The 57,671-nt window shown below is 35.9% G+C and carries 48 protein-coding genes and 3 pseudogenes (2 of these 51 only partly in view); 23 read left to right on the top strand and 28 right to left on the bottom strand.

What is annotated here, in order from left to right; all coding sequences use genetic code 11:
• The 3 genes from J4T77_RS01475 to J4T77_RS01485 all read left to right on the top strand — a co-directional run.
• A protein-coding gene (locus J4T77_RS01475) for a pentapeptide repeat-containing protein (protein ID WP_190321247.1) crosses the window boundary here: on the top strand, positions 1-1,696 show its 3' portion. It extends 110 nt beyond the left edge of the window; 1,696 of the gene's 1,806 nt are visible here — the last part of the coding sequence; its start codon lies off the left edge, out of view; its stop codon occupies positions 1,694-1,696.
• Complete coding sequence (gmk, locus tag J4T77_RS01480) at positions 1,680-2,285, top strand: guanylate kinase (RefSeq protein WP_022626283.1); 606 nt, start codon at positions 1,680-1,682, stop codon at positions 2,283-2,285. The genes J4T77_RS01475 and gmk overlap by 17 nt, the downstream gene beginning before the upstream one ends.
• Positions 2,286-2,579: 294 nt before the next feature.
• Positions 2,580-4,478 (top strand): ankyrin repeat domain-containing protein, encoded by a 1,899-nt coding sequence (locus tag J4T77_RS01485; protein WP_190321246.1) that lies wholly within the window; start codon positions 2,580-2,582, stop codon positions 4,476-4,478.
• Here J4T77_RS01485 and sdhA read toward each other — a convergent pair.
• Both sdhA and gltX read right to left on the bottom strand, forming a co-directional pair.
• A complete protein-coding gene (gene sdhA, locus J4T77_RS01490) occupies positions 4,450-6,249 on the bottom strand; it encodes a succinate dehydrogenase flavoprotein subunit (RefSeq protein WP_010962592.1) in 1,800 nt (599 codons plus the stop codon). The two genes, J4T77_RS01485 and sdhA, sit on opposite strands and share 29 nt — an antisense overlap.
• A gap of 745 nt (positions 6,250-6,994) precedes the next feature.
• Positions 6,995-8,416, bottom strand: coding sequence for a glutamate--tRNA ligase (gene gltX, locus J4T77_RS01495; RefSeq protein ID WP_190321245.1), 1,422 nt, complete (start codon positions 8,414-8,416; stop codon positions 6,995-6,997).
• 149 nt (positions 8,417-8,565) lie between these two features.
• Here gltX and J4T77_RS01500 point away from each other — a divergent pair, with 149 nt between their 5' ends.
• The gene (locus J4T77_RS01500; RefSeq protein ID WP_190321244.1) at positions 8,566-9,276 is read left to right on the top strand and encodes an ankyrin repeat domain-containing protein; all 711 of its coding nucleotides are present in this window, start codon (positions 8,566-8,568) and stop codon (positions 9,274-9,276) included.
• Between the two features lie 119 nt (positions 9,277-9,395).
• Positions 9,396-11,471: an acetyl-CoA carboxylase biotin carboxylase subunit gene (locus J4T77_RS01505; RefSeq protein ID WP_070356813.1), complete on the top strand. Its 2,076-nt coding sequence runs from the start codon at positions 9,396-9,398 to the stop codon at positions 11,469-11,471.
• On the opposite strand, the gene J4T77_RS01510 is transcribed toward J4T77_RS01505, so the two are convergent.
• Genes J4T77_RS01510 through J4T77_RS01535 form a run of 6 tightly spaced genes read right to left on the bottom strand, consistent with a single transcriptional unit; the run spans position 11,420 to position 16,014 of the window.
• Positions 11,420-12,448: a COX15/CtaA family protein gene (locus J4T77_RS01510; protein WP_038198748.1), complete on the bottom strand. Its 1,029-nt coding sequence runs from the start codon at positions 12,446-12,448 to the stop codon at positions 11,420-11,422. The genes J4T77_RS01505 and J4T77_RS01510 overlap by 52 nt on opposite strands.
• Positions 12,430-14,028, bottom strand: coding sequence for a glycosyltransferase family 2 protein (locus J4T77_RS01515; protein WP_038198745.1), 1,599 nt, complete (start codon positions 14,026-14,028; stop codon positions 12,430-12,432). Before J4T77_RS01515 ends, J4T77_RS01510 begins: the two co-directional genes overlap by 19 nt.
• 5 nt (positions 14,029-14,033) lie before the next feature.
• A complete protein-coding gene (locus J4T77_RS01520) occupies positions 14,034-14,510 on the bottom strand; it encodes a F0F1 ATP synthase subunit B family protein (protein WP_070356812.1) in 477 nt (158 codons plus the stop codon).
• Positions 14,511-14,518: 8 nt separating this feature from the next.
• Positions 14,519-14,998: a F0F1 ATP synthase subunit B family protein gene (locus tag J4T77_RS01525; RefSeq protein ID WP_190321243.1), complete on the bottom strand. Its 480-nt coding sequence runs from the start codon at positions 14,996-14,998 to the stop codon at positions 14,519-14,521.
• A gap of 3 nt (positions 14,999-15,001) precedes the next feature.
• A complete protein-coding gene (locus tag J4T77_RS01530; protein ID WP_006014985.1) occupies positions 15,002-15,229 on the bottom strand; it encodes a F0F1 ATP synthase subunit C in 228 nt (75 codons plus the stop codon).
• A 59-nt stretch (positions 15,230-15,288) separates the two neighbouring features.
• Positions 15,289-16,014: a F0F1 ATP synthase subunit A gene (locus tag J4T77_RS01535; RefSeq protein WP_022626288.1), complete on the bottom strand. Its 726-nt coding sequence runs from the start codon at positions 16,012-16,014 to the stop codon at positions 15,289-15,291.
• 297 nt (positions 16,015-16,311) lie between these two features.
• Between J4T77_RS01535 and J4T77_RS01540 the strand changes: the two genes are divergently transcribed.
• Both J4T77_RS01540 and pheT read left to right on the top strand, forming a co-directional pair.
• Positions 16,312-16,533, top strand: a complete 222-nt coding sequence (locus J4T77_RS01540) for a hypothetical protein (RefSeq protein ID WP_223823093.1) — start codon at positions 16,312-16,314, stop codon at positions 16,531-16,533.
• Between the two features lie 112 nt (positions 16,534-16,645).
• Complete coding sequence (gene pheT, locus J4T77_RS01545; protein ID WP_010962581.1) at positions 16,646-18,985, top strand: phenylalanine--tRNA ligase subunit beta; 2,340 nt, start codon at positions 16,646-16,648, stop codon at positions 18,983-18,985.
• Here pheT and J4T77_RS01550 read toward each other — a convergent pair.
• Positions 18,976-21,465 (bottom strand): hypothetical protein, encoded by a 2,490-nt coding sequence (locus J4T77_RS01550; protein ID WP_190321242.1) that lies wholly within the window; start codon positions 21,463-21,465, stop codon positions 18,976-18,978. The genes pheT and J4T77_RS01550 overlap by 10 nt on opposite strands.
• Before the next feature lie 68 nt (positions 21,466-21,533).
• Positions 21,534-24,869, bottom strand: coding sequence for a class I tRNA ligase family protein (locus tag J4T77_RS01555; protein WP_190321241.1), 3,336 nt, complete (start codon positions 24,867-24,869; stop codon positions 21,534-21,536).
• A gap of 176 nt (positions 24,870-25,045) precedes the next feature.
• Between J4T77_RS01555 and J4T77_RS01560 the strand changes: the two genes are divergently transcribed.
• Positions 25,046-26,512 carry a peptide MFS transporter gene (locus tag J4T77_RS01560; RefSeq protein ID WP_190321240.1) on the top strand — a complete coding sequence of 489 codons (1,467 nt, stop codon included), beginning with the start codon at positions 25,046-25,048 and terminating at the stop codon, positions 26,510-26,512.
• Between the two features lie 139 nt (positions 26,513-26,651).
• Here the strand turns inward: J4T77_RS01560 and miaB are convergent, their stop codons facing one another.
• Together miaB and hemJ are read right to left on the bottom strand one after the other, a co-directional pair.
• Entirely contained in the window at positions 26,652-27,971 is a 1,320-nt protein-coding gene (miaB, locus tag J4T77_RS01565) for a tRNA (N6-isopentenyl adenosine(37)-C2)-methylthiotransferase MiaB (protein ID WP_190321239.1), read from the bottom strand.
• A gap of 239 nt (positions 27,972-28,210) precedes the next feature.
• Positions 28,211-28,639 (bottom strand): protoporphyrinogen oxidase HemJ, encoded by a 429-nt coding sequence (hemJ, locus tag J4T77_RS01570; RefSeq protein WP_010082641.1) that lies wholly within the window; start codon positions 28,637-28,639, stop codon positions 28,211-28,213.
• A 55-nt stretch (positions 28,640-28,694) separates the two neighbouring features.
• On the opposite strand from hemJ, the gene pdhA reads away from it, so the two are divergent.
• Entirely contained in the window at positions 28,695-29,675 is a 981-nt protein-coding gene (gene pdhA / locus J4T77_RS01575; protein WP_006279887.1) for a pyruvate dehydrogenase (acetyl-transferring) E1 component subunit alpha, read from the top strand.
• Positions 29,676-30,083: 408 nt separating this feature from the next.
• Positions 30,084-31,007, top strand: coding sequence for an RluA family pseudouridine synthase (locus tag J4T77_RS01580; protein ID WP_006279888.1), 924 nt, complete (start codon positions 30,084-30,086; stop codon positions 31,005-31,007).
• A gap of 7 nt (positions 31,008-31,014) precedes the next feature.
• On the opposite strand, the gene J4T77_RS01585 is transcribed toward J4T77_RS01580, so the two are convergent.
• Positions 31,015-32,277: an MFS transporter gene (locus tag J4T77_RS01585; protein ID WP_190321238.1), complete on the bottom strand. Its 1,263-nt coding sequence runs from the start codon at positions 32,275-32,277 to the stop codon at positions 31,015-31,017.
• A gap of 61 nt (positions 32,278-32,338) precedes the next feature.
• Positions 32,339-34,141 (bottom strand): aspartate--tRNA ligase, encoded by a 1,803-nt coding sequence (gene aspS / locus J4T77_RS01590; RefSeq protein ID WP_190321288.1) that lies wholly within the window; start codon positions 34,139-34,141, stop codon positions 32,339-32,341.
• A 190-nt stretch (positions 34,142-34,331) separates the two neighbouring features.
• On the opposite strand from aspS, the gene J4T77_RS01595 reads away from it, so the two are divergent.
• Together J4T77_RS01595 and ccmA are read left to right on the top strand one after the other, a co-directional pair.
• Entirely contained in the window at positions 34,332-34,763 is a 432-nt protein-coding gene (locus tag J4T77_RS01595; RefSeq protein ID WP_010082661.1) for a hypothetical protein, read from the top strand.
• Positions 34,764-34,766: 3 nt separating this feature from the next.
• Positions 34,767-35,390 (top strand): heme ABC exporter ATP-binding protein CcmA, encoded by a 624-nt coding sequence (gene ccmA, locus J4T77_RS01600; RefSeq protein WP_007548816.1) that lies wholly within the window; start codon positions 34,767-34,769, stop codon positions 35,388-35,390.
• 755 nt (positions 35,391-36,145) lie between these two features.
• Here ccmA and J4T77_RS01605 read toward each other — a convergent pair.
• Complete coding sequence (locus J4T77_RS01605) at positions 36,146-36,313, bottom strand: hypothetical protein (protein ID WP_155975180.1); 168 nt, start codon at positions 36,311-36,313, stop codon at positions 36,146-36,148.
• 209 nt (positions 36,314-36,522) lie between these two features.
• Between J4T77_RS01605 and J4T77_RS01610 the strand changes: the two genes are divergently transcribed.
• Entirely contained in the window at positions 36,523-37,818 is a 1,296-nt protein-coding gene (locus J4T77_RS01610; RefSeq protein ID WP_233641079.1) for a Na+/H+ antiporter NhaC family protein, read from the top strand.
• Positions 37,819-38,337: 519 nt separating this feature from the next.
• On the opposite strand, the gene J4T77_RS01615 is transcribed toward J4T77_RS01610, so the two are convergent.
• The 6 genes from J4T77_RS01615 to J4T77_RS01640 form a co-directional block, all read right to left on the bottom strand.
• Positions 38,338-38,493 (bottom strand): hypothetical protein, encoded by a 156-nt coding sequence (locus J4T77_RS01615; RefSeq protein ID WP_167513690.1) that lies wholly within the window; start codon positions 38,491-38,493, stop codon positions 38,338-38,340.
• 325 nt (positions 38,494-38,818) lie between these two features.
• Complete coding sequence (locus tag J4T77_RS01620; RefSeq protein ID WP_010962566.1) at positions 38,819-39,118, bottom strand: type II toxin-antitoxin system RelE family toxin; 300 nt, start codon at positions 39,116-39,118, stop codon at positions 38,819-38,821.
• Entirely contained in the window at positions 39,099-39,323 is a 225-nt protein-coding gene (locus J4T77_RS01625; RefSeq protein WP_010962565.1) for a hypothetical protein, read from the bottom strand. The genes J4T77_RS01620 and J4T77_RS01625 overlap by 20 nt, the downstream gene beginning before the upstream one ends.
• 94 nt (positions 39,324-39,417) lie before the next feature.
• The gene (gene argS / locus J4T77_RS01630; RefSeq protein ID WP_190321237.1) at positions 39,418-41,124 is read right to left on the bottom strand and encodes an arginine--tRNA ligase; all 1,707 of its coding nucleotides are present in this window, start codon (positions 41,122-41,124) and stop codon (positions 39,418-39,420) included.
• 93 nt (positions 41,125-41,217) lie between these two features.
• Positions 41,218-41,436, bottom strand: a complete 219-nt coding sequence (locus tag J4T77_RS01635; protein ID WP_010962563.1) for a hypothetical protein — start codon at positions 41,434-41,436, stop codon at positions 41,218-41,220.
• Between the two features lie 195 nt (positions 41,437-41,631).
• Positions 41,632-43,338 carry an ABC transporter ATP-binding protein gene (locus tag J4T77_RS01640; protein WP_010962562.1) on the bottom strand — a complete coding sequence of 569 codons (1,707 nt, stop codon included), beginning with the start codon at positions 43,336-43,338 and terminating at the stop codon, positions 41,632-41,634.
• Positions 43,339-44,250: 912 nt separating this feature from the next.
• On the opposite strand from J4T77_RS01640, the pseudogene J4T77_RS01645 reads away from it, so the two are divergent.
• The 8 genes and pseudogenes from J4T77_RS01645 to J4T77_RS01675 form a co-directional block, all read left to right on the top strand.
• A pseudogene (locus J4T77_RS01645) lies at positions 44,251-44,496 on the top strand (PD-(D/E)XK nuclease family transposase); the annotation flags it as partial.
• Between the two features lie 26 nt (positions 44,497-44,522).
• A complete protein-coding gene (locus J4T77_RS01650; protein ID WP_233641023.1) occupies positions 44,523-44,696 on the top strand; it encodes a hypothetical protein in 174 nt (57 codons plus the stop codon).
• Positions 44,697-44,944: 248 nt separating this feature from the next.
• Complete coding sequence (locus J4T77_RS01655; RefSeq protein ID WP_173862902.1) at positions 44,945-45,088, top strand: hypothetical protein; 144 nt, start codon at positions 44,945-44,947, stop codon at positions 45,086-45,088.
• An 84-nt stretch (positions 45,089-45,172) separates the two neighbouring features.
• Complete coding sequence (locus tag J4T77_RS01660; protein ID WP_233641080.1) at positions 45,173-45,364, top strand: reverse transcriptase N-terminal domain-containing protein; 192 nt, start codon at positions 45,173-45,175, stop codon at positions 45,362-45,364.
• A gap of 254 nt (positions 45,365-45,618) precedes the next feature.
• Complete coding sequence (locus tag J4T77_RS06995; protein ID WP_255717899.1) at positions 45,619-45,843, top strand: hypothetical protein; 225 nt, start codon at positions 45,619-45,621, stop codon at positions 45,841-45,843.
• Complete coding sequence (locus J4T77_RS01665) at positions 45,837-46,298, top strand: reverse transcriptase domain-containing protein (protein ID WP_255717905.1); 462 nt, start codon at positions 45,837-45,839, stop codon at positions 46,296-46,298. The genes J4T77_RS06995 and J4T77_RS01665 overlap by 7 nt, the downstream gene beginning before the upstream one ends.
• Positions 46,255-46,665, top strand: a complete 411-nt coding sequence (locus J4T77_RS01670; RefSeq protein ID WP_233641081.1) for a group II intron maturase-specific domain-containing protein — start codon at positions 46,255-46,257, stop codon at positions 46,663-46,665. The genes J4T77_RS01665 and J4T77_RS01670 overlap by 44 nt, the downstream gene beginning before the upstream one ends.
• Positions 46,662-47,458 (top strand): annotated as a pseudogene (locus tag J4T77_RS01675) (Rpn family recombination-promoting nuclease/putative transposase). The gene J4T77_RS01670 and the pseudogene J4T77_RS01675 overlap by 4 nt, the downstream one beginning before the upstream one ends.
• A 114-nt stretch (positions 47,459-47,572) precedes the next feature.
• Here the strand turns inward: J4T77_RS01675 and J4T77_RS01680 are convergent.
• The 4 genes from J4T77_RS01680 to J4T77_RS01695 form a co-directional block, all read right to left on the bottom strand.
• Positions 47,573-47,764: a hypothetical protein gene (locus J4T77_RS01680; protein WP_070356842.1), complete on the bottom strand. Its 192-nt coding sequence runs from the start codon at positions 47,762-47,764 to the stop codon at positions 47,573-47,575.
• A gap of 96 nt (positions 47,765-47,860) precedes the next feature.
• Positions 47,861-48,748, bottom strand: coding sequence for a UDP-N-acetylmuramate dehydrogenase (murB, locus tag J4T77_RS01685; protein WP_010082163.1), 888 nt, complete (start codon positions 48,746-48,748; stop codon positions 47,861-47,863).
• Entirely contained in the window at positions 48,739-49,617 is an 879-nt protein-coding gene (gene hemC / locus J4T77_RS01690) for a hydroxymethylbilane synthase (RefSeq protein ID WP_010962666.1), read from the bottom strand. Before hemC ends, murB begins: the two co-directional genes overlap by 10 nt.
• 22 nt (positions 49,618-49,639) lie before the next feature.
• Positions 49,640-49,786 (bottom strand): hypothetical protein, encoded by a 147-nt coding sequence (locus J4T77_RS01695; protein WP_167480075.1) that lies wholly within the window; start codon positions 49,784-49,786, stop codon positions 49,640-49,642.
• Positions 49,787-50,571: 785 nt separating this feature from the next.
• On the opposite strand from J4T77_RS01695, the gene odhB reads away from it, so the two are divergent.
• Positions 50,572-51,744 carry a 2-oxoglutarate dehydrogenase complex dihydrolipoyllysine-residue succinyltransferase gene (gene odhB, locus J4T77_RS01700; RefSeq protein ID WP_010962667.1) on the top strand — a complete coding sequence of 391 codons (1,173 nt, stop codon included), beginning with the start codon at positions 50,572-50,574 and terminating at the stop codon, positions 51,742-51,744.
• A gap of 38 nt (positions 51,745-51,782) precedes the next feature.
• On the opposite strand, the gene J4T77_RS01705 is transcribed toward odhB, so the two are convergent.
• The 3 genes and pseudogenes from J4T77_RS01705 to J4T77_RS01715 all read right to left on the bottom strand — a co-directional run bounded on the left by J4T77_RS01705 (position 51,783) and on the right by J4T77_RS01715 (position 56,177).
• A complete protein-coding gene (locus J4T77_RS01705; protein WP_190321212.1) occupies positions 51,783-54,317 on the bottom strand; it encodes a tetratricopeptide repeat protein in 2,535 nt (844 codons plus the stop codon).
• 45 nt (positions 54,318-54,362) lie between these two features.
• Positions 54,363-55,194, bottom strand: a pseudogene (locus J4T77_RS01710) (IS5-like element ISWpi1 family transposase).
• Between the two features lie 20 nt (positions 55,195-55,214).
• A complete protein-coding gene (locus tag J4T77_RS01715; protein ID WP_190321211.1) occupies positions 55,215-56,177 on the bottom strand; it encodes a hypothetical protein in 963 nt (320 codons plus the stop codon).
• Positions 56,178-56,425: 248 nt separating this feature from the next.
• On the opposite strand from J4T77_RS01715, the gene secA reads away from it, so the two are divergent.
• Positions 56,426-57,671, top strand: partial view of a preprotein translocase subunit SecA gene (secA, locus tag J4T77_RS01720; RefSeq protein ID WP_223823083.1) — the 5' end (the start) only. 1,415 nt of this gene lie beyond the right edge of the window; the window shows 1,246 of its 2,661 coding nt (coding positions 1-1,246); its start codon is at positions 56,426-56,428; its stop codon lies beyond the right edge, outside the window.

Below are 57,671 nucleotides of genomic sequence, written 5' to 3' on the forward strand. Positions count from 1 at the left end.
ATACGCATCTTACAGTAAAAAAGACTTTGCTGAATTTTTGGTGCAGTGCCACAAAGAGGGCGTGCCAGAAGATTTTAAGAAAGGTTTTGGTTCTAACTTAAATGGAGCTAATTTTAACCAACTGTACCTAAGTAAATCTGTTTTTGATGGAGTAAGTCTGATTGGTGCTGATTTTTCTAACACCGATTTATCCGATGTGTCTTTCATTGATGTTGATTTACGTGGTGCTAATTTTTCCAATGCTAATTTACATGGCATTAAAATAAAAGGTACAAATTTGAGTTTTACAAAATTTGTTTCTGCAAACTTAACAGATATCGTATTTGATCAGTCTAATGTTAGTTATGCTGATTTTATCAGTTCCGATCTCAAAAAAGTAAGTATGCACAACGTAATTGGTTTGCATACTAATTTCTCGAATGTGAAAATGAATTTCTCCAACTTATCAAACTCGAATGTTAGCCACGTAAATTTTAGTGATAGTGAAATAAACGATACTGTTATGCAGAAAAACAACCTTGATAATGCAAGTTTCTTTGGAGTGGATGCATATAAATTAAAGATACAATTTTCTTCATTAAAAAATGCTAACATATATGGTGCAGAGTTAAAAGAATCAGACTTTACAGGTAGCAATCTTTCCGATGCTTGCCTTAATTCTTCTATCATAATTAACAGTAACTTCGACGAAACTGATTTAAGCAACACACAAATTTCCTATGTGAATGACGATAATTCAAGTTTTGTTCAATCTATACTAAATGGTTCCAAGATAAAACATGCATATGTTTCTGAAGCAAATCTTCATGATGCTGATTTATCCAATATTGATTTTAGTTTTAGTGAACTGCATCAAGTTAATGTCTCTAATGCTGACATTCGTCACGGAAAGTTTCATAATACTAAAGTTGCAAATTCTAACATGAATGGCTCATTTTTTGACCATTCACTATTCACCTATGTGAAGATAGAAGATTCAGACCTTTCTACAACTTCAATGTATAAGATAAAAATCCAAGACTCTCAAGTTTATAACAGTACACTTTCTCGCCATAATATTGATTCCAGTGAAATAGAAAATTCAACATTCTTTAATTTATTAGCTGATAATTCGAGTTGGTCCAATTTAAAAGTAACTAATTCAAATTTTATTGAAAGCGATTTCAGATCTTCTTTGCTTCACGCTAATGCCTTTAGGAAAACTAGTTTTTTTCTTAGCAATTTGAGTAATTCAACAATTAGTGATATGTCTTTTCACTCTTCAAGCATATATAAAAGTTCAGTTGCTGATGTTCATTTAACAGATTGCAAGTTTGATAATTCGATTTTGATTGACAATCAAGGACAGAAAAAACTTGCAGGGTTAGAAAATGCTATAACTTCAATTGGAGATTTGCAAGAGAAAATATCACAGGGTGAAAAATTTAATGTAAATTATTCTTACTTTGAATTTAAGAATATGAATTTAGAAAATGCCGATTTTTCTAATTCAACATTGAGTAGAGCAAAGTTTGTAAACGTTAATTTGAATAAGGCAAATTTTGAAAAAACCGATTTGCGCTATACTGTCTTTGATAACTCTTCTCTCATTGGCACCAACTTATCAAATTCTAATTTAGAAGGTTCTAGCTTTTTAAACTCTGATCCAAAAAGCACCATGTTAAAAAATGCAAAGAAAAATGACCGTAAAAAGTGAGGGCGTATTATTGGTTCTATCCTCCCCTTCTGGAGCTGGAAAAACTACTATATCAGCAAAATTACTTGAGCAATCAACTAATTTAGTTAGGTCTGTTTCTATGACTACACGCAAGCCTCGCCCCGGCGAAATAAATGGAAAAGACTATTTTTTCGTTACCGAAGAAAAATTTCACGAGCTATGCAAAGCTGGCCAAATGCTTGAATACGCCAAAGTTTTTGAGAATTTTTATGGTATACCAAGAGATTTTATAGAGCAAAACCTGAGCAGTGGAATAAGCGTTTTACTCAGCATAGACTGGCAAGGAGCATTTCACTTATTCAAGCTCATGAGAAAAAAAGTTGTGAGTGTTTTTATACTTCCCCCTTCAATGGAAGAGCTTAGGTTGCGTTTGCAAAAGCGTAATAGTGATGATGCAAGCGAAATAGAGCGCAGATTAGCCGAAGCTCAAAAAGAGATAAGCAAACGTGATAAATATGATTATGTAATAATCAATGATGATATTGATAAAAGTGTAGAAGAGATAAGCTCCATACTAAATAAAGAAAGACTTAAAAAACTAAAAGAAAAACCAAGTCTGGAAGACTGATAAAAACATCAATTTGGATATTTGCAGCTATAGTTTCTTATCCTATTTTAGCCAATAGCACATTTCACAGTTTAGCTATATTTATTATTTTTTAAGATTAAATGGTTAAAATAGTAGCAACTGTTCAAGTGAGGTTTAACTATGACGGCAAAATTTCTCACAGAAATTAATTTTCTGCCTTTTCACCTATATTTTGATCACATATACAACGTTTAGCTCAATTTAAAAGTCAAACTTCTTGGTTGTTAGTTTAGTGCTGACAACTTAAATAGCTTTTAATATTGAGGTTTTAGTATGGGTATAGATATAACTGCACTAACTACTAATGCAGATAAATTAGGTGAATGCATAGATAAAAATAAAAAGCAAGAGCAGGATAGAAAAGACGAGCAATTGTATGGCATTATAGAGAGAAAGGTAAAAAAAGAAGAACACAAGCGTGAAAAACCAAGAGGTCAAGATGGAACCCTCAAGAAGTGTAAAAGGTTATTTGAAAAAGATGCTAGTCCTGAAGTATTAACTAAATTAGAAGAATCACTTAGAGAACAAGAAAAATATTATAGGTATTATGTCCAATGCTTCCTTCCAGTGCTAGATAAAGCAATAGAACGATCGAAAAAAATATCAAATGAAACAAAAGAGCGAGTAAAGCAAGCAATTTCAGAAATTACTTATAATAGCAAATATTGTAACCAAAATGATCGTAGGGACAGTGGAATTGAAAGTGACTACAGTAGCGATGCTGGTGATGATTATGAGAAACATTCAATCAGTAATCCTAATACAGCAAATGAAGATCAAGAAGTAGAGAAAAGCAACGAAATAACAAATAGCAATGCTCTATTACTAAAAGCGATCAAAAATGGAAATAACAGGAAATTTGAAAAATATCTAAAAGATTGTACGGATATTAGCAGCATAAAAAATGAAAAAGGAAACAATATTTTACACCTTATCGTATCGTTGGAAAAGAAACAGAAACGCAAGTTTCTAGGTATTCTAATAAAAACGGTCACCAAGAAAGATCTAGCACAACTCATTAATAGTGAAAATCAAACCCCTCTTCAGGTGGCACTAATTAACAAGATAACAAAAGAAAAACATGAGTCTCACACAATCCAAGATAACGATAACATACTTAAGTTTCTTACAAAATTGTTAGAGCATGGAGCCAGCCATGATCAGTTAGAATTACCTGAGGAAAGCTTAAAAAAATTGTCTAAGGGGCAAAATGAATACTATTGTAAATTTTTAAAGAAATTAGCTAAAAAGGCTGAGCTAAAGCAGGAAATAAAAATCAAGACAGAAGCAAAAGTTAAAGAAATTGTGGCACATACTGTAAACACTCCAAATAGTAATAGTGATTATCCGTTACATTTAGCAATTAAAAATAATGATAAAGAACTTTTTAAAGAACTATTGCAAGAGGGGGCGAACATTAGCCTTGAAGGTGCAAATAAAAATAATGCCTTACACCACATTGCTTTACTTAAAGGAGAATATAAAATCAAATATTTGAAGTTAATATTAGATTTTGAAAAAAAAGGAGTAATATCTTCAGAAAAATTGCATAAGGCTATAAACGCTCAAAATAAAGATGATAAATATCCAGCGCAAGTTGCTTTAATTAGACAAACAGAGAAGATACCTAGTAAGTTAAAAGACTTTTCTAGGTGGGTTAGATCAAGGCCCACAAAACATTATTATACTGCTGAATTTTGTGCAGAATTGTTACAAAATGGTGCTGAGAATAAAAGTGACCATATAACAATACCTAAAGAGCATCGTAAGCAAAAATATTATCAGACTACAAAAAGAATCAAAGATATAACAGGTGTTAGCCCTGACCCAGAAACACAAGAAGAACTTGAAGAGCATTTTTCTAAGAAGAATGCTCGTAAGAATATAAGTCTTCCAGTAAAATGGATACTCGGAGGTTTAATTTTTGCAACAGTATTTAGTGCTTTAGCAGGAAACATGATAGCTGCAGCCGCTTTATCGGTGACCATAGCGGTTTGTGCAATGTGTTACCCTATTTACTTAAAGTTAGAAAATGCTCTTAATGCTAGAGCATCAGATCAATCAGAGCATACAGAAAACCCAGCTACTAAAATGAGCGATGTATCAATACTACGTCAATTCATGAATAAGCTAGATGGGCTGACTAATAAACCCTCTTCTCTGGCGCTATGAAATCAATCTCACCGCTCAGAGTTTTTTCAGCCACTTTTTTATAATCAATTTTTACGTTAATTTGCCCTTTCTTTTCTTCAAGCCACGCTATAGTGTGCTTCATCCAGTTTTTGTCATCACGTTCAGGAAAGTCTTCACGAGCATGTGCACCTCTGCTTTCCTCGCGATTAGCTGCGCATTCCATGGTAATAACCGCTTGTGGGATCATGTTAGCAAGCTCCAGCGCTTCAACTAAATCACTGTTCCACATCATACTGCGATCCTCAAGTGAAATATCAGGCATCATTTTTGCTACCTTTTTTATAGCTTTTTTGCCTTCTTCTAAAACTTCAGCAACACGGAAAACTGATGCGTATTTTTGCATAGTGTTCTGCATTTCACCGCGTATTTTTGCTACTTTTAGCCCACCGGAAGCAAATCGCATTTTATTAAATCTATCTACTATCCAGTCTGTGCAGTCTGAATGCAATTTTTTATGTGGTGTACCGGACTTTAGCTTCTCTTTTGCTCTGAGCGCTGCAGCTCTACCAAAAACCACAAGATCAAGAAGCGAGTTAGAGCCAAGTCGATTTGCACCGTGCACAGAGACACACGCAGCTTCTCCAATTGCAAATAGTCCATCTACTACCTCTTCCTTACCTTGCTTCAGCGTGATCACTTCTCCATAATAATTGGTTGGAATGCCACCCATGTTATAGTGAACAGTCGGAATGACCGGTATTGGATCTTTAGTGACATCAACTCCAGCAAAAGTTCTTGCGGTTTCGCTGATGCCCGGCAATCTGAGTTTTATTACTTCCGGATCAAGATGCGCTATAGTTAAATACATATGATCTTTTTTTGGTCCAACCCCCCTTCCCTCTCTAATTTCAATTGTTATTGCGCGACTTACCACATCACGGGAAGCTAAATCTTTTGCTTTTGGTGCGTAACGTTCCATAAACTTCTCGCCCTGAGAATTAACGAGGTACCCCCCTTCACCACGGCATCCTTCTGTCATCAAGCACCCTGAGCCATATATTCCTGTTGGATGAAATTGTACAAATTCCATATCTTCAAGTGGTAATCCAGCCCTTACTACCATGCCATTACCATCACCTGTGCAGGTATGCGCACTTGTTGCAGAGAAATAAACACGTCCATATCCACCTGTTGCTAGCACCACTCTATGCGCACGAAATCTATGTAATGTGCCGTCGCATAGCGACCAAGCAAGAACTCCGCAGCATGTTTCGCTATCCATAATTAAATCAATCACAAAGTATTCAACAAAAAATTCAGCGTTGAATTTAAGACACTGCTGATATAGAGTGTGAAGGATTGCGTGCCCAGTCTTATCTGCTGCCGCACAAGTGCGCTGCGCTGATTTTCCTTTACCAAAGTGAGTTGTCATTCCACCAAAGGAACGCTGGTATATTTTGCCATCTTCTGTACGAGAAAAAGGTACGCCAAAATTTTCAAGTTCAATAACAGCTTTAGCAGCGTTTTTACACATATATTCTATTGCATCTTGATCACCAAGCCAGTCTGAACCTTTTATTGTGTCATATGCATGCCAGCGCCAATCGTCTTCACCGATATTACCTAAAGCTGCACTAATTCCGCCTTGTGCTGCAACTGTATGACTTCGTGTAGGGAAAATTTTAGAAATGCAGGCAACTGAAAAATTAGTTGCAGCCATCCCAAGCGTTGCTCTGAGCCCTGCTCCACCTGCACCTACTACTACCACGTCATACTCATGTTCTATGATCTCATACGCTGACTTATCCATATTTACTTATTTTATCATTACAGGCTTATGATATCACAGAAGTAGAAAAAATCTATACAAGTTTTCTATAGTTAAGACGTCATGCCGCCGCGGCGCTAACAAGTAGCGGGATGACAGCAATCCTACGTCATACCGCCGCAGTATCTCAGCCACTAACACGTAGCGGGATGACGAGCTTATTGTCATGCCGCCACGAACCGTCATACCGCGATTCATTCGCGGTATCTCTAGATCCCGCTAACAAGCAGCGGGATGACGATTGTCGTTTAGCTATAAACATTAAGAAATTTACCAAATGAAAAAAAAGGCAAAAGAAGCCCTGGGGTTATTATCTGCTTTAAAATATTGGCGTTTTTTATGTTTTAAACGCTTGACAAGCAAGATTAAGCTGCTTTTAATTGCAACTAACTTACGCTGCAAATGTTTAAGAAGTTTACTAAGCAGAAAAAAAGACAAAGAATCCCCGAGTTAGCTAGTCTTTTACTATCTCTGTCGAGTATTGGCATTTTTTGATGTCTTGTAACGCTTTATAAGCGCGTTCAGCTTATTTAGATAAAAATCTAGATGTAGATGAAGTTTTGTAAAGACATACAGTATCTATATACTGCAAAAAATTGAACATGAGACGCCGATACATTAAGTAATCCTTACCTTTTAATCTGCAGATTGGCGAAAGCAAATACAATAGCTTCAATTTTATGATAAGGGGGCTGGCGGAGTTTGTCAAGAAATTTTCTTATTTCATTTAAATTGCTTGTAACCTTCTTATACACTCATCTTTACCAAGAATCACCATGATATCAATGATTCCAGGTGCATCCATTACTCCAGTTATAGGGGCGCGTAATGAGTGGTATACATCGCTTATTTTCATATCGTGCAATTTTGCACATTCCTTGATCTGAGAAGATAAAAAACCCTTATTCCAATTTTCATCACCGATCTTTGACAGAAATGACGCAAGTAACTTGATTATATCGAGGTTAGATTTGACAATTTGCTCAGCCTCTTCACTTAAATCAAGTGGCGGATCTTGAATATAAAATTTTGCTAAATCCAATAATTCGGTCAGGTAGTTTGCTCTTTTTTTTAGCTCTGTCAGTCCCTGCAGTAAATAGCCCTTTTTTTTATCAGTTAGAGTATTTTCTCTAAGCATTAGAGTCAGAATATCTTCATTGCTCATATTACTAATATAGTGGTTATTCAAATGCTCCAGTTTTTTGAAATCGAGCCGTGCAGATGAACGACCAATACTTTCTAAATTAAACCACTCTATTGCTTGCTCATCGCTAATAATCTCATCGTTGCCGTGACTCCAGCTAAGTCTCAGCAAGTAATTACGCATCGCTTTTGGCAATATTCCCATCTTTTCATAATCGCAAACGCTTGTGGCACCATGCCTTTTGGATAGCTTATTCCCATCTTCCCCATGGATAAGCGGCACATGTGCAAAGCGTGGAATGTCAAAATCAAGAGCCTGGTATATTAGCAGATGTTTAAAGGTATTAGTGAGATGGTCAGAACCACGTATTATATCAGTTATTCCAGCATCATGATCGTCAACTACCACAGCAAAAATATATGTTGGAGTGTTATCAGAGCGTAAGATCACTATATCATCAAGCTGGTCGCTATTTACTTTGATTTGGCCGTATATTTTGTCATCAATGACGATCTCTTGCGAATCTGGCACTTTAAAGCGGACAACTGACCTCACACCCGATGTCATTCCAGCGCGTGACCACATATTTTTCCAGTGTCGGCTACTTGGATGACAAGAAGGAGGTTTTGTAGTACATTTATGCTTGTATATCTTGCCCTCTTCTCTTGCTTTTGCCTTCTTTTCTGCAACTTCATCTTCAGGGCAGTAACAGTGATACGCCCTACCCTTTTCAACTAAAAGGTTTGCTACTTCTTTATGCCGCTCTATTCTTTTTGACTGATATACTATTTCCCCATCATAGCTCATACCGAGCCATCTTAGCCCTTCTATAATTGCATCAATTGCTTCTTGTGTTGAACGTTTTCTGTCGGTGTCCTCAATTCTTAGCAAAAACCTGCCACCATGATGCTTTGCATAGAGCCAATTAAATAACGCAGTACGAGCTCCTCCAATGTGCAAAAATCCTGTTGGTGATGGAGCAAATCTCGTGACTATACCTGGCATATTTGTCTGTTACAGTAATGTAAATGATGATAGCTAAAATTTATGTTTGTAACAATTTAGAATTTATTTGTTCTGAGAGATAAAATTTACTTATTTTTCATAAATTGTGTTGTATAATTTAGTATTGGTTGAATATAGCGAGGTGAGTTATGGATGGACTTGTAGATATAGCAAAATTGCTTTCAGATAATGAAGCTAATATCAATTGGCGTTACACCGGCCCTTTTGATAAAACAAAACAAAGAGTACAGGCAGGTAATCTCCTGCATTTAGCTGCAAGAATACAAAACAAAGGTAAATTTGTAGACATTTGTAAGAAGAACATTGCTTCTGTAACTGCGCATAATGAATATGGAAATAATCCATTTCATGAAGCAGCAAGAAGTGGAATTTTGCTGCCTGCAGTACAAGAGATTGTGAATGACTTAGAGAAGGAAGCTAATAACAAAATTACGAAAGCAGAAGAAGCTGGAGATCGGAAAGAAGTAAGCAGATTGAAAGAGGAACTCAAATGTAATAAAAAATATATTAAAGATGCGCTCTGCAGTAAAGGCTATGCTTTTAATAAGAAGAGGGAAACTCCTCTTTATTACTTAAATGCTGCACAACAGAAAGAAATTAAGCAAATCGCAGGCATAAAAGACAGCTTTATATGTAACCAGAAGTTTCACCTGTGCTTATATATAATAGGAGCGATAGCATGTATCGCTGCTTTATGTTTGTCTTTATACTTTTTATTTTTAGTTTCTCAATCTTTTGCACTAAGCTCGATGGTTGCAATAGCTTCTGGCGGAGTCACATACCTGTCAGTTAAAGCATGTAGCGAGATACATGCCTTGCATAACGAAAGCACTTTTTAGTGGAAAATGCTAATGTACAACTTGCAGGAGAAAGTTTAGGTGTTTGATGAAGCTAGAAATTACTTGCAGGCAATGATATAGAAATTTACTTTCTTAACTTCAGAAAGTATACTCATACGATGATAGAAAAGAAGTACAGTAAGATTTTAATAGCAAACAGAGGAGAGATTGCCTGCAGGATTATCAGAACTGCCCATAAGATGGGTATATCTTGTGTGTGCATATACTCGGATGCAGATGTAAATTCTGTGCATGTAAGACAAGCAGATGAGTCAAGATATATCGGCCCTTCGCCATCTTGCCTCAGTTATTTAAACATTGAAAAAATATGTGAAGTAGCAGTTGAAACAGGTGCTGAGGCAGTTCATCCTGGCTATGGTTTTTTAGCAGAGAATCCAGATTTTCCACGTGCTCTTCAAAAACATAATATAGACTTCATCGGTCCCAGTGCAGAAACAATAGAAGTTACAGCCAACAAAATAACAGCAAAAGAAGCTGCAAGAAAAGCTGGAGTGAATGTAGTGCCAGGATATATGGGTAAGATCAGCGATGCTGCCCACGCAGCTCAAGTTGCTAAAGAGGTCGGTTTTCCCGTTATGCTCAAAGCTGCATCAGGCGGTGGTGGCAAAGGAATGCGAATTGTAAACTCCAAAAAAGAAATTGAACTAGCATTTACATCAGCCACAAATGAAGCAGAGAAAAGTTTTAAGGATGGCAGTATCTTTATAGAGAAATATATAGAGTTGCCAAGACATATTGAAATACAAATCATAGCAGATAAATATGGCAATATAGTTTGTCTTGGAGAAAGAGAATGCTCGATACAAAGGAATAATCAGAAAATAATAGAAGAAACGCCAAGTCCATTCATTAGTGAAGAAGTAAGACAAAAAATGTATGTTCAATGTGTTTCTCTGGCAAAGCAAGTTGGCTATTTTTCAGCAGGCACTGTTGAGTTTGTTGTAGATAAAGACCAAAACTTCTATTTTCTTGAGGTAAATACGAGATTGCAAGTTGAGCATCCAGTAACAGAATTTATAACTGGAATAGACATAGTAGAAGAAATGATTAGAACTTCCTGTGGAGAGAAATTGAGATTCAATCAGGATGATATTAAACTTACTGGTTCTGCAATAGAAAGTAGAATTTGCGCTGAAGACCCATCGAAGAAATTTTTCCCTTCCAGCGGAAGAATAAAATATTACGATAAACCGGGTGAAAATGATTATGTAAGAATAGATGATGGAGTTGCTGCAGGTTCAGAAATTAGCATGTTCTATGATTCGATGATTGCCAAAGTGATAACATATGGAAAAGATAGAGTAGAAGCGATCAGCAGAATGCAAAAAGCATTGTCTGAATGCTATATAGAAGGAGTAACAAATAATATAGAATTTCTAGAATCCATCTTCCATCACCCAAATTTTATCGCAGCAAAGCTCCATACGAGATTCATTCCAGATCATTACCCTAGTGGGTTTCACGGCGATTTTGTTACAGAGGAGTATATTAAAATATTTATTTTCACTGCGTTATATGTTCATTTGGAAAATGAAGAAAGGTACCATCATAAAGCAGTGAATGAAACATCTCAGGTGTCATTCCAGTGCGTGACACTGGAATCTAGTAAAAAAGAAGGGGCACCAGTATCAGCTACTCGGATGGCAGGTGACCGTGCAAGAGATTTATTCATAGTGAATATAAATGACAATGAGTACTCCGTAAATGCAAAATACCAAGATAATATATTAATAACGGTATATAATCACAATAAATACTCCGTTATAGGCAAGTGGAAATCAAGTTATAGATTGCTATATATCACAATTAATGACGATACCAATATAGCACTTAAAATAGAAAGACAAGGCAGCAAGTACTTCATAAGGCATGCAGGCATGAAAGCTGAGTGTTGTATATTTAAGCCTCATGTAGCTGAATTAAGTAGGTTAATGCTAAATAATGAAACAGAAGGGATTTCAGCAGATGCTGTAAAATCCCCAATATCTGGTTTATTAGTTAAATTGCACGTAAATGTAGGAGATCAGGTGGAAATAGGACAACCTTTATTTGTGGTGGAGGCAATGAAAATGGAAAATATCATATGTGCTGAAGCAGCAATGGTGATAAAAAATATTCCCGTTCAAGAAGGAAAAAATGTGCAGATTGGTGATGTAGTCTGCTTTCTTAAATAACATAAGAAGTACAAACTTGACCCAAACAAGATAAATGAAAACACTTGATGAGCTATGGCAATGGCTATTGGTATGTGCAATAATAGAGTAATTACACCTAAAATGATCTGAATGACGACGGAGAGCAGCATAATATATACCGGTTTTATGCTAGCATTTTTTACTGTGAGTATTACTACCAAAGTTAGTATTAGCAATGCCAGTGCTCGATGTATAAATTGCACTGTCGCTCTGTTCTCAAAGATATTCAGCCATGTAGGCTGTAAGAAAAATAAATCTTCTGGAACGATTTGTCCGTCCATTAGTGGAAAGGTATTGTAAATTAGACCAGCATTTAATCCTGCAACAAATGCGCCGAAAATTATTTGTATCATGATCAGAACTAAAATAATTCCTACGTAGTACTTGGTGTTACAACTAATCTTAAGTTTAGTTTGCTTTGGCCTGATTTGGTAATCAAAAAATTGATATGAAAATAATGCAAAGATAATTAATGCTAATAATAAGTGAAGTGCGAGCCTATAGTGGCTAACATGAGGCTTGGCTACCAAGCCGCTTTTTACCATATACCAACCAGCAAAAGCTTGTAAAGCTCCAAATAATAATGCCACAAATAGCTTTATTACTACCTTTTTAGATATTTTTCTTCTTAATGTAAAATATATAAATGGCAGGACAAAAACTAAACCTGTTAGTCTTGCAACCAATCTGTGTACATATTCTATTAAGTATATAGCGCGAAACTCCTCCATACTAATACCATAGTTAAGTGCTTTATATTCAGGTGTAGCTTCGTATTTTAATTTTTCTTGTAGCCAGTCTTGTTCACTCAGTGGTGGTAATGTTCCAGTAATGGGTTTCCACTCCGTGATTGACAATCCTGCTTTTGAAAGTCTGGTAAATCCACCAATCCCTACCATGAGAATTACCATGACCGAGCAGAGAAAAAGCCAAATAGCTACAGGTTTTGCTTCCATAAACCATGCTGAGTTTTGTTCCATCGCTCAGGGTAAAGAATAAATTCCCATAAGGCAAGAAAAGCTGCAACACTATGTAGCAGACTATAGACCGGAAAAAATATCGATACTATATAAAAATAAAAAGGCATCTTTTGCTGTTTGACAGCTATTACCAAAAGAATCAGGTTAGTAACGTATACCACTACAAAGTAGTACAAAAATAATTCATTTAAAACTTTAGTTAATATCAATGAAAGCAGTAAAAATGGAGTAGTAAAAAATATAAAAGCTGCAGAGCCAACAAAAAGATTCAATAGCAAAATTCCCTTAAATCCAGTGTGTTTATAAAGTGACTTTATATTTTTTAAATGAACAATATAAGTTTGCATATAGCCTTTGATCCAGCGCGCTCTTTGCTTAATCCAAGCAAATACAGCAATTGGTGACTCTTCCAATGTTTCTGAGTCAATCATCCTGGTTTTATATCCCATTTGCGCAAGTCTCAAACCAAGGTCAGCATCTTCGGTAACACTATAAGCATCCCAGAAAAACACTTCTTTTAGAATTTTTACTGAAAAATGATTACTGCTACCACCCAAAGGTATCGGCATGTTCATTTTTTGGAATCCAGGCAATAAGTATTGAAACCAGTTCATATACTCCAGAGAAAAGAATTTTGTGAGAAAATTATAATCACAATTGTAGTAATTTAATTTCGCCTGTACACAGGCAAGCTTATCGTCGTCCTTATTAAATTCAATCAGTGCTTTTTTTAACTGCAATGGGTCTGGTTTATCGTCCGCATCATATATTACTGCATACTTTCCTCTAGCAAAGCTCATAGCATAATTGCATGACTTGGCTTTTGTTCTAGGCAAAGAATGAGGCACTTTTATTACTTCAAAATACTGCGGTAAAGTGTACTTTTCTATAGCTGCTAGCGTTTCTTGGTCATCACTTTCTACCTGAAGCTTCACATCTAATTTTGATTTTGGATAATCCAAACTTTCAATGCTTTCGATCAATTGCTCTATCACTGCACTTTCTTTAAAAGCAGGCAATAAAATAGTATATATAGGAAAATCTTCTTCATTCAGCTTACTATAATCCACTTTTTGATTAGAGGTTTCACATAAGCTAAAAACTGTAGCTATAAACTTGAATAAATAACTAGAACATCCGATTATAAATATCAACATCAAAGCAAAATATGTATATTTCTCTGTTAGTGTTAAAATTGAAGTTACAATAAAGAAAGAAGCAAAAAATATTGAGCTTAGTTTAATGCTTTTAGCTGAAAAATTAGGATTCTTGTAATATAAGTAGTTGCTTGCAAATTCTGAAATACCAAAGTGCGAGTTAAGAAGATTTAAAATCTGTTCGCTATCCACTTTTATTAATACATAGTCAATGCCGTAATGAGCTTCGACCCAACGGTTGATATCTCGGCTTGTGTCTTCAACCATAAAAAAAGTAGTATCATTTAATTTTTGCCAAGGAATTATATTAAATTTATAGTAAAAAAGTTTCTCTTGCTCTTTGCACAAACTAGAATCAAACTTAATTTTTTCTACATTATCAGCTTGAAGTATAGGCATTAAACCTAATGCAATTTTTTATTTAAGTCACGTGAAAATGAAGATATGACCTCGCTACTACGCTTATCATCTTTACGTTCATGCATTATTTTTTTTACAGCATCAGCAGCTATACTCGCTGTGTTAGCCTGTAAATCTCCAAGAGCTTTTTCAACTTGGTCAGTGACTTTCTTTAAGTTAGAATGGGCATTGTCATCTAATGTCTGATCTAGCTGCTGTCTATTGTGCTTAATGATACTATTAGCTTTATCAAGTGCTTCATTCATCATTTTATTAACTTCTGCATCTAATTCTTTGTATTTTTTAGAAGATTTTTTGTAATACTCCAACATATCTTTCCTGAATTTTTCAGTTTCTTCACTTGAAAATTTGCTTTTGTTACGCTTATTGTTAAGCGCATTTTTTATCACTTTCTTTAGCAATTTATACGAAAGGACAAAACTTACCAAGAAGGCAAGACCGATAATCAGTGATGTAGACATAAAAACCCCTAAAATTCTTTGGACACCAAGTCAGCAATAAATTCCTCTTCAATTTCAGAATTAGTCAATTTAGTATAATAAATTAAAGCAATACTAGTAGCCATTTGTTTTAACTGATCAGTATATTCAGATTTAAATTCTGCCACTTTTTTTTCAATAAGCTTGCTCTTTTTTTTATCTTCCTCTTCTAATATATTCTTAACATTAGCTCTCATTTCTTCTACCTGAGCAAGTGCATCATCTATGATTTTTTTTGCCTGTATTCTAGCTTGGGTTAAAGCTGCGTTATACTTGGTAATCTGATCTTCCGTAAGTCTTAAAAGATGAACAGAACTATTAAAAGAACCCAATACTTCTTTACTTCTAGTGCTTATTATTTCATCTAACTTTGGCAAAAATAAACAACTTACTACGAAAAAAAGTGAAGAGAAAAAAATTAAAAACCAAAAAACTTGACAAAAGAAGGTTGAAACATCAAGCTGTGGCATCTGTTAAGCAGCAAATATTAATAACATTGCAAGTACAAACGCAAGTAATCCCATGATTTCAACCATGGCAGCACCAATATAAACATAACTTTTCATTTTACCTTCTGATTCAGGGTTTCTCGCAATCCCATTTAACATAGCAGAGAAGATATTAGCTATACCTAAACCAGCGCCGAGCATTCCAAACACAGCTAAACCAATTGCTATAAATTTTAAAGCTACTAAATCCATATATTACCTTTAATTATTTCTTTATAATATAATTGTAAAATATTCTACAAGGAAGTCAATTACTTTACTGCATCTGACAAATATACACATGTTAATATAGTAAATATATAAGCTTGTAAAATTGCAACAAATACTTCAAATCCTATCAATGCAATTATGAACAAAAACGGCGCAGGAGTGAAAAATATGTTCATATTTACAATAAACCCTGCTATCACTTTGATGATTGTATGACCAGCAATCATATTTGCTGCAAGCCTTATTGATAGGCTAACCGGCCTTACTAAATAAGCAAACAACTTAATAATAATTATTATAGGTGCAAGCCACGAAGGAGTTCCTTTTGGTAGCAATATGCGTAAAAATTCTACTCCCCTTTCTTTAAATCCAACAATCGTTATATAAATAAAAACCACCATCGATAAAGCGAAGGTGACTATCACATGACTTGTGACCGTGAAACTATAAGGAAGAACACCAACTAAATTACACGATAAAATGAAAATAAATACTGTGAATATCAATGGAATGTGCTGCAAGCCTTTGCTTCCAGTGTTATTTTCTATTATTGAAATAACAAAATCATATACATACTCAACTGCAGCTTGCAAATATCCTGGTATTACTGACCCCTTCTTTATTCCAAAAAGCAAAAAGAGTATCATCAATATCACCGAAATCATCGTGAAAAAAGATGAATTGGTAAAGCTTACGTCATACCCAAATAACCTAGGTAACTCTATTATTGTATATACCTTAAACTGTTCCAGTGGATTTAGTGCCATTTTAATCTGAATTATAAACAGTAAATAAAGTATGAATTTTATAGGACAAAGTCAAGAATTAAGATAAGGCTCTGTATTATTATAACATTAACATATTAACAAAATATGTAATTAGAATGTTAATTACAGTCAGCTCTGTATTTTAAAATTTACTAATCTTGTTAAATTATTCAATATCTTGACTTAATATCTTATTTTGATTATAATTTAATTTTTAGTGAGGTATATAATGAACGAAATAGATTTTATTAACACTAATCATCCTTTAAATTTGGAGCAGGAATTTGGAGCAGGAATTTGGAGCAGGAATTTGGTAACGGATACATCGAATCAGTAGATTGTTTCCTTGACGAAGATACTCGCGATTATTACATAGGACTCAACAATGCAATAATACACTTCTTTTTTGATGGTAACATTGATGAGGATGCCTGGGATTATGAAAGTCTTAAATTCTTTCTGGAGATAGATTTAAAAGGTGATATAGAAAAAATTCTTTCTCTTCGCAAGAAGATATAAAGTTACAAAAGCTTCTACATCATAAACAATGATGTAGAAGTATTCCACTACAACAAGCTTTAAAAGCACTACATTTTATATTACAATAACTTTTTCACTTCTTTTTAGGTCCATGAAATTCACATTATCTTGGTTATTAGAGTACTTAGAAACCAATGCGAGTTTAGAAGAAATTACCGATAAATTAACTCACATAGGGTTAGAAGTAGAAGATGTGATCGATAATTCCAGATTGACTGGGTTTATCGTTGCAGAGGTATTAGAAGTCGTACCTCATCCAAATGCTGATAAATTAAAATTATGTAAAGTAGATGACGGAAGTAAAATTCTACAAATAGTTTGCGGAGCAAACAATGTTAGAGAAGGTATGAAAACTGTGCTTGCATCTCTTGGTAGCACATTGCCAGAAAGTGATTTCACAATCAAGCCCACAAAAATACGAGGAGTGCTAAGTGAAGGGATGCTCTGCTCTGCTTCTGAACTTGCGCTGGTTCAAGAGGAAAGTGAAGGAATAATCGAGCTTTCCGATGATTATAAAGTAGGGGATAAATTTTTCAATTGTGACCCTGTAATTGATATAAATGTTACTCCAAACCGTGGAGATTGCTTAGGCATTTATGGAATAGCTCGCGACCTTGCTGCAACTGGAATTGGGACATTAAAGACTTTAAGCATTCCACAACTTACCAGCTCCATAAATTCACCAATCGATGTTGAAGTTACTGACGGGGAAAGTTTTATTAGTGGAATATACATCGCCAATGTAAAAAATCAAGAAAGCCCAAAATGGTTAAAAGATAGGCTGGAATCGATAGGAATGCGCTCCATTTCTGCAATAGTTGATATCACGAACTATATTATGATATCTTTCAGCCGCCCAATGCACGCGTATGATGCAAAAAAAATAGAAGGAGAGCTCACAGTACGCAAAGCAAACGACGGAGAAAAATTTGCTGGTTTGAACGGTAAAGAATACTTATTAAACAAAGACATAAGCGTTATTGCAGGTGATAAAAATATTCATGGAATTGCTGGAATTATAGGTGGTAAGTGCAGTGAATGTACTCTTGAAACTACTGATATCTTTTTAGAGTCTGCTTGGTTCGATCCCATCTCTATTACTAAATCTTCAAGGCAGCTCGGCATCTCCACAGACGCTAGTTACAGATTTGCACGTTCAGTTGATCCTGAATTTACTTTTGATGGACTCAACCTTGCAGCTAAAATGATTCTGGACTTATGTGGTGGAGAAACCTCAAGCGTAGTGTCTGCTGGCAGTTTAGATAGTGCTGACACCAAGGTGAGCTTTGATTATCAGGATGTGAACAAGTTTGGAAGTGTGTCTGTATCGCCTGATGAGGTGCTTGATATCTTAACGAAACTAGGGTTTAGTATTGATAAAAAAACCGAAGGCAATTGGAATGTACAAGTACCAAGCTGGAGACCGGACGTGACAATACCGGCTGACCTAATCGAAGAAGTAACAAGGATATACGGCTATGACAAAATAAAAGAAGAACCACTACCAAATAATGTTGAAGAAGTAGATAGTACATACGACAATTTGCGTATTTTGATGACAAACAGAGGGTTTCATGAAGTGCTAACCTGGTCGTTTATGAGTGAATCAACAGCTGAAAAATTTGGTTACTCGAATAAGTTATTTATCATCGATAATCCGTTTAACAATAGCTTTAATATAATGAGACCAAGTATTATGCCAAATTTATTGCAAGTTACTGCTGATAATATTGCCCATGGAATATCTGATCTTGCAATCTTCGAAATCGGGCCGATTTACGATGGTGAAGCTCAGTCTAAGTATGTTTTAAGTGGAATTAGGTCAGGAAATAATTTACCGCGAAACCATTATAATACTGATAGGAAAGTAGATGTTTTTGACGCAAAGGCTGATTGCATAGCAGCTTTGGAGTTTTTTAACGTTAATTGTGATAATTTAACGATAGAGAAAGCAGAAAAAGAACATTACCACCCAGGAAAGTCAGGCACTCTCTCTTTTAAGAATAAAGTAGCAGGTTATTTTGGAGAGTTGCATCCTAATATATTAGATCTTTTTGATATCAAGCAAAAAGTTGTAGGTTTTGAGGTAATACTAGAAAATATTGAAAATTTACCTGTAAGTAGAAAGAAATTTATCGATTATAAATACCAAAGTGTAAAACGTGATTTTGCATTTATAGTAAATAAGGATGTGGAAGTAGGTAACATAATCAATGTGATAAAAAAAAGCTCAGAGCTCATCACAGAAGTTTTGATATTCGATGTATACCATGGAAATAATATAGAACCGAATAAGATGTCTATAGCGTTGTCAGTTACTTTTTGCTCTCCAATCCACACTTTAACTGAAAAAGAGATCCAAAAAGAATCAAGTGCTATAGTTAATTTAGTATGTGAAAATACCGGAGGAACTTTGAGAACTTATCGTTGAGTCACAATCATAGTTTCCTGCCGTTGCTGTGTCACACTTACTTCATCCAATTTATTTCCAATATTGAATTCAATATCCTTGGAAAATCTATCCCACATTCCATGCAAATGCTCTTCTATTTTAGGCCACACATCATTTTTAAATGTTACCCCATCACCAGAAAATAAATTACCTAAAAAGGCTCCAATACCTTCATAATTTGACTGAAAATATTGAAGAAATGTCTCTCCTTCTTTATAAGTATTATGTGCCACATTTAACGCTTTTTTCTCTGTAGTCTCTTTATAAGCATTTGATGCTCCAATCTTTATTGCACCAAACATAACTTTACTCCAGTTCTTAACTTTCTGTACACAACCTTCACTATTTCCTGGTATATTATTTATTATATTTTTTGTCAAATTGTCTATCAAAGGAGATAATAAATTTTGACTAAAATGTTTGATATTATCTTTTGTTTTAATTACAGGATATTTGATGCGTTTTTCTGCTAAACAGTACTCCAGTTCTGCTCTTTCTAATAACTTCTTGATTTCTTTTTCATCAAAAGTTTCAAGCTTGAATACCTTCAGTAAATCATCTTCTATTACTGCAAATTTTATTTTTTCACGAGACGTTAGTTCTTCTTTATAATCATTTTTTGTTTCTTCATTTATCAATAATTCTTTTTTGCCTAATTCTAACTGTTTTAATGCTTTCAGAATTTCTTCATTCCTTTTTAAGAGCACTTCTATTGATCTTGTACCCGGATGCCCTTTTTCCCTGTTATTTTGTTCAGCTTGTAAACGCTTATTTTGATCTTTGAGTGTTTGTTCTAATGTAGATTTTTCTAAATGTCCTTCATCTTGCACGCGAAAAGCTTCAATTATTTCTGCTAGACCTGATTCACCATATTTTCTTAATTTCTTGCATAAACGTAAAACACCCTTTTTTTGTTCTCGAAGTAACCTTTGCACTTTATATTTTTTTATTTCTAAATACATCTTTTCTATAAAGTCATTTATTTTAGCTGAAGCTTCCTTATCCGATGGAACCTTTACTTTTTTTTCTAAATCTTCAAGCTGCTTCCTTAGGCTTTGCTTCTCCTTATCCGGTATATCTGATTGACTTAACTTACCTTGAACTTTTTTCATTACTGATTTTATCAGCCTGCGCTCAATCTCTTGATCATCATATTCGAATTTAAAAAGGTCTTCTAACCCCCTTTTTAAGGTGTCATTTGTTAAGCTACTGTTTTCATGTATTTCTTTTAATTTCTTATATATATTGTTACACCTTGTTTGACCTATTCCTCTTAAACTCTCTAATTCCTGTCTCACTAAAGAATTTTTTATCTCATCTTCCAGCGAAAAATCTTCTCCCCGTCTATCTCGCTGAAACTTAATTGCTTGTATAAAGGCAACTTGATAAGCACTTTGTATTAAGTGACTTGTCAAATTAGGACCTATACTATCTACCACTTTCGACTTGAATTCGTTCAATAATTCCTTCAATTTATCATATGTAATCTCTTTCTTTTCTAGCTTTATCAGTTCTTCCATAGTCTTCGCAAATTCCTGAATAGAAGTTGCAAGCACATCCTTGATTTCATTGCGTAAGGGCTTAAGACCATTTTTTAAATTGATGTTAGTTGACAATTTCAGTACGATGCTATGCTCTGAATTCCGCGTCACATCAAACCACTTGTTATTTTCATTTTCATACAAATCTCTAAGCAATCGTTTAAATTGCGGTGGAAATTCTATTTCCATATCCCACGCAATATTTGGTCCAGTAACTTCCTTTTCATGAAAAGACACCTCAATATTTTGATGCTTATTAGAATACTGCCCCATACTTATTTTAAGAGTAGTAACTAAAGAGTGAGATAAATCTCTATTTAAAAGATAAAAAGTAGCCAAAGCAATTGTTGCAGGAACAACTAAGGCTACAAGTACAGCCATATTAACAAAAATTGCTATTGCAGCAAGAACACCATATGCCAATCTTTTTGGCACGCCAGTTTCACTCTTTTTTGTCTTATCTTCCCCTACACTGTCTTGTGTCTTGCTGTTTGCTTGAAATCTACTGCATACGACTAATCCCAGTGCAGTAAAAGCAATATAAGGAAGCATTAAAACTGACAGAGCTAAATTTAATATTTTCTTTTCTGGGCAAGTTCTATTTATTTCCTTAAATATTTCGCTTGATATATTATACCAGGAAGTAAAAAAATCAGAGTTATAATCTTTATAATGAAATATACTGAGTGGAACGTTAAAATTAGCTAACGGCTCTTGTTCTTCCACAGCATCAAAAAATTCTTCTTCCTCTTCTGAAGTAGCAAGACCTAAATTATTCCCTTCTTCTACATTAGAAACAGCTTCCATAGCATCAAAAAACTCTTCTTCCTCCTCCAAAGTAACAACAGATTCTGCTTTACCTAAACCACCACTATTGTTAACAACTTCTTCATAATCATCTGCAACAGCTTTATTCATATTATAACCTTATCCAATTACCTTAAGTATAGCATAAATACTGACAATCTTGCAACTTTATTAAAAATTTAACGCTCAATACTAACACTTAAATCCTGATATTCCTTAGAATAGAAGTTAGTTCCAATTTCTGTATTAATGTCCAAAGATAAGGCAAGGGTCTGCTCTTTTATATATTCAAACCACGTATTTATTGCTTCCTTAATTTTCTCTTCTTCTGTTTTGATTATTACTCTGATTCTATCTGATATATGAAAATCAGCTTGTTTTCTGGTTTCTTGAATGAGCCTCACGACATCTCTCGCTAACCCTTCTAGAATTAATTCATCATTTAGTTCAGTATTTAGAATGACAATCCCTTTATTGTTATCAAATACAGAGGAATATTCACTGTTTGCTTTTAACAATAGTTCATATTCGCCTTTTTCTATAATATAGCTCTCTGATTCGTCTCCTAGAAATATCTGCTCATTCTCAACTTGCTTCCATTTTCCCTCCTTGACATATTGAACTAGCTTCTTGATTTTGTCTGGAATTCTTTTCCCAAGCAGTGGGAAATTTAGCTTTAACTCTAGTGATGCAATACCTTCAAGTCTGTTTACTAATTCCAAGCTTTTTACATTCACCTCATCTTTTATCATCTCCTGGTACTCATTTGAATCTGCAGCACATTGGATCCCAGTGTCAGCTACTTGGATAACAGGAGAGAACTCTGGGATGACAGAAAGCGGTTCACCTTCAAGAAAACTACAGGAAGACTGATGATAAATGATCATACTGCTAAGCGGCTGTCTGATACGTATATTAAAAGTGTTTCTGATCGAAAGTGCAGAGTTGCACACCTCTCTCACTAGATCCATCTTGGCAATGAGCTGACTATCAAACTTCTCTAATTGTGGAAAATTAGCCAAATGAACAGATGTTTCTTCATACTTAAGCCCTTGCCATATATTCTCTGTTATAAGTGGCAACAAAGGAGCTGCAGCTCTTAGTATGTAATAAAAAACCGTATATAGAACATTATAAGCATCAGTTTTATCCTGATCCAAATCACTTTTCCAAAAACGCTCGCGACTGCGACGAATATACCAGTTATTCAGCACTTCAAAAAAATCTATCAGAATTTTGCAAGCCTCTTGGGAGCTATAGCTGTTCATAGAAGCTTGGATACTTTCTACAGCTTCAAAACATTTGGAAATCATGTAGCGATCAATAGTACTTTGATAATCCTTACAAACTTCAGCTTTAATTCCATCTGCATTTGCATACATAGTAAAAAAGTGATAACTGTTCCAAATAGGTTTTATTACGTTTTTCAGAACATCTCGTATTGAGTTTCCTTCTTTATCGAGTAGCAAATTACCACCACAAATAATAGATCCAGAAAGCATAAGAAAACGCAGTGCATCAGAACCGTATCTATCAAAAACCTCCATTGGATCTGCATAGTTATTCAAACGTTTGGACAATTTTTGCCCTTTTACATCCAAAACAACACCGTGGCATATGCAGTTCTTAAATGGTTCCCTATTAAACAAAGCAGTGGACAATACAAAGAGCGTATAAAACCACCCCCTGGTTTGCGCTATGTATTCAGTGATAAAATCCGCAGATTCAAACCACTCCTTATTTTCAAACGGATAGTGGATTTGCGCAAATGGCATCGAGCCAGATTCAAACCAGCAGTCAAACACGTCAGGTACACGGCGCATAACTGATTTTCCTGTTGGATCATCAGGATTTAGTCTTGTTAAAGTATCGATAAATGGTCTGTGCAAGTCGTCTATTTTAACATTAAAATCTCTCTCCAGTTCTTCTATTGAACCATATACATCTACTCTTGGATATCTCGCATCATCTGATTTCCATACAGGGATTGGCGTACCCCAGAATCGATTGCGTGAAATTGACCAGTCGTGTGCCCCTTCAAGCCATTTTCCAAATTGACCATCTCTAATGTGGTTTGGTATCCAATTAACTCTCTTATTTAGCTCTACCATTCTGCTTTTGAATTTTGTAACAGCAACATACCAAGAAGGCATAGTTCGATAGATCAAAGGAGTGTCAGTTCTCCAGCAGTGTGGATAATTGTGAATATATTGCTCAGTCTTAAACCAACTTCCCTGCCCTTTCAATTTTTTTATTACTGTATCATTGGCATCAAAAACATGAACCCCTGCCAAATCTGAAACTTCAGCAGTAAATTTTCCACTGTTATCAATTGGACAAATAACTGGAATATCATGGCTTTGGCAAAGGTAAAAATCTTCCTCACCAAATCCAGGAGCAGTATGCACAACGCCAGTACCGTCTTCTTCCGTCACATAATCAGCAATAAAAACGCGAAATGCATTTTTTGTGTCTTTAAAATAGTCAAACAGTGGTTTGTAAGAAAGACCTGCAAGATCATTCGCTTTAAGTTTTATATTGCAGTTTTCATATGGAATATTGTTTTGTTCAGAGTGGCTGATAAATTTCTCTAAGTAGCTTTCAGCAAAAATGTATATTTCACCATTCATTGAACTTCCTTCACTACTCCCTGTCATCCCAGTGCCCAGACACTGGGATCCAGAAATAGATTCCAGCGTCACGCGCTGGAATGACATCAAAGGGTGGACTGACACTGCACAATACTTAATATCTTTTCCTATTGCTAAAGCCAAGTTGCTCGGCAACGTCCAAGGAGTTGTAGTCCAAGCAAGTAATTTACACTTTCGTTTAACACTTTTAAATTGCTGTGGGTTTTCTAAAAGCTCAAATGCAACAGTTACAGCTTTGCTAACTTTTTCTCTATACGCGTTATCAAGCCTTGTTTCGAAATTAGATAATGGAGTTTCGCATGCCCAGCTATATGGTACAACGCGCACTGATTCATACACCAGACCCTTATCATAAAGCTGCTTGAATGCCCACATGACCGACTCCATGAATGATTTATCCATAGTCTTATAGTCATTGTGAAAGTCTACCCACCTTGCTTGCCTATTTACATACTTCTCCCACTCTGATGAAAATTTCATCACAGAAGTACGGCAATGATCGTTAAATTTATCTATACCAAACTTCTCTATCTCAGTTCTACCAGATATTCCAAGTTCTTTTTCTGCACCCATCTCAGCCGGCAATCCATGGCAATCCCAGCCAAATCTACGTTCAACCCTTTTTTGAAGCATAGTTTGATATCTTGCAAATGCGTCTTTGATGAAACCAGTGAGTAAATGTCCATAATGCGGAAGTCCATTTGCAAACGGAGGCCCATCGTAAAAGACAAAACAATTATCCTTGGAACGTTCTTCAACTGACCGCTCAAAAACTTTGTTTTCCTGCCAAAATTTTATGATTTCCTTTTCTAACGATAAAAAATCAGGACTACTTACTGTATCAGGATAATGCTTTGACTTCATGTTCGCTATGTAAAACTAAAGAATATAGGGCTTTCTGAAAAATTACAAATTCAAAAATATTTCCGTAGCTCACACCCCAACAAACTATTCTGCCGAGCTTCCAATACCTTTTTTTAAGTTTTACTTGCAGTTTTTATTGTTTTACTTAACATTAACCCAAGCTTTAGGGGTATTTTATGGATCAGAAGACAGATAAGTTTCCACAATTTTTAAAAATGTTGTGCTTTGTTGAAATGTGGGAACGTTTCTCTTACTATGGAATGAGGGCACTTTTGGTCCTATTTTTGACTTCTCACTTAGGTTTCACTGATAAGAGGGCCTTTACTATTTACTCATTATTTGCTGCAACAGGTTATGCTATACCAATACTTGGAGGTTTTTTAGCTGATAAGTTGATGGGATTCCGCAACATGGTGTTGCTTGGAGGGATAGTGATGATAGCAGGTCATGCTTGCATGTCATTGGTTAAGTTTGAACCAGGTTTATTATATTTAGGTTTATCTCTAATAGCCATAGGTACTGGTATGTTTAAAGGGAACGTAACTAACTTACTTAGTTCATGCTATGGCAAAGACGATCCTGAACGTAGCAGAGGCTTTACTTTATTTTACGTAGGTGTGAATATTGGAGCAATATTGGCTTCTATTTCATGTGGTTATGTAGCCCACTTGTTTGGCTGGCACTACGGCTTTGGTTTAGCTGGTATTGGGATGTCTATAGGGCTAATCTTTTTTCTCAAATTTCAGAATCTTTTAGGAGATAGCGGCCTTTCTCCTTATCCAGAGCTTATGAATAAGCGCATATTAGGGATTAAAATTTTTGGTATAGTATTGATAGGAAGCTTTCTGTCATCATCAATAATTGCTAAAATGCTTATACATAGTGAATTTTTTACTAATATGCTCATATTTATTGGAATAACAGCTCTGGGCATATTTATTTATATAATATCTAAATTATCAGCAGAACAAAGACGAAAATTAGTGGCATTATCTATTCTTGTGGTATTTTTCTTGTGTTTTTTTGCTTTAGAAATGCAGCTTGGCTCTTTGGTTAACTTATTCACCGAAAGAAACGTTATTAACAATGTATTAGGTATAACAATCCCAGCTTCAGTTTCTCAAGCCATAAATCCTTTGTCAATTATAATATTTGGCTTTCTTTTTGGAACATACATGAAGTTTAAGCAAAAATATGCAACTTCCATGTTTACCCTTGGCCTTCTGACAATGGCTATGTGTTTTTTCACACTGTACATAGGATGTTTAAACTCTAACATTGAAGGTAAAGTAGAATACTTATATTTAATAATTGCTATCTCCTTTATGGGACTGGGAGAATTATGTATTGCTCCATTAGTCCAAGAACAAGCAACTACACTAGCCCCCAAAAACCTTAGAGGAGTAGTGATGGGTATAGTAATGCTGTCATTAGCGTTTTCTAACCTAGCCGAAGTTGCAATATCAAAATTTATGTCAGTTCCTTCAGTAAATGGTAAAATAAATTATTTAGAATCTTTAGAAATATATAAAGAGGGTTTTTTAAAGGTGGGAATATTTAATTTAATGCTCGTTATTGTATTTTTATTCTTCTTCAATTTTATACATAAAGTTGTTACTAACTCATCTTGTACAAAAAATTGATATAGGTAAGCTCAAATTTGTAGGTTTAAGGTATCCGTTCAGCAGAGGTAGCAATTAAATTTTGTAACTTTTGAAAAAGATTATGATTGCATTTTTTCAATACTCTTTGCTTAAGATTTATATTTAACGCTGCTTAAAATCAGTGAAATGCACACCCCAGCAAACTACTCTGCCGAGCTTCCAACACTTTCACATTTACTATTTTGTCCCTGTATTTATCTTCAGAATCATCAATGCACACTGATTGCATATATGGGCTTTTACCAATAATTTGGTTTTGGTGTTTACCTTTTTTATCGCTAAATAGAACAGGTATAGTTTTACCTACCATACTCTGGTTAAACTTAAGTTGTTGCTTACTAATTAATTTCTGTAAACGAAGAAGGCGCTCTGTTTTAACCTCTTCTGGTACTTGATCTTTTCTTTCCGCTCCCGGTGTGCCTGGTCTTGGGCTGTATTTAAAACTATAAGCCTGAGCATATCTAACTTTTTCTACTAATTTCATAATTTCTTCAAAATCTTTTTCGGTTTCTCCAGGAAAACCAACAATAAAATCAGAAGAAAATTCGATTTCAGGTTTCAATTTGCGAAATCTGTCTATTATTTCCAAATACTCCTCTGCGGTGTGTTTCCTGTTCATCGCGTGCAATATTTTATTCGAACCAGACTGCACAGGCAGGTGAACAAACGGCATGAGCTTTGGCTCTTCCGCATGTGCCAAGTAGAGAGATTCATGCATATCTCTTGGATGAGAAGTTGTATAACGAATCCTCTCTAGCTTTTCAATTTTAGCAATATGACTAATTAATTTTCCTAAATCCCACACTTCCCCTTCGCACTCCCCATGGTAAGCATTGACGTTCTGACCAAGCAAATTGATCTCATTTGCCCCATTTGCAACTAATTTCAATGCTTCACGAAATATTTCATTCACTGGCCGTGAATACTCAGCTCCACGAGTATAGGGCACTACACAAAACGTACAAAATTTATCACAACCCTCTTGTATGGCAAGAAACGCAGAAGACCCCTGGCTATTGCCATAGCATTCATCTGGCAATTTATCAAACTTTGCAACTTCAGGAAAATCAGTATTTATTACATGACCTTTACTTCTGCTTGCTTTGACTATCAGCTCCGGTAAGGTAGCGATACTCTGCGGACCAACAACAATATCAACAAAAGGAGCCCTTCTGAACACTTCTTCTCCCTCTGCTTGCGCTACACACCCAGCCACCACTATAGTCATTTCTTTTCGTAACGAATGAATCTTCCCAAGCTCTGAGTAAAGTTTTTCTGCTGCCTTCTCTCTAATGTGACAAGTATTCAGTATCACTAAATCGGCTTTCCCTGCATCACTAACAACGTTGAACCCCAAAGGTTTAATTACATTTTCCATTAAAACGGAGTCATAAACGTTCATCTGACAGCCGTAAGTTTTAATATATAGGCCTTTCATATTTGGTATGTCTTTTTCAAAATTTCTTCACCCTACACGTAAATGTCTAACAGACCAGCGCGTGACGCTAGTGAACTTGCTAGCACAATAGATTTTGACAAAATTATACGAAAAACTGGATCCCAGTGTCAAGCACTGGGATGACAAGAAAGGGAGCACTGGAATTTTTATTTCAGTATTGTACATTAGCCATGCATCTGAACAGATACGAGCTTTCTGCTTTTTTTGGGTAAGGTCAGTCAAAAAGGTTTTACAACAACCATAATAACTATAACTATTATCAATACTGTAACTGCTTCATTTAAAACGCGAAAATAAATATGTGACTTCTTATTCGAACCCATTGCAAAATTTTTCCTATATTTTGCAAGTAGCATATGAATAATTAACATCAAAAGTATTGCAAATGCTTTTACATGAAACCATCCTTCACGATATGCTTCCCTAATAACCATTAGTGTAATTCCAAGACCAAGTGAGAAAAGCATTGCAGGGTTTATGATATATCTAAGTAGCCTCTTTTCCATTGTTTGAAGCAAGCTATCATTTTCCGATCCCGGTTTTACAGTTGCATGGTAGACATAAAGCCTGGGTAAATAAAGCATACCTGCCATCCACATGATAACAGAGATAACGTGAAAAGCCTCAAGCCAGTGGTAATAGTTCATTAGCAAAAATTTAAAATTCCTGGTATTGTGTTAGTTTAATGAAAAAGAAATCGATATGAAAGCAGAAAATTTCACTAAAGAACAGATAATTGGATTCTACAGGAAAATGCTACTCATACGCAGATTTGAGGAAAAAGCAGGACAATTATATGGGATGGGATTAATAGGCGGGTTCTGTCACCTATCAATAGGACAAGAAGCAGTTGCAGTTGGAACTCAAGCTGCATCAAAATTAGGTGACGCTTTTATCACAAGTTATAGAGACCATGGCTTAATGCTCGCATGTGATTCTGATCCAAATGTTGTAATGGCAGAGCTTACCGGCAAAGAAACAGGATGCTCGAAAGGTAAAGGTGGTTCGATGCACGTATTTGACGTTGAAAAAAAATTCTTCGGCGGGCATGGAATAGTGGGAGCACAAGTTCCAATTGGCACAGGAATAGCATTTGCTAATAAATATAAGAAAAAAGATAATGTGGTATTTACATATTTTGGCGACGGTGCTGCAAATCAAGGACAAGTATATGAATCGTTTAATATGGCATCTTTGTGGGAGTTGCCTGTGGTTTACATCATAGAAAATAATGAATACGCAATGGGAACCTCCGTGCAAAGGTCAACTTTAGTAACAGAGTTATATAAAAGAGGAGAAAGTTTTGGTATTCCTGGAAAACAAGTTGATGGAATGGATTTTTTCTCTGTTTATGAGGCTACAAGCGAAGCAGCGGAACACACACGCAGCGGAAAAGGGCCTATCCTGCTTGAAATGAAGACATATCGATATCGCGGTCACTCAATGTCAGATCCTGCTACTTATCGCTTAAAAGAAGAAGTTGAAGATATGAAGCAAAATCATGACCCTATAAGCACTTTAAAGAAATACATGACAGATAATAAAATGGCTTCAGAAGAAGAGTGCAAAGTAATTGATAAGGAAATACGTGATTTAGTAAAAAAGTCGGAAGATTTTGCCAAAAATAGTAAAGAACCAAGCGTTGATGAGCTGTATACTGATGTTTATAAATTTGTTAGCTAATTTTTTTATCCAGAACTGTACAAACATTGTATAGTAAACGATGTCATCCAAATAGCTCCTTCTCCCGTCATCCAAGTGCCCTCCTTTTTTTGTCATCCCAGTGCTCTGACTACTTGGATCCAGCTGAGTTGGTGAGTATAAAAGTATAGCTAACGCAAGCTCTACGTCATGCCGCCGCGAACCGTCATACCGCGATTCATTCGCGGTATCTCTAGATCCCGCTAACAAGCAGCGGGATGACGGTTGTCAGGCTAGCTGTCATCTCAGTAGTCTCCTTCTCCTGTCATTCGAGTAGCTGACACTGGTTCCTTTATGACGGCAGTAGCCCCTTCGGTGTCATTCCAGTGCTTGACACTGGAATGACACCAATAATTGACATTTCACTAGATATTCATTATAAATAATGGAATGCTACAAAGTATAAAAACCATATTAATAGAAGACGATAACGTTAGGCTGGATAGGTACATCAGAAGAATCTTTCCTGATCTAAAGCAATCTGTAATTGAAAAATCTTTAAGGAAAGGATTAATCAAAGTTGATGATTGCAAAGCAAAGTCCAGTGATAGAGTAAATTCTGGGCAAACTATAACGCTGAAGCACTTGAATTATATTGAAAACGCTAATTCTGATCGCAAATATAATGAAAAGTTAGTGAATCTACTAAGAGAGAACATATTATATGAAGACGAATATATACTAGCTATAAACAAACCCGCAGGGGTCATCGTTCAAGGTGGCGTAAAAGTAAAGATTAGCATGAGTGATTTGCTTGACCAAATAAGAGAGGGAGAAACATTTAAAATTGTCCATAGGCTAGATAGAGATACGAGTGGAGTGATAATATTCGCACGCAACGCTAATGTTGCCAGATACCTTATGGAAGAATTTAAAGGACGAAGAGTAAAAAAAACTTATTTAGCATTAACTTCTGGCATACCGAGCAAGGATAGTGGAACAATAGACTATCCATTGGTGAAAAAATATGTTTCAGGTCAAGAAAAAGTGGTCGTTGATGAAAATTCACCTCAGAATGCCACTACGCATTTTTCAATTATAGCAAAATCCAAACACAATGTTGCTTATTTAAAATTACAACCAATTACCGGCAGAACCCATCAGTTACGTGCACATTTAGCTCATATAAATTGCCCTATTCTTGGTGACGGTAAATATGGTGGTAAAAAAGCTTTTATTGATGGGATAGCAAATAAAATTCACCTTCATTCGCATTCTTTATCTTTAAAACTGCCAAACAATAAAGAAATCACTATCACCGCTCCTATCACTAAACACATCGAAAAATCCATTGAAGCGCTATTTTTCGACTGAAACGATTTCACCAATCAACTTTTCTGTCTTTGGCTTTAATTTGAAGCACAGATATTAGGCTAATTAATGCGCAGGCAGTAAGATAAATGCCTGCTGCAAGTTTTGTTTCGGTTTTTTCTATAAGCCACATGCATATGTATGGAGAAAGGCCACCAAAAATTCCTGCAGATATATTATTTGCTAAGCTTACGCCAGTGCATCTTACTTTTGTTGGAAACAGTTCACAAATAACAGAACCATATATTCCAAAAGATGCACCTACTGGTATAGTAATCAATAAGTAAGTTATTATTACGACATAGTGGTTAACGGAAGATAATAATGGTAATACACATGTACCAATCAGAGATAGCATAATCAGTACAGGAATCATTACGCGTTTTCTTCCAACTTTATCAGATAAAATTGCAAAAAGTACCGCAGATGCTGCAAATACAACCTGTATTACTATCCTCATTAAATCTTTAACACTAATAGATAAAATAACTAGCTCTTTTATTGATATATTATAAAACATTATTGCTGCGTAGACAATTGCATTCTGAGCAATTCCCAGATTGATTGAAATAATAAGCGGTCTTTTATAGTTTCTTACTAGTTCTAACAATGGTGAATGTGCTAAATTATTAGCGTACTTATTAGTTTTATATGCTAAGCTTTCTTTTAATATGTACCTAGTTAAAAAACCTATTGTCCCCCAAAAAAAGCAAAAATAAAAAAGCAACTTCCATCCCCATATTTCATAGTTCTCACCTGTAACTCTTTTGCAGATAAATATCATTGTTATGCATAAGAGCGTTCCAAGGGCTCCGCTAAAGGGCTTCATACTTCCTAAGAAACCTAGATTTTTTTTATCTTTTGAATGCTCTATCGTAAATGCTGTATTAATGCTTGTTTCACCTCCTGCAGTTATTCCTTGCACTATTCTACAAAACACAAGCAATACAGGTGAAAGCAACCCTATTTCTTTATACCCAGGTATAATTCCCATAATTGTGGATGATATTGAAATTAATATTACTGAAGTAAGTAAAGTCTTTCTTCTGCCATACTTATCTCCCATATAACCAAAAATTACTGCACCAATTGGTCTAAACGAAAAACCAATTGCAAAAACACCAAGGAATTTGAGTGTACTCAAATAATGATCTTCTGATGGGAAAAAAACGTTGATGATTGTATCTGTTAATACTCCAAAAAGAGTGAGTTCATACCACACAATCATGTTACAGATCATGCCCGATAGTATTGCTTTTTGGATATTATTCATGGTCTTTCAATTTAACATAACCTAATATATCATTAACCGGTGCTCCTTGCTATAAAATTTTTCATTCAATAACCTTCAAGGATAATTCACGTAAATGCTTATCCTCCACCTTGGAAGGAGCACCCATTAGAACATCTTCACCTTGCTGGTTCATAGGAAAACAGATTACTTCACGAATATTTGGCTCATCAGCAAGCAGCATAACTATTCTATCAACTCCTGGTGCTATTCCACCATGAGGAGGAACACCAAATCTGAATGCACGTACAAGTGCACCGAATCTTGTATCAACTTCTCCCCGGCTATAACCTGCAATGGCAAAAGCTTTATACATGATATCCAGTTTGTTATTACGAATCGCCCCACTTGACAGTTCTATTCCATTGCAAACAAGATCATATTGGTAAGCAAGGATATCCAGTGGATTTTTGTCCTCTAAATCTTTCAGACCACCGTGTGGCATGGAGAATGGGTTATGAAAGAAATCGATTTTTTTACTTTTATCGTCATATACAAAATATGGAAAATCAATGATCCAACAAAACTTGAAGATATTATCATCTATAAGACTGAGTTCTGACCCTAAAAGAGTGCGTACTTTTCCTGCAATGTTTGCCGCCTCATTCTCTTTGTCAGAAGCAAAAAATACACTATCTCCTGGCTCTATGTTTGTTGCTTCTCTTATGTGGTTTAGCCTATTTTCATCAAGAAATTTAGCAATTGGGCCTTTCGCAGTTCCACCTTTATCAAACGTTATATATCCGAGACCCTTAGCACCGAATTCTTTTTGCGCATGTTCTATCTTTTTATCAAAGAAGCTGCGTGGTTCCTCTGCTGTTTTAGGTGCAGGGATGGCTCTCACTACCATACCACGCTCAATATTGCTTTTGAAAATATTGAACCCTGAATCACGAAAAATTTCTGTAACATCGCTGATTAATAGTGGATTACGCAAATCTGGCTTGTCAGAACCATACTTAAGCATTGCCTCTTTGTATGTAATGCGTGGAAAATCTTTATCGACAGACTTGCGAGAAAATTTAGCAAACACTCTATATAAGGTAGACTCAATAATCTGAAAGATGTCTTCTTGAGTTACAAAAGACATTTCAAGATCTAGCTGATAAAACTCTCCCGGAGAACGGTCAGCCCTTGCGTCTTCATCACGAAAACACGGTGCAATTTGGAAATATTTATCAAACCCTGAAACCATGAGCAACTGTTTGAAAATCTGCGGAGCTTGTGGCAATGCATAGAACTTGCCAGGATTTAGCCTGCTTGGCACTAGGTAGTCGCGTGCTCCTTCAGGAGAGGAAGCAGTGAGTATTGGAGTTTGAATCTCTAAAAATCCTCGCTCTATCATGAGCTTGCGGAGCTCTGCAATAATTTGTGAGCGCAAAATAATATTGTTGCGGACTTTTTCACGTCTTAAGTCAAGAAATCGATATTTAAATCTCATGTTTTCTGGGTATTCTTGCTCGCCGGTAATGCTTGCCAATATACTTCTTTCTTCTTTTGCTATTTCTTCATCAAAGTGGAACTCAACTTCCGACTCAACGCGCAAATTGTTGACTATCACCTCGATTTCTCCGGTAGAAATAGAGCTGTTTACCGTATCTTCAGTTCTAGCTTCAACTATTCCTGTAACAGTAATTACACTCTCCAATTTTAAATTTGATATCTCATCAAAAAAGTCTTTGTCATTATTAAATACTAGCTGAGTGATTCCGTAGAAGTCTCTTAAATCAACAAAAATTAGGTTACCATGGTCGCGCTTACGATATAACCATCCAGAAAGGGTAACTTCCTTTTCTACATCATTCTTTCTTAATTCTTCACACGTGTGAGTCTTGTAGCAGTTCATATTTGTTTCACTTCTAAATTCTTTAAAAAGTATAGAAATAAACCTTACCACATACAAGCCCATTCGTCAGATATTTGTCCAGTTTACGAAATAGAGCAGTATTACTTTTATACTGTCTTTACTCACACAAAAATTGCACAATTTCTATAATTATGGTATAATATGATGTGGCGTAAGCTGAGTACAGAAAATGTCTTTCGGACAAATTATTATATATAGTATAGCATTACTTGCTATAGTCAAAGTATTTCTCTTTTTGAGAAAAATATACAAAAATCGCATTAGAAAAATCATATTTCCTAGAAAAGTTTTTAAAGAAGAGTGGGAAGAAGACAGAAAATTCAATGAATTATATCAAAAAAATAAGCAAAAAGAGTTGATGAAACAACAGGAAATACTGCGTGAGAAGCAAAAAGATGTGCAAGTTTATAAAGAAGATCCAGAAATAGTTGACATAGCAAAACCGGTAGGTAAATGGACAAAGATGGTTATGATGGGTAATGGTTTAATGCAGCGTTTTGCACAATTGATACATAGAGAAGGCGGACAGAAAGGATTTTGGGAGCTGTTTGTAAAAGCTCAGGCTTCAACTCAAGGTAAACATAAGGGAAAGGGCAGATAATCCATGCTTGAATGTGAAAATTTATCCTGCACTCGTAATAATAAGGTACTATTTAAGAATCTCAGTTTTAAAGCTGAGCTAAAATCAAAGATTCTAATCACTGGTCCAAATGGTAGTGGTAAAACCAGCTTAATTAGAAGTTTATCTGGACTTTTACCGCCGGTATCAGGCAATATAAGGCACTGCGGAAAAGATATATATGATGATCCAAAATCCTATATATCTTCTATGGTCTATATAGGCCATAAGAATGCCTGTAAAGATAGCTTAACTGTTGCTCAAAACGTAGAATTCTGGGCAGGAATACGAAATACTAGAGAATTGATTGTGGCAGCTATTTGTTGCTTGCAGTTGCAACCTGTACTTAATATTAGATATGGCGAACTTTCTGCAGGCTGGAAAAGGAGAGTTGCGCTTGCTCGCCTCTTGATTTCTAATGCAAACGTTTGGCTGATAGATGAACCATTTTGTAATCTTGATAGTGCAACGTGTGAATTAGTGCTGAACCTAATCTCAATACGCTCTGAGCAAAATGGTATAGTAATTATTACAGGGCATAGCTCTACAGAGCAATTGTGTGATTTTACAACGATTGATATACGTAATTTCAATAGACTTCTTGTATAGTTTTTGGCAACAACCGCTAGAAATAAAAAACTTGCTTGACAAACTCCGCCAGCCCCCTTATCATAAACACTGAAGCTATTTATTTATCTTCTCTGTACAGATTAAATGACAAAAAAACTCACGTATCTGGCGTCTCATGTTTAATTTTTTGCACTATGTGCACCTTATGTCTTTATCAAACTTCTACCTACATAAGCTGAAACGCGCTTATAAAGCGTCTAAAACATAAAAAAACGCCAACTTAAAAAATGGATAGTGAATAACTAGCTACCCTAGGGTTTCTTTTGCCTTTTTTTCTGTTTAGTAAATTTCTTAAACATTTATAGCTAAGGTTAGTTGCATTTAAAAGCAGCTGAATCGCGGTTATTAAGCGTTTAGAATAAAAAAACGCCATACTTGAAAGTATAATATAAGTAATTAGCCAACTACGGGGCTTCTTTTGCCTTTTTTTCTGTTTAGTAAATTTCTTAAATATTTATAGCTAAACGACAACCGTCATCCCGCTGCTTGTTAGCGGGATCTAGAGATACCGCGAATGAATCGCGGTATGACGGTTCGCGGTGGCATGACGATAAGCTCGTCATCCCGCTGCTTGTTAGCGGCTAAGGGATACCGCGAAGGGATACCGCGAAGGGATACTGCGAATGAATCGCGGTATGACGGTTAATTATTCTGCGGCGGTATGACGTAGAGCTCGCGTTAGCTATACTTTTATACTCACCAACTCAGTATCCAATCTGGATCCAAGTAGTCAGCTACTTGGATGACAACCTGTTGAGGCTGCGCTTACACATTCCACTTTCTATGCTCACCAAACAAATTTGCTTACTCGCAGCAAAATTTTCTGGATCCAAGTAGTCAGCTACTCGGATGACATCTTTGTGTTTGAGGCAAAACCAGCTATAACATTTCTTCGCAAACAAATGTTCGTACAGTTGTGCGCGTGATGCTGGAATCTAGACAACAATTAGATCCTATTGTCAAGCAATAAGCTACATGTGCTATTTATTTAGTAGATTAAATATGAAGTTTAAAACTCTGCTATTGACTTCCTGTAGAACTAGTGAAAACCAAACTTGCTTAAAACCACTTAATTAGTTATAGTTATAGTTATAAGTTTAGGTACAGTAAAATGACAGCTTTTGTCCCCTTGATTATTTTTTTAATCTTGTATCTTGGAAGTGGTGCTTATTTTTCTTTTATCGGAACTGATAATCCACTTCATCAGGTTTCACCAGTAATCTGCTTATTACCAGCACTATTTTTTGCTGTCTCACGTGGTACAAATAAAATTCAGCATAACATCGATACTGTTATCAAGGGCATGGGTGACAAAAACACCCTTACTATGTGTTTAATTTTTTTATTTTCTGGAGCATTTTCTGCGGTGACTCAATCAATCGGTAGCGCAGACACTGTTGCTAATTTAATTCTTAATTTCCTTCCAGCGAGATTACTGCTGCCTGGAGTATTTTTGGCTTCTGCTTTTATTTCAACTGCAATTGGCACATCTATGGGAGTTGTTGCGCTGATGGTACCTATAGCTGTTAATCTGGCAAAAAGTGGAGCTTTTGGTCTCGAAATAGGAACTGCAACTGTAGTAGGTGGTGCCGTGTTTGGCGATAACCTTTCGATGATATCTGATACCACCATTGCATCTGTTTCTTCACAGGAAGCTTCAGCAAAAGATAAACTTAAAATAAACTCTAAAGTTGCACTTATTGCCAGCATTATAACACTCATCTACCTAGCAGTTGCCTCAAATAGTACAAAAATTATTTCTATATCAAATTTAGATTATTATTCTATAATAAAAATTATTCCTTACATTTCTTTAATAATCATGGGGCTGCTTGAAGTCGCCACTTTAGTAACAATAACTATAAACATAATTATTGCTGGTGTGCTAGGAATAACTTTTTTTGACTATGCTATCATTCAATTTCCTCATGACGTGTATGACGGTTTCACAAAAGTAAACGAAATAGTGATATTTGCTCTATTTATCGGTGGATTGAGCCATATAATGTACAAGCAAGGTCAAAAAGCGTTGCATAAACTCATCGATGAAAGCAATATCACAAAAACTAAAGCTGAATTTGTGATAGCAGGAATTGCGTCTATGTTTACTACCTTAGTTGCCAATAATACCATTGCTATTTTACTAAGTGGTGGCATTGCAAAAAGGCTTGCACAAAAACACAGTATTGCGCCACATCGCAGCGCATACTTATTAGATGTTTTTGCTTGTGCTACAAAAGGTATCTTACCTTATGGTTCCCAACTATTGCTAGCAGGTAGCATCGCCTCTGTATCACCTATTTCTTTATTAACACAGGTATATTATTGCTTTATTCTAGTGGCAGTTACAATAGGCGAAATAATCATCAACAGCAGAAAAGAGAAACATTGTGCGGCTGCAACTTAGAGTTTCTCTTTTTTTACCCATAAGGAACGGAATTACTTGACACCCTTCGCCAACCCCCTTATCATGAAACTGAAGCTATTTATTTATCTTCGCAATCTGTGCAGGTTAATGACAAAAAACTTAGGGTATTTGGCGTCTCATGTTTAATTTTTCGCACTACGTGCATCGCATGTCTTTAAAAATTTCTGGGTTTTTACCTATATAAGCCGAAACGCGCTTACAAAGCGTTTAAGACAGCAAAAAACGTCAAATTGACAAGGGAGAATTTGAATGCTAGCTACTACGGGGTTTCTTTGCCTTTTTTCCTGCTTAGTAAATTTCTTAAACACTTGCGGTGTAGGTTAGTTGCAAGTTAAAAGCAGCTAAATCGCTCTTAATCAAGCGTTTTAGAATAAAAAAAACGCCGATATTTTAGTACATAGTAAATAGCCAACCACCATGGGGCTTCTTTTGCCTTTTTTTTCATTTGGTAAATTTCTTAAACATTTATAGTTGCAATTTAAGAGCCCGTAAAGGGTGTCATTCCAGTGCCCCTGTGATGTATTCCAGTGCTTGACACTGGAATACAGTTTTCCATATAATCTCATCGAAAATGTTGTAACCACTTTCCATGCTAGTTTGCTTGTTCACAAGCAAACTTTTCTGGATCCCAGTGTCTGGGCACTGGGATGACAAGAGAAGGTACTAGCCTGACACCCTGACAACCGTCATCCCGCTGCTTGTTAGCGGGATCTATGCTAATGCCCTTTTATTCTTTCAATTATGTTATTTCCATTTAAATCTGTCTGTTCCGCAACTTCAGTGAATACAGTTGAATACTCCCTAAAACTGATCGTCATAACTTTACCCTACTTTGAATAATATTTTGATCATTACATATTGTAACAAAAAAAATCAACTCATTTCTTCTAACGGCTCTATATTAAAGATAGAAAGTCCAGAAGCAATGACGTGTGCTAAGGCTTGGACAAGTTGCAGCGGTGAGATCTTTCTTATATCTTTAATTGTGTAATCTTCTGTGTTTGTAAATGTTTTTTCTATACCCCACTGCAGTAATAAGTACTTTACGTTCTGAATGATTTATGATGTAAATTATACGGTAGTTGCTAACCCTTATCCTATATTGCCCTCTAAAGCTATGACATAAAGGCTTTCCTAGATTAAAAGGATCAACTGTAAGGCGTTTCTTTATGGCCTCCTGAACCATTAATTTAATCTTTGCCGGAAGAGCTGGAATTTCTTTTTCAATAACATTTTTTAAGAATTTTATAGTGTAAGTTTTATTTCCAGATGTTTTCATCATCCTCTACTTCTTCTTCACCTTCAGAGAGGCGATCGTCAGCTATTTTGGATAGCTCTACATCTTCTTCGAACTCTTCTTCCACTAAATCTACTAAAACTTCAGGAATAGTTTTATTTTGAGTCTCTGCCATTTCTGTAAGATACTGAGCCAATTTACTGTCAAAACTTACATTAACATTGAGCTTTTTTTGACTGTGAGCCATATATTAACCAGAAAATACTACTATAAACTATAACATTTTTACTTAATTTTGTCAACTTCTCTATTCGTTGAAAAAACAATCTTGCATAAAAAAATCAACTCATCTCTTCCAAAGGCTCTATATTGAAGATAGAAAGTCCAGAAGCGATGACGTGTGCTAAGGCCTGCACGAGAAACATTCTTGCAGCGGTGAGGTTTAAGTTGTCTTCCAGTATGAAACGCATGTTTAAATCACTCTTGCCATACCCCCATAAAACGTGAAACGCTTCTGCAACTTCAAGTAAGTAGAAAGTAATTCTGTGTGGCTCACAAAGCCTTGCTGCAATTTCTACCACATCTGGCCACTTTGCTAAGGTTTTTATGAGGAAGAGCTCTCCACCTGTCCTTAAAAGTGAAGGATCTGCTGTTGGGAGCTCTTTTGGAGCATTACGCATTAACGAATGAGCACGAGCATGCGCATATTGCACGTAAAAAATAGGGTTGTCTTTTGACTGTTCTTTAACTTTAGCAAAATCAAAGTCCAAGACCATATCATTCTTGCGTGTTAGCATTATAAAACGAGTTATGTCCCTGCCAACTTCTTCCACTACATCTCTTGCTGTTAGGAAGTTTCCTGATCTTTTGGACATCTTAACAGGTTTGCCGTTCTCGAAAAAATTCACAATATTATGCAGTTTTACCTCTATTTTTGCTTGATCATCACTGAGCGCAGAGACGACTGCTTTGAGTCTTTTGACATAACCGCCGTGGTCACTACCAAGCTCTACGATCATATTGTTAAAACCACGCGATATCTTATCAAAATGGTAAGCGATATCCGAGGCAAAATAAGTCCAACTGCCGTCCTCTTTCTTCAATGCACGGTCAACGTCATCACCAAATTTTGTAGAGCGAAATAGCATCTCTTTTCTGGAAGTCCAATTTTCGCTTTCTTTGCCTTTTGGTTTCTCCAGGTACCCTTCATACACTAGACCCTTGTCAGACAATATCTTTATACTCTCTTCAATTTTGCCACTTTTTTGTAGCTCATACTCTGAAGTAAAAACATCATGATTTACTCCAAGTAAGTTCATGTCTTCCTTTATGATCTCTAAGATAGAACTTAAAGCATAGTCTCTAATCACTTGATTATCTTGCTTTTCTAGAAGCTCTGCGCCATATTTTTTGGCCAGCCCAGTCCCTATTGGTTTTAAATATTCACCTGGGTATAAACCTTTTTCGATGCTGATTTTTTCTCCCAGAGCTTCCTTATACCGCAAATATACTGACCGAATTAGCGTATCTATCTGCGCTCCAGCATCATTAATATAGTATTCCTTAGTAACTTTATAACCAACTTTTTTCAATAAATTTGCCAGAACGTCACCAAATACTGCCCCTCTTGCATGACCAATATGCAGTGGACCAGTTGGATTTGCAGATACAAATTCAACATTAATGGCCTGATTGTTCCCTATATCTAGGGTGCCAAACTCTGTTTTTAGCTCATTTATTTGTTTTAAAATTCCATGCCACACTTCTATTTTTAAGTGCATGTTGATGAAACCAGAGCCTGCTATTTCCACTTTTGCAACTTCATCAAAAAGTTCAAATTCTTTGGCTAAAACCTCTGCAATTTCAATGGGATTCTTCTTTGCATGCTTTGCAAGCACCATAGCAACATTTGTGTAAATGTCTCCATGGACTCTATTGCTTGGAGGCTCTATGATAAAGTTTGCTGCACTTGTGCTTATAACACCCCTTTGTTTCAACTCATTCAATTTACTAAAGATTAGAGAGGAAATCTGCTTAAAAATGTTCATTCACTATATTGCTATAAAATCTATAGCAGTATAGTGAATAAGTGGGACTAGTTGAAGGTTTATCTTAACTATTTTATCTTCCTGGATCAGAGTTTATATTAAGTCGTTGCCGTAACCATGGTAAGAGAAAGCCATACCTTCGCTGTAACCATCATTACCAGCATCAGGCTCTTCAACATCATCAGTTACTACCTGATCTTCAGTTGTGATTTTATCCTTGATCGTCTCGTCTACACCCTCATCACTATAAGAAAATTTGTTAGTATATGAATAGCGATTATTGATTTTATCACTATAGTTATGTTTTAACATAGAGACCTCCTATACAGTCAAAATTGGAATTACATTAAGATAGAACAAGCTATGAATATAACGTGAATGAAAGAAACTACAGATCACGAAATTTCCGGATAACTATGGAACCATTATAAAATAATAAAATTAAAAATTTAATAATTTTAATTATAAATCTAGCATATCAACTAACGGTATGATTTAAATTTTCTTTCAATTCCACTGTATCTTCGCCAGTTTTGCATACAGCCCGTCTTTACTCATTAGAAAGTCATGAGTTCCTACTTCTTCTACTTTTCCATGATTAATTACTATAATCTTGTCAGTCTTGAGTGCGGTTGATAGCCTGTGTGTAATTACGATTGTTGTTCTGTTTTGCATTAACTTGCTCAATGCTTTTTGCACGAGGTTCTCACTTTTGTAATCAAGGGCAGAGGTTGCTTCATCCAGTATTAAAACCTGAGGATTGTTGAGTATGGCCCTTGCTATTACAATACGTTGTTTTTGTCCTTCAGAAAGTTTTAATCCTCTTTTTCCTACAAATGTATCAAATTTATCAGGCAGCTTATCAATAAATTCCATCGCATAAGCGCTGATGGCTGCTTGCTTCACTTCCTCATATTCGGCACCTGGTTTGCCATATAGTATATTTTCCATTATTGAGCAAGAAAATATCATGTGATCTTGTGGCACTAAGCCAAACAACGATCTGAGGTCATTTAGCGCAATTGACTTAATATTGTGCCCATCGATAGTAATGCTACCTTTGTTTGGATCATGAAAACGGAGCAGAAGCTTTAAAATGGTGCTTTTACCACTGCCAGATGGTCCAACAATTGATACTGCTTGACCTGCCTCTATAGAAAATGATACGTTATCTAATGCTGGCTTATCAGCATAAAAAAATGTTACACCATTAAACGAAATTCCTTTTTGAACACTATAAATTTTTATAGGATCATCGGCATCTACTATAGAGCTTTTCATATTTTTAAATTCAAATAAACGCTCTACTATTCCAAGACCTCGTTGTAAATCACTGATATTATCGCTCAAATTATTTATAGCTCCTGCCGCAAGCGCTGAATAAAACACAAATGAGGAGAGTTCTCCAATAGTTATATTATTGCTTAAGACTTCTTTAATACCAAAAAAGAGCAAAACAACTAGTGAACCTATCACACACGTGATAACTAGAGTTACTAGAATAGCACGCAAGAGTACTAATTTTACGTATGATTTTGATACTGAGTTTAAATACTCCTTAAAACGGGTTTTTTCATTTTCTTCGAGTACAAACGATTTGATAGTCACTATAGATCTAAAATTTTCCTCACTAAATGACGCAAGCTCACTTAATTTATCCTGGGCAAAGCGTGCATAGCTACGCACTTTTTTTCCAAGTGAGGTCATGATAATGAGTAGTATAGGTATTATTGCGGCTGCATACGCAGTTAGTTGTATATTTGTATATAATAACATAGCAACACTGCCAATCAGAATCACAAAATTTCGTAATATGGTTAGTAAGCTGCTGTTTATTATTGATTGCAGCACAGAGGTATCAGTAATTAACGCTGAGATAACATCTTGTACGCCTGTGTTCTCAAAGAAACTTGGTTGCAAGTTAGTGATACTGCTATATAAGTCATATCTGATTCTTGCGATAACTTTCTCGCTGCCAATGCCAATGAAATATAACCGAGTAAATGCAGTGAGAGAAATGGCTAAAACTATAAGTATTGCAACTAATAGTTTGGTAGTAAAATCGTGCTCTGTGCCAGAATCAATTATATTGCTTAAGCCTCTGCCAAAGAGGAGGATCGTTAAGGCTGAAAATAAAACTGCAATAAAAGCTATGACAAAATAGGATAGATTAGGCTTTATATAGTAAAATAACTGCCTAATATTAGATCGCATCTTATTTTAAAGTTTCTAAAGTTAAGTATATAGATTTTAGTTTCAGGGGAAAGGGGAAAGGTGTAGTATGAAGCAATTTAGGTTCTGCAGCTGTTGTGATTTTAGTCCACCAAGAAAGGGTAGTAGCTCGCAGAAACAAAAAACTTACTTGACAAACTCCGCCAGCCCCCTTATCATAAAATTGAAGCTATTGTATTTGCTTTCGCCAATCTGCAGATTAAAAGGTAAGGATTACTTAATGTATCGGCGTCTCATGTTCAATTTTTTGCAGTATATAGATACTGTATGTCTTTACAAAACTTCATCTACATCTAGATTTTTATCTAAATAAGCTGAACGCGCTTATAAAGCGTTACAAGACATCAAAAAATGCCAATACTCGACAGAGATAGTAAAAGACTAGCTAACTCGGGGATTCTTTGTCTTTTTTTCTGCTTAGTAAACTTCTTAAACATTTGCAGCGTAAGTTAGTTGCAATTAAAAGCAGCTTAATCTTGCTTGTCAAGCGTTTAAAACATAAAAAACGCCAATATTTTAAAGCGGATAATAACCCCAGGGCTTCTTTTGCCTTTTTTTTCATTTGGTAAATTTCTTAACGTTTGCAGCTAAACGACAACCGTCATCCCGCTACTTGTTAGCGGCTAAGAGATACTGCGGCGGTATGACGGTTTGCGGCGGCATGACCTCGTCATTCCCCTACGTGTTAGCGGGATCTATGTTAAGGTATGACGGTTAAGTAAGGGATCTATGTTAAGAGATACCGCGGCGGTATGACGGTTCGTGGCAGCGTGACGATAACCTCGTCATCCCGCTACGTGTTAGCGCCGCGGCGGTATAGCTATACTTAAAAATATGGTTGAATAGTTGTTAATAATAGTGTATAATTATTAATCTTTTCTCAGTATTTTTACTATGGCTCTTTCTAAATTTCTCGATCCAAAGTTAGATTTAACATTTAAGAAAATCTTTGGCACTGAAAAAAATAAGAATATTCTTATCCATTTTTTAAACGATATTTTAGGATGTACTGAAGTCAACACTATACAAGAAGTAGAATTCTTAAGCACCATTATGGACCCTGAAATTGCTTCTGATAAACAAAGCATTGTTGATGTTCTTTGCAGAGATTCTAGTGGGAACAGGTATATAATTGAGATGGTGCGACCTGAAAGCCTTCGGTCATATTGTTTATAAAAGGAGAGGAATTCATTCAGAAAGAAACTGAAAGGATTCTAAAGCTTATTGAGCCAGATGTTTTGCCATCTGAGTCTACGCATCAGTGCGAATTGGGTAACCAGTTGGTGCTGAGCGACGCGGACAATGAACCTCCTCTTGATAAAGAAGATGCTCAATCGTGAGAGAAAGCATAAACTACAAGCATCATGTGGTTGGAGGGCTAGGCTTAGTGGTATGGTGAACGTAAGTGAAGCTTCATAAGTATCGTAACGATTAAAGAGCTAAAGATGCTGATAAGCTCCGACCAAAAGGTAATGTGACATTTTTCATTTCTGGATGTACGCAAATAATAATTCCACCGGTATAGAGAAGCCACCTAACCCACTATTGTATGACAAAAGGAACAGGATAAGCCTGTATTTTCGCCTATATGGCAGGCAACCCGCAAGGAATGCTGATGGATGTGCAGGTAAAGGATAATGGAGAAAGCGAATGCCATTTTGTAACGAAATGGATAGAATTTGTAACATTAATTCGCGTGAAAACGAGCAGACTTCCATTTGGTCCTTCATGACAAGAAACTTTGTTAACCACTTAAGGTAGGAAAGCAGATGATTACAAGTACAACTGTAAGTGCACCTACCAATAACTCCGAAGCATGGAACCAGTTACCCTGGAAGAAATGCCAAAAGTTGTTATGAGGCTACAGAGGCGTATTGTTAAGGCTGTCCAACAAGGCAGATGGGGTAAGGTGAAAACTTTACAACACCTTCTCACACGCTCTTTTAGCGGCAAAGCTTTGGCGGTTAAGAGAGTAACTGAAAACCAAGGAAAAACACAGCAGGTGTAGATCGTCAAATATGGTCAACTTGCAACACAAAATTTCAAGGAATAAAGCTATTAAAACAAAGAGGATACAAACCTTCTCCGCTAAAACGGATATACATCAGTAAGTCTAATGGCAAAAGAAGACCTCTGAATCCCTACGATAAAAGATAGAGCCATGCAAGCATTATACTTGTTTGCTTTGGAACCGATAGCTGAAACGATCAGTGATCGTCACTCTTATGGTTTTAGACCAAAAGATCCTGCGCAGACGCTACTGTGGCTTGCCACTTGTTACTGGCAAGCCGTAACCAACTACAATGGATACTCGAAGGTGATATTAAAGGGTGTTTTGATAACATTAACCATGAATGGCTCATGAAGCATATTCCTATGGAGAAGAAAATTCTTCATAGCTGGTTAAAAGCTGGCTTCCTAGAATCAAAACTCTGTATTCCACAACTGCAGGTACCCCACAAGGTAGTATCATCTCTCCAATACTAGCAAATCTAGCCCTAAATGGACTTGAAAAATCATTGGAAAGTCAATTTGGTAAACTTGGCAGTAAAAGAAGAAGCAAAATCAGAAGTGGAGTAAATGTAATCAGGTACGCAGATGACTTTATCATTTCAGGAATCACACGTGAAGTACTGGAAAATGAAGTAAAACCTCTAGTATCGTCCTTTCTTCAGGAGAGAGGTCTTATCCTTTCCGAAGAGAAAACAAAAATTACATCTATTACAACAGGGTTTGACTTTCTTGGTTGTAATGTACGCAGGTATAATAAGAAGTTAATTATAAAACCTTCAAAAGAAAGTATTAAGAAACTTCTTAATAAAGCACGTACATTGATAAAGGCAAACATAGCGAACACTCAGGCCGTACTAATCAAGTTGCTCAATTCCCTATTAAGGGATGGGAAAATTACTACAGCCATGTGTGTGCGAAAAGAGCTTTAACAAAATAGACCATGAAATTATGTGTGCTCTATGGAAATGGGCAAAGAAAAGACATCCTCGTAAAGGATTACGTTGGATAAAGAATCGTTACTTCAAGGTAATGAAACAACGCCAATGGGTCTTTGCTGCACCCATATGCAAGAACAAACCGAAAGAGATAAGGTATTTAAGACTGCTTAGGTTGATTGATATACCTATCAGACGACATGTTAAAATCAGGGCGGATGCAAATCCACTTGACTTAAAATGGAAAAAGTATTTTGATGAAAGAGTGAAACAAACAAAAATGTTAGCAAGCTCTTTCTCAAGAGAAGGTTCTCTGCTGTTGGTGTCACCATTAAGAATGATGTTTTCTGAGGAATCATGAAGGACAAGCCGGTTCGAGAAAAGAAGGACTTAGATAAGGGGCTCAAGCGTAGTGTGGAGAAACCTGCATGCTGCGTTTCTAAGGGAGGAGTAGTAGCAATACTACTTCCTTACCTAACCAGGTCGCTAAAACTAAGGGCTTTGAAAAACGCGCACAACTTTATGCTGCTAAGGCTTACTCAAGACAAGCTGATAAATCTGGTAAATACGTTGATTTAAAGAAGATTTTCTTTATCGCGATTTCAAATTGTACCTTATTCCCTGATAAGCTTGACTATATATCTAGCCATACCATAAGAGATGAAAAAACCAATGAGCATGACTTAAAAGATTTTCAATTTATCTTCATAGAGCTGCCAAAATTTCCTAAGAGTAGAGAAGAACAACTAGAAAGTGTAGTAGACCGTTGGCTATTTTTTTTCAAATATGCAGATGAAACAACGGACGAAGATCTCAGAAAAATTGCGGAAAAATCACCAATAATAAAGCTAGCATATGATGAATTAGATAAGTTTCACTGGAATGAAAAAGATCTAATAACTTATGAAGAAAGAATAATGGATCTGCGCAAAGAAGAAGCCATTCTTGAATACAGACTTGATCTTGCTACTGAAAAAGGCATCCAAATTGGCGAAGAAAGAGGCATCAAAATCGGTAAAGAGGAAGGAAAAATCGAAGGAAAAATCGAAGTCGCAAAAGCAATGCTGGCTAACAATGTTGATGTCAACACTATTGTCAAATTTACTGGCCTTTCTATTAGTGAGATTGAAGAATTAAGTGTGAACGGTTACTAATTAAGAACTTTAATTATCAATCATAAATCACTGAATTTCGCTAGTAAATTTGTTGCCATTGTCCATATTGCACAATTGTATATAAGATATAGTATAACAATAGTGTCCGTTCAGCTAATACCAATTCCCACTGCACAATAAACGGATAGATAACAATGGAAAAAAAGCCATACTATTGCCTTTCTTTCTCACTCCACAATTAAATAACTCTACAATATCGCTTATTTGATTCACTAATAATGAGAATTGGTATAACTTTGCTATTTTTCTCTCTAGATTCTTGCAAAGTTCTACAAGATTAACCACATTACCTCACGGTTTCTCTATGATTATTTTTTTAGATTACTTGTTTACCTTATTTGCCGTTCTCCTGAACGAATATACATAAGCTATAAAAACTATCTAATAGCTACCCAAAACCCTTATTTCCCACTCAAGTTCAACATTAAATTTATCCTTTACTGCATCTTTTACTTTGTTGCCAAGGTTTTCCAAGTCAGATGCAGTTGCATTATCGTAATTGAGCAAGAAGTTACAATGTTTCTTAGAGATTCTAGCTCCACCAATATTTAACCTTAGGCAGCCAGATTTATCAATTAACTCCCATGCTCGGTAGTTTTTTGGATTTTTGAATATGCACCCAGCAGTTTTTCCTCTTATTGGCTGGCTTTTATTTTTCCTCTCAATAACTTCCTTTAACCTTTGCAGTATAAGCTCATACTCTGAGTTTACTCCTTTAAACTCAGCTTCAACAAAAATCCAATTTCCTTTTAGGCTATGTCCACGGTAAAAATACCCCATTTCTTCGCTGGAGAACTCATATAGGTTTCCATCCTCTAGATTCACTGCTTTTATAGATTGTACAACACTTGCGATATCACTACCATATGCACCTGCATTCATTTCTATTCCGCCACCAACTGTTCCTGGAATTCCAACTAGAAACTCCAACCCACTAATCTGCTGATTTCCCGCAAAGTGAGCAAGGTTGCTGAGCAGCACAGCTCCCCCAGCTACAATAGAGTTGTTACCCTTACTTTTAATATATGCAAACTCCTTACCTAATTTTACTGTTATTCCTCGAATGCCACTATCTCGCACTATTATGTTGGATGTTGCACCAATAACGCTAACTGGCAGTTCAGTATTTTTAATCAAGTATGTTAAATCTTCAATATCACATGGTTTAAATAATACATCAGCTCGTCCACCAACATTTAACCACGTCGCTTTAGACATTAAGACATCATAACGATAGATTCCACGTACTTTAGGTAAGCTTATAAGCATTTTGATTTCAACTCTAATCCTGCATCCATACCCATTTTCTCCGCATCTTCTATAAATGAAGTGCGCTCAGTGAAGTATATATTTTTTCCACTTGCTAACATACAACGAAGGTGTAGCATATTTTCGCTCACATATTCAGCCAAAGCTGCAAGTGGTGTAAAACATGAACCATTCACTGTCTTCATAAAACTGCGCTCTGATTTCACTCCTATAAAAGACATATTATTATTAATTTTCTCTAAAAGATCGATAATTTTTACATCATTCCTTCTACATTGAATACAAACCGCCCCCTGCCCCACTGCACTTAACATAACTTTTGGTGGCAATACCTCTGTAATCAAGTGATGTTTTTCTAATCTTATGAGTCCTGCTTCAGCTAGAATTATTCCATCAAAACTTTGATTTTGCAATCTGGTTGTTACATTTCCACGTAGCGGTACTATATTTAAATCTGGTCTAACATTTAACAACTGAACTTTTCTTCTTATTGAAGAAGTGGCAATAGTAGCCTGCTGTGGCAAAGACTCAAGGCTATTGTGTTTATGAGAAATAAACGCATCGCATGAACTTAGCCTTTCTAAAACACAAGGAATTGTTAAACCCCCTGAGAAAAACGCAGGCATATCTTTTAGCGAATGAACTGCCATGTCTATATTATTTTCGAGCAATTCAGTCTCAATTTCTTTAATGAATAATCCTTTGCCTCCTATTTCAGCAAGATTTGCGTTTGCATACTTATCTCCAGAAGTTTTTATTTTAACAATTTCAATAGATAAGTTAGGAAAAGAATCCAGCAACTTTTGTTTTGCTTCCAAAGCCTGGGCAACTGCAAGCTTGCTTCCTCTGGTACCTATTTTGACTAGCATGTGTACGATTGTTTGTCTGATGTCATTCAAGTAGCTGACTACTTGGATCCAGTTTATATAAACCTTTGCATTTATTGTACTTTAACTTAAAACCAAAAGCAACTTTGACTTTACAAAATAATAACCTTTTATATGCATAAATAAGCTTACTGGATTCTAGTACTTGCATGACAAGGTATAAACCTTATCGTCATACCACCGCGAACCGTCATACCGTCACGGTATCTCTAGATCCCGCTAACACGTAGCGGGATGACGAATTATTTAACCGTCATCCCGCGATTCATTCGCGGTATCTCTAGATCCCGCTAACAAGCAGCGGGATGACGGTTGTCGTTTAGCTATAAATATTAAAAAATTTACCAAGCGAAAAAAAAAGGCAAAAGAAGCCCCGTGGTGGTTGGCTATTTACTATGTACTAAAATATCGGCGTTTTTTTTATTCTAAAACGCTTGATTAAGAGCGATTTAGCTGCTTTTAACTTGCAACTAACCTACACCGCAAGTGTTTAAGAAATTTACTAAGCAGGAAAAAGGCAAAGAAACCCCGTAGTAGCTAGCATTCAAATTCTCCTTGTCAATTTGACGTTTTTTGCTGTCTTAAACGCTTTGTAAGCGCGTTTCGGCTTATATAGGTAAAAACCCAGAAATTTTTAAAGACATGCGATGCACGTAGTGCGAAAAATTAAACATGAGACGCCAAATACCCTAAGTTTTTTGTCATTAACCTGCACAGATTGCGAAGATAAATAAATAGCTTCAGTTTCATGATAAGGGGGTTGGCGAAGCTTGTCAAGGAATTTTTATGGCCTAGCGTCACGTGCTGGAATGACATTTGGGAATATGTTATCCGTTTGTCACTTCTAAATGATAAGAGCCTCAATGAATTTATTAGTTTATTACATGTCTCTTTTCATGTATAAATCTATAGAAAGTTTTATACGGAAGTTGTTTTATGAGCAAAATTATAGAAATCAGAGCACCAAAAACTCTTGGTGGTGAATCAGTTACAGAAGGTATAGTAAAAATAAAGAAGGGTATTGGAGAAGCAGTAAAAGTAGATGACTTGATCTTTGAAATTGAAACTGACAAAACAGCACTCGAATTAACTGCAGAAGCTTCAGGGCAAATAACTGAATTTCTTATAAAAGAAGATGATGTAATAAGTCCTGATCAATTGTTAGCGAAGCTTTCCATGGGAGAAGTAAAAGAGGAAGCGAGAAAAGAAGATAAAAGCGAAAGTGCTGCTAAAAAAGATGCTCCATCAGCTCGTAAAATTATGGAAGAAAATGCAATCAGTGCAGAAAGCGTCAAAGGAACTGGCATGGGAGGCAGAATAACAAAAGCAGATGTGATAGGCCATATGAACAAAGCTGAACAACCTGCAATAAAACAATATGAATTGCCAAAAAGTGTAGTAAATGGAGAGCAAAGAGAGGAACGAGTAAAAATGAGCAAAATAAGGCAAGTAATTGCCGCTCGTTTGAAAGCATCGCAAAATACTGCTGCAATACTGACCACGTTCAATGAAATTGACATGAAGAATGTCATGGATCTAAGAGCAAAATATAAGGACGCCTTTGAAAAAAAATATGGAATAAAACTTGGTTTTATGTCGTTTTTTATAAAGGCAGCGGTGCAAGCATTGAAAGAAATTGCTGAAATTAACGCTGAAATCTCAGGCGATGAAATCATATATAAACATTACTATGACGTAGGTGTTGCTGTTGGCACCGATAAAGGTCTTGTTGTACCAGTTATTCGGGGTGCCGATCAGATGTCATTTGCAGAAATTGAGTTGACTTTAGTTGCTCTTGGCAAAAAAGCTCGTGAGGGTAAATTACAAGTATCAGAAATGGAAGGTGCAACATTTACCATCTCAAACGGTGGAGTATACGGTTCACTTCTTTCCACTCCGATAATAAACCCTCCGCAATCTGGAATACTTGGAATGCATTCAATACAAAACAGGCCAGTTGCTGTTGGTAATGCAGTAGAAATCAGACCTATGATGTACATTGCTCTCTCTTACGATCACAGAATAGTTGACGGCAAAGGAGCAGTAACTTTCCTCGTTAAAATAAAAAATTATATAGAAGATCCAAATAGATTAGTTTTGGAAGTGTAGCTCAAATGAATTGTTGTTAATCCAGTATTGCTAAAAACCTAAATGTCATCTAGTTCTGCCAGCAGTTTAGCAACTTCCGGATGATCAGGGCCATAATGTTTCTCAAAAATAGGCAAGGCCTGTTCAAGCAATTCCTCTTGTTTCTTGTGATCGCCCAAAGCGCCATAGGCAATACCAAGATTTGCCAGTAGTTTGGCAACTTGAACATGACCAGAGCCATAATGTTTCTCAAAAATAGGTAAAGCTCGTTCAAACAACTCTTTTGCTTTCTGATGATCGCCAAAAGTGCCATAAACGATACCGAGGGTTGCCAGTAATTTAACAACTTCAAAATGGTCGAGGCCGTAATGTTTCTTTCGAATTGCTAGAGCCTGTTCAAGCAACTCTTTTGCCTTCTGGGGATTACCTAAAACCCTATAAGAATTACCGAGATTTGCCAGTGTTCTAGCAACTTCAAAATGGTCAGGCCTGTAATGTTTCTTTTTGATTGCTAAAGCCCGTTCAAGTAACTCCTTTTGTTTTTTATAGTCACCTAAATCCACATGAGAGATACCAAGGTTTGTCAGAGTAATAGCGACTTCAAAATGATCAGAGTTGTAATATTTTTCTTTAATTGTTAAGGCCTGTTCAAGCAGCTCCTTTTCTTTCTGAGGATCACCCAAAGCACCATAAGCGATACCAAGGTTTGCTAGTAGTTTAGCAACTTCAAAATGATCATAGCCATAATATTCCTTAAAGATAGGTAAAGCCCGTTCAAGCAACTCTTTTTCTTCCTGAGGATCACCTAAAGCCCTATAAGCGGTGCCTAAACTTATTAGTGTTCTAGCAACCTCAGGATGACCAGTGCCATAATGTTTCTCAAAAGTAAGTAAAGCTCGCACAAGTAAAGCCTTTTGTTTCTGAGGATCACCTAAAGCACCATAAACGTTGCCTAAGTTTGCCAGTGTTCTAGCAACTTCAGAGTGATCGGAACCACAATGTTTCTCTTGAATTGCTAAAGCTCGTTCAAGCAATTCCTTTTGTTTCTTATAATTGCCTAAATACCCGTAAGCGTTACCTAGGTTTGCCAGCAGTTTAGCAACTTCGAAATGATCAGGGCTATAATGTGTCTTCAAGATAGGTAAAGCCCGTTCAAGCAACTCTTTTTCTTTCTGAGGATCACCTAAAGCACCATAAGCAATGCCAAGGTTTGCTAATGTAATAGCAGCTTGAAAATGATCAGAGCCATAATGTTTCTTGATGATAGGTAAAACCCGTTCAAGCGACTTCTTTTGTCTTCTAGGATCTAAATCAAAATATCCATCGCCTATCCATATTAACAAATTTACAAGATAATCCTTTTCTATTGTTTGTTTTTCTGAAGGATTTTTTGTTAGCCAATTATCTACATGTGATAAGAACGCTTCTAAATGCGGCAATAATTGTCGTTTCTTAGCATAATCTTCTAATTTATCACTGCCGTAAGGAAAGCTTTCTTCCAGTAACTCAAAAGTCTTTTTCACAACTTTGTCTTTGCCTTGTTTTTCTAACTCTATTCTTGTTACTTGCTGTACTAACCTGTGGATATTGACTGAGCTTTGCTCTTCTCCTGAGTTGATCATTGAATATTGTTTAAGTAGTTGGATAGCATCACCTAACTTTTCTTCATTGCGTTCTACCCCTAAAAACATTTTTGCAGGAATGTTGTCAGGAGCAATATAGGCAATGATATCCAAGATTTCTTTGGCTTGCTGACCATACTCTGGGTTATCTTTGATTTTATCAATAGTAATTCTCCAGGTTATAAAAGTTGTCTTGGTGTAGCTATTGTCGCTGTCTTTAGGAAACTTAAAATCAAGTAATTTTTCTGCTTCCTCTTTGTATCTCTTTAAATAATCACTAATTTCAAACTTCAAGCCTACATTCTTTAATGCTATATCCCTTTCTTTTATGTATGCAACTGCCTGCTGCAAAGCTAAAGGAAAATGCTGTAATGTTTCTGCCAAATTCTTTATTTCATTTTCTTGTGAACCATCTTTTATACCTAATGCTTTTCTAATAAAGTCTATTGATTCTGGTTCAGTAAATGCACCCAATGTTAATGATTTTATATCTCCCCATTTCTGATTACGAGAGGTAATCAAAACACTAGGTTTATTATCATCAGATGATAAAAAGTGGGACGGTAAGAATTGACTAATACCAGCATCTTGACCTTCACTTCTATATTCTTCTGCATTATCGAAAACAAAGAGACTTTTTCTCTTGGCGAAAAAAGCGTATATGTCTCTTACAATAGATTCAATATCCCTATCTTCTGTAGGAATGCCTAAAGGATCTCTAGCTAACCTGAGAAAAGACTGCACCATGGTTTCATGGGTTTCAGCTTTTATCCATATAATATTGTTGTCATAATCTTTACTGTGTTCTTCAATATATTTTTTGGCCAGCTCAGTCTTACCTATTCCTCCCAACCCACTAATAGAAACCAGTTGCGATATTACTGTGGCTACACCTTGACTTTTTTGTATTAATTTGTGTAGTTCTCGTAATTCTTCTGTGCTTCCAGTGAACGATCCTACTGGATTTCTCACCTCAAATCGAAAGCCTCCTAAGAGGTTGTCCGGAAACAAGTAAATTCAAGCATATTCCCTCTTTAACATAACCCTACTCATAGCTAGGTATATGAAATTCTCAGTGGATGTTGTGAGTAAATCATACTCCTTCGATAGCCTTCTATTCCTATTAACCCAAGCAAAAGTCCTTTCTACAACCCATCTTCTTGGCTGTACTTTAAACCCTTGTTCTCTTGTTGGTAGTAGCTCAGGTGGCGTATCTTTGTGCACCCAAAATCTACATGGAGGCCTTTTAACAATTTCAATATCTATGTCATATTCTTCCTTTATGTGATTCTTTAAATTTCTTCCTTGGTATCCCATGTCAGCCCACATTTTTTTAACTTTAGTATATTTTGTTCTCATATTGTTTAATGCTATTTTAATACCATCTCTATCATTTTCGTTAGCAGCGCCTACGTAACAACCTAGTATAAAACCCTGAGTGTCTGTAATTATATGCCTTTTTCTACCCTTTACTTTTTTACTTCCATCATAGCCTTTGATCCCCCCTTTTCTGTAGTCTTTACAGATTGACTATCTACTATACAGGCACTCGGCTGCTCATTCTTTCCTATTTTTCTTCTACTATATTTTGTAATTTCATAATTCATTTTCTCAAAATTCCCTGCTTCTTCCATTGCCTGAACTGCTCATACACAGTCTTCCATAGCGGAAAATCATTTGGTAAATACCGCCATTGACACCCTGTACGCAATACATAGAAAATTGCTTCTAATATTTCTTTTTTGCTATACTTTGGCAGCCTTCCTCCTTTCTTGTATGATACTCTGAAGTGTTTTTCTATTCTTGCCCATTCCCTTTCGCTTAGATCTGTTGGATACTTTTTTCTCATCTTTACCCCGTACTAAAATTTCAGATATTATAGCCTTTTACTTGTTTCCGGACAACCTCTAAGATTTCTTCTTTCATCTTGCGAAAGAATTCTCTTCCGTCTTCATGTGTAAGAAAACGTCTCCCTTTTTCTTTCAACCAATCTAGCATTTTTTCTTGGAAGCGAGCGTAAACATTCTGTCTATCAATATCATTAAATTGCTCGCCTAGCTCACTTTTGATAATATCCGCTAGTTTTATTTCATTGGGCTGATTTACTGCAAATACTAACTTATCAAAAAATTCTTTTATATTGTCTTCCAACCTACCTTCATTCATCATTCGTCCAAATTCACGTTGCCACATCTGATTTCTTTCCAATTTCCTTTTTGAGTTCTGATCTGGCTTGTTTTGGAGTTTTTTTATCTCCTCTTCTAATTCTTCCATCGCTTCTTCTACAGCACTTTCAAATGCTGGTTGCACTACTGAAATTATGTTATTGTGAATATAAGAGAACTTATATCTAGTGCCACCATCTTTAAAAAAGACATCACTAGTGTCGATTACTTCAACTAAAATTTCTATTTCCTCGTTTGGTCCTAAAGTTTTTACCCTCAACTTCTTCACTGTGTTTCGTGCTGTGCTTTGATCCAGATCAAAATCGATATTAGTACAGATAATAAAATCTTTCAGGTTACCATCTGCAAAATCTTGATTATTTTTGATCTTTAGGTAAGAAACAAAATACTTTGCTAATCCAAACTCACCACTTTTATCTTTTGTAAGTAAGTTCCCTACTCCAATTTTCTTGTTATCTTCATCTTGTGTGTGTTTAGCCTGCAAAAAACGGTATACTTTCTTACTACCTTGGGTACATTCAAATACTAAATCATCGAATTTTCTGGCCTCTTCTATTTCTGTACCTAAGCGAAAAGAGTGCTGATAGAGCACTCCTCGATGCAAAAATAGCATCAATACCTTTAGCTGGTAGATATTACCGTGCATAACTAGTTACCTCATACAGGCTGCTATAAATTTGTTTGATCTAGAATTAAAGATTACCAAACACTAAAATAATGCAATAGAGTCTTTATGTGTTGATAGAAAGGCCTTCGAGGGTAGGAATTGCCTGGCAAACTCTTAATTCTTGATTTAAAAAAGACTTTCCAAAGACTCCCCAAATCTAATATGTAATTGCTGTAGGCTGCATTTAGTAATATAATCTCATATTAAATAAGACTTTACTTAAGTTTATGCTAGATTCTCCGCTAATTTTGACAGCCATTCTTATATTTTTCATTTTTACGTTGTCATTCTTTTTTATAAGAAAGATATTTGGGTCAACAAATAAGAAGATAATAAAATCCTTTAGGAAAATTGTTCAGCAAATAAATGCATTAGAAACAGAAATGCAGAGTTTATCTGATGAGGAGCTTGCTGGTAAAACTGAAGAATTCAAACAAGAATTGAAAAATGGGAAAACGTTAAATGATCTTCTCGTACCTGCATTTGCAGTTGTGCGTGAAGCCTCTCGAAGGTTTCTTAACATGAGGCACTTTGATGTTCAACTGATTGGTGGAATGGTGCTCCACAATGGTATGATATCAGAAATGAAAACAGGAGAGGGAAAGACACTCGTTGCAACTTTAGCAGCATATCTAAATTCCTTAGAAGGGAAAGGCGTACACGTCGTAACTGTTAATGACTACCTTGCAAAACGAGACACAGAGTGGATGAGCAAATTATATAATTCTCTTGGGGTTTCTGTTGCGTTTATTACGAATAACTTGACAGACGAAGAGAGGAAAGAGGCTTACAGTGCAGATATCGTGTATTCCACAAATAACGAGCTTGCCTTTGATTACCTGCGAGACAATATGAAATTTTCTCAAGAAGACATGGTTCAGAGAGGCTTTCACTACGGAATAGTTGATGAAGTGGACTCAATACTCATTGATGAAGCTCGCACTCCGCTTATTATTTCTGGCCCGGTTGAGGAAAACAATCAGATATATAAGCATATCAATAAAATAGTAACCAAATTAGTTGACTCCGATTATGAAGTAGATGAAAAAGGTAGAACGGTATTCTTGACTGAAGATGGTATTTCACGAGTGGAGGAACTACTAAGGTCATACAATCTCATTCCTGAAAATTCCTCGCTCTATGATACTGACAGCATGATAATGACTCATTATATAGACCAAGCATTACGTGCATATAAGCTGTTTACTGCTAATAAAGATTATATAGTAAAGGATGGCAAGGTAGTGATTATTGATGAATTTACTGGGCGTATGATGGAGGGCAGGAGATATTCCGATGGTCTTCATCAGGCACTTGAAGCGAAGGAGAATCTTGAAATTCAGCATGAAAACCAAACTTTAGCATCGGTCACATTTCAGAATTACTTTCGTATGTACAATAAACTTTCCGGAATGACGGGAACAGCAGCAACAGAGGCAGAAGAGTTTCGTGATATATACAGATTAAATGTAG

The sequence above is a fragment of the Wolbachia endosymbiont of Drosophila innubila genome (genome assembly GCF_021378375.1).
Lineage (GTDB): Bacteria > Pseudomonadota > Alphaproteobacteria > Rickettsiales > Anaplasmataceae > Wolbachia > Wolbachia pipientis.

Bases quoted from the DNA above. Each gene is read 5' to 3' on its own strand.
- gmk (WP_022626283.1), top strand. From the start codon at position 1,680: ATGACCGTAAAAAGTGAGGGCGTATTATTGGTTCTATCCTCCCCTTCT.
- J4T77_RS01485 (WP_190321246.1), top strand. From the start codon at position 2,580: ATGGGTATAGATATAACTGCACTAACTACTAATGCAGATAAATTAGGT.
- sdhA (WP_010962592.1), bottom strand. From the start codon at position 6,249: ATGGATAAGTCAGCGTATGAGATCATAGAACATGAGTATGACGTGGTA.
- gltX (WP_190321245.1), bottom strand. From the start codon at position 8,416: ATGCCAGGTATAGTCACGAGATTTGCTCCATCACCAACAGGATTTTTG.
- J4T77_RS01500 (WP_190321244.1), top strand. From the start codon at position 8,566: ATGGATGGACTTGTAGATATAGCAAAATTGCTTTCAGATAATGAAGCT.
- J4T77_RS01505 (WP_070356813.1), top strand. From the start codon at position 9,396: ATGATAGAAAAGAAGTACAGTAAGATTTTAATAGCAAACAGAGGAGAG.
- J4T77_RS01510 (WP_038198748.1), bottom strand. From the start codon at position 12,448: ATGGAAGCAAAACCTGTAGCTATTTGGCTTTTTCTCTGCTCGGTCATG.
- J4T77_RS01515 (WP_038198745.1), bottom strand. From the start codon at position 14,028: ATGCCTATACTTCAAGCTGATAATGTAGAAAAAATTAAGTTTGATTCT.
- J4T77_RS01520 (WP_070356812.1), bottom strand. From the start codon at position 14,510: ATGTCTACATCACTGATTATCGGTCTTGCCTTCTTGGTAAGTTTTGTC.
- J4T77_RS01525 (WP_190321243.1), bottom strand. From the start codon at position 14,998: ATGCCACAGCTTGATGTTTCAACCTTCTTTTGTCAAGTTTTTTGGTTT.
- J4T77_RS01530 (WP_006014985.1), bottom strand. From the start codon at position 15,229: ATGGATTTAGTAGCTTTAAAATTTATAGCAATTGGTTTAGCTGTGTTT.
- J4T77_RS01535 (WP_022626288.1), bottom strand. From the start codon at position 16,014: ATGGCACTAAATCCACTGGAACAGTTTAAGGTATATACAATAATAGAG.
- pheT (WP_010962581.1), top strand. From the start codon at position 16,646: ATGAAATTCACATTATCTTGGTTATTAGAGTACTTAGAAACCAATGCG.
- J4T77_RS01550 (WP_190321242.1), bottom strand. From the start codon at position 21,465: ATGAATAAAGCTGTTGCAGATGATTATGAAGAAGTTGTTAACAATAGT.
- J4T77_RS01555 (WP_190321241.1), bottom strand. From the start codon at position 24,869: ATGAAGTCAAAGCATTATCCTGATACAGTAAGTAGTCCTGATTTTTTA.
- J4T77_RS01560 (WP_190321240.1), top strand. From the start codon at position 25,046: ATGGATCAGAAGACAGATAAGTTTCCACAATTTTTAAAAATGTTGTGC.
- miaB (WP_190321239.1), bottom strand. From the start codon at position 27,971: ATGAAAGGCCTATATATTAAAACTTACGGCTGTCAGATGAACGTTTAT.
- hemJ (WP_010082641.1), bottom strand. From the start codon at position 28,639: ATGAACTATTACCACTGGCTTGAGGCTTTTCACGTTATCTCTGTTATC.
- pdhA (WP_006279887.1), top strand. From the start codon at position 28,695: ATGAAAGCAGAAAATTTCACTAAAGAACAGATAATTGGATTCTACAGG.
- J4T77_RS01580 (WP_006279888.1), top strand. From the start codon at position 30,084: ATGCTACAAAGTATAAAAACCATATTAATAGAAGACGATAACGTTAGG.
- J4T77_RS01585 (WP_190321238.1), bottom strand. From the start codon at position 32,277: ATGAATAATATCCAAAAAGCAATACTATCGGGCATGATCTGTAACATG.
- aspS (WP_190321288.1), bottom strand. From the start codon at position 34,141: ATGAACTGCTACAAGACTCACACGTGTGAAGAATTAAGAAAGAATGAT.
- J4T77_RS01595 (WP_010082661.1), top strand. From the start codon at position 34,332: ATGTCTTTCGGACAAATTATTATATATAGTATAGCATTACTTGCTATA.
- ccmA (WP_007548816.1), top strand. From the start codon at position 34,767: ATGCTTGAATGTGAAAATTTATCCTGCACTCGTAATAATAAGGTACTA.
- J4T77_RS01610 (WP_233641079.1), top strand. From the start codon at position 36,523: ATGACAGCTTTTGTCCCCTTGATTATTTTTTTAATCTTGTATCTTGGA.
- J4T77_RS01620 (WP_010962566.1), bottom strand. From the start codon at position 39,118: ATGAAAACATCTGGAAATAAAACTTACACTATAAAATTCTTAAAAAAT.
- J4T77_RS01625 (WP_010962565.1), bottom strand. From the start codon at position 39,323: ATGGCTCACAGTCAAAAAAAGCTCAATGTTAATGTAAGTTTTGACAGT.
- argS (WP_190321237.1), bottom strand. From the start codon at position 41,124: ATGAACATTTTTAAGCAGATTTCCTCTCTAATCTTTAGTAAATTGAAT.
- J4T77_RS01635 (WP_010962563.1), bottom strand. From the start codon at position 41,436: ATGTTAAAACATAACTATAGTGATAAAATCAATAATCGCTATTCATAT.
- J4T77_RS01640 (WP_010962562.1), bottom strand. From the start codon at position 43,338: ATGCGATCTAATATTAGGCAGTTATTTTACTATATAAAGCCTAATCTA.
- J4T77_RS01655 (WP_173862902.1), top strand. From the start codon at position 44,945: ATGGCAGGCAACCCGCAAGGAATGCTGATGGATGTGCAGGTAAAGGAT.
- J4T77_RS01660 (WP_233641080.1), top strand. From the start codon at position 45,173: ATGGAACCAGTTACCCTGGAAGAAATGCCAAAAGTTGTTATGAGGCTA.
- J4T77_RS01670 (WP_233641081.1), top strand. From the start codon at position 46,255: ATGGGAAAATTACTACAGCCATGTGTGTGCGAAAAGAGCTTTAACAAA.
- murB (WP_010082163.1), bottom strand. From the start codon at position 48,748: ATGCTTATAAGCTTACCTAAAGTACGTGGAATCTATCGTTATGATGTC.
- hemC (WP_010962666.1), bottom strand. From the start codon at position 49,617: ATGCTAGTCAAAATAGGTACCAGAGGAAGCAAGCTTGCAGTTGCCCAG.
- J4T77_RS01695 (WP_167480075.1), bottom strand. From the start codon at position 49,786: ATGCAAGTACTAGAATCCAGTAAGCTTATTTATGCATATAAAAGGTTA.
- odhB (WP_010962667.1), top strand. From the start codon at position 50,572: ATGAGCAAAATTATAGAAATCAGAGCACCAAAAACTCTTGGTGGTGAA.
- J4T77_RS01715 (WP_190321211.1), bottom strand. From the start codon at position 56,177: ATGCACGGTAATATCTACCAGCTAAAGGTATTGATGCTATTTTTGCAT.